The sequence below is a fragment of the Sulfitobacter sp. TMED3 genome, from assembly GCF_002167505.1.
GTDB lineage: Bacteria > Pseudomonadota > Alphaproteobacteria > Rhodobacterales > Rhodobacteraceae > Sulfitobacter > Sulfitobacter pontiacus.
Map to the genome: position 1 here is coordinate 1 of NZ_NHBI01000007.1, position 44,894 is coordinate 44,894.

A 44,894-nucleotide genomic window follows, 5' to 3' on the forward strand; every position below is an offset into this window, starting at 1 on the left:
TGGGAAGCGATTGACGAACCCGCCAAGCCAAAGGGTCGCGGCGGACGCGGTCGTGGTCGCGGTGGTCGCCCCGGTGGCGGTGGCGGCAACGGGGGCGGTGGCAATGGCGGCGGTGCGGGCAAACCCGCNGGTGCCGCGCGGCGTCGTCGCAAGCCAGCCGGGCAGCGCGCCGCATAAGCGCGCAGGTATCAATGCACGATCAAAAGGGGCACCGCCATCAGCGATGCCCCTTTTTGTTACCTCTCTCTAAAGCGCCATGATCCGCGCTTCCAAATGGCTCTAAATCCTCGCCCGAAGGGCGAAACCGGCGCCACCAGCCACCACGTGGCCGCTTAACCCTATTCCGCGGGGTCTGCTGCCGCCTGCCGGTTGACCCGCGCCAGAAGCAGCATCAACGCAAAGGCGAGTGTCGCCAGCGTCAGTACCGCGCCGATCAGCGGGGTGATCGTGCCGTTGAACATCAACCCGATGGGCGAGGCGAGCATGGCCGCCATCACCGTCGACACCGCCCCGATGACCGACGCCGCCATGCCGGCGATATGACCCAAAGGCTCCATCGCCAGCGCGTTGAGGTTGCCCATCACCAGCCCCACCTGAAAGAACAGTGACGCCTGCCACATCAGGAAAAAGACAAAGCCATAAGGCTCGGGCAGATCGCCCAGACCAAGACCCAGCATCAGGCCCGACAATACGATCTGCAGGCCAAGCGCCAGGATCACGATCCGCTGCATCCCCAGCCGCACGACCAACAGCGCGTTCAGCAGGCTCGACGTCCCCGAGATAAGCGCCGCGACGCCAAACCAGAAGGGGAAGCTCTCGGCGCGGTCATAGACTTGGTCGTAAATGGGTTGCACCAGCATCAGCGTCGAGAATAAGAACCCCATCACCAGCGTCTGCACCGTGATCGACAGACACACCATCGGGTTGCTGAAAATCTCTTTCACGGCGTTCCACAGCAGGCCGATCTGCAAAGGTCGACGCTTGGGCTTGGGCAGGGTTTCGGGCAGGCGGAGCATGGCCCAGACCACACAGGTTGCCGAGAAAACGATGAANGACAAGAATACGCCACGCCAATCGGACAGGGCGATGATCACAGCCCCCATTGCAGGGGCAAAGGCGGGCACCACGACAAAGATCATCATAACGAAAGACATGATCTTGGCCATCTGCCGGCCGGAATACAGATCGCGGATCACCGCAAGCGCNACGACCCGAGGGCCCGCNGCNCCCACGCCCTGAACGACCCGCGCGATCAGCATCACCTCAAGCGANTGGCTNANCCACGCCACCACAGCCCCCGAGATATAGATCGCAGACCCGAGGTAGATGATATTCTTGCGNCCGAAAGCATCCGACAGCGGCCCCGTGACAAAAGTGCCCATCCCCATCCCCAGAATAAAGGCGGTCACAATCAGCGGGACTTTGGTCATATCCAAAGGCGACAGCTCTGCGCCGATCTCGGGCAGGGCAGGCAGCATTGCATCGGTCGAGAACGCAATGATTGCAAACATCATCGCAATCAGCGCCACAAACTCGGGGCGGCTCATGTTGATGTCGGGGCGGTCGTCGGTCATCCATCGGCTCCATCGTGACGGTGGGCCGCAGGGCGCAGCCTATGGCTTTCATAAGGCTGCCTTACAGATAGTGCAATCGGCGTCGCGCCGTCAGCTGGCTTGGGCGCGCTGGCGCTGCACTGTCTCGCGGGCGGTCACCGGCAAACGCAATACCTGAACGATCTCGTCCAGTCCCGACACCGGCAGGGGAAGATGCGCGGGCAGGGCCAATACCGAGACGTTGTAATTCACGATATCGCTGCGCACCTGATCCCATGTCTCAAGCGGAATGACCCGCGAGACATAGCGGCACCGCTCCAGCACCGCACGGCGGGCGGCAAAGCCCAGATGCGCCGGACGCCCCGCACGCTGACTGAACTGTTCGCTCTGACAGCCGACGACCAGATCGCTGCCCATACGGGCCAGCTGCCGTAGCCAGTCGGCGTGACCGGTGTGGAATCCGTCGAACCCGCCATAGGTCAGGATCGTCCGCGTCATTGGAGTGGAGGGTGTGAAGCTGGACGGGCGCGCCGCCGGTGTCACCACCGTCGCCCGCCCGCGTCCCATGAAGGGAAAAGGGATATCGTATTTCATGCTGCCCGCTCGATCTGGATAGGGGTCTTTGCCCCTTTATCCGTTTGATTCTAGGCGGGTTTCAGCGCAAAGGCAAAGCCTTTCTGTCCCTGACTTTCAGATCGGGCGCGTGGCCTCAGCCTTCGTTGCGCAGCTCGGCCAGTACTTTCTTCCAAAGCTCGGGCGGCTGCGCGCCCGGCACTGCGTGACGCCCGCCCACGATAAAGGTCGGGACGGAGTTGATGCCCATCTCGCGGCTGTGCGCGTCGCGTTTGCGGATGTCTTCCATATCCTCATCTGTCGCCAATAGACGCGTCACGACAGATGCATCCATCTCGATCCCGTCGGCAATATCGGCGAGCACCTCGGCATCGCCAATATCGCGCGCATCAACAAAATAGGCTTTGAACAACGCCGATACCGCAGCGGTTTGGCGCCCTTCGATCCCGGCCCAATGGATCAACCGGTGGGCATTCAGCGTGTTGGGGGTGCGCTGCATCGCCTCGAAGTTGATCTTGAGACCGGCTTTCTCGGCATGTTCCACCACAGGGGCATAGGCCCGCACCGCACCTTCCTTGCCGCCGAATTTGCCTTCCAGATAGGCACGGCGGTCCATCCCTTCGGCAGGCATGTCGGGGTTAAGCTGGAACGGGTGCCATTCGATCGCGAAAGGGTGGTCCGGCTCGCTTTCCAGTGCGCGGTCCAGATGGGCCTTGCCGATATAGCACCAAGGGCAAATCGGGTCGGACATGATATCAAGCTTGATCGTCTGGGTCATCGTTGTGCCTCATAGGCTGCACGCAAGGACCGGCGCAGCAGTTTGCCATTCGCGCCCATCGGCAGCTCTGGCAGGTGGATGAAAAGGCGCGGCTGCTTGTAGCGCGCCATGTTGTCTTGTGCATAAAGTGCCAGCGCGGCCTCGTCCAGCGGGCTCTCGGCGGTATAGAAGGCCGCGATCACGGTCACGTCGGGTTTAACCTCGACCTCCGCCGCGCCGACAGCATGGATGCCGGGGAATTTGGCGAGGGTTTGTTCCACTTCGATCGGCGAGACGCGGAACCCGCCCGCGTTCATCATATCGTCATTGCGCCCCAGATAGGTGATCTGCCCATCCGTCCCCATGACACCCTGATCACCGGTCAGGAACCAGTCCCCCTGATATTTCCGGGCCGTTTGATCCGCCGCGCCAAGATAGCCGAGCATCAGCCCCGGGTCGCTCTTGTGGATCGCGATGGTGCCCTCTTGGCCGATCTCTACCGGGCCTTCCGTCTCGATCAACGCGATGCGCCGCCCGTCCTGGGGCTGGCCCAATGTGCCGGCCCGCGCCGGACGGTCGGGAGAGGCGGAGAGGAAGGTCGAACACTCCGACATACCGTAGGCTTCGAAGATCGGCGTGCCGCTGGCAGCCTCCCATGCGCGGGCAACGGCCGAGGGAAGCTTCTCCCCCGCGCTCAACCCGTGGCGCAGGCTTGGCACGTTGATCNGGTCGTGGTGTTTCAGGATNTGACGGTACACCCCCGGTGCGGCNGCAAAAAGGCTCGCCTCATGCCGCGCCATCANGGCAGGNANATCCGCAGGNGCCACGCCCGCAGCCGGGATCAAGGCGGTGGCACCGGCGGTCCAAGGGTCCATCAGGCCGGTCCCCAGCGTATAGGTCCAATTGAACGCGCCTGCATGCATGACGCGATCCTGGGTCTTCAGATCATACCAGCCCCGCACCATCATCTGCCGCGCCCAGATGGCGCGATGTGCGTGCATCACCGCACTTGGCCGGCCCGACGTGCCAGAGGTATAGATGATATAGCCCAGCCGGTCGGGGTCTCCCATATGCCAGGGGGCCGCGGGCAAATCGCGCATGGACCTGAGCTGGGCCAGATCAACGGTGGTGTCATTCGGCGGACAGGGCACGGCGGGATCGCGCAAGATCGCCTTGGACGCGAGGGTGGCGATGATCGCGGCAACCTCCGGCTCTGTCAACGCGGCGGCGGTGGGGACAGGCACCAAGCCTGCGGCCAGCGCGCCCAGATAGGCCAGCGGGAAATCCACAGTATTGCCAAGGCGCATCAGCACGATGTCCCCCGGGCGCAGCCCCATGCCCAGCAACCCCGTCGCGGTGCCGCGCACGGCGGCCTCAAGCTGGTCGAAACGCCACGCCTCAACGCGATCGGGCCCGACAATGGCAAGCGCCGTCTTGTCGCCCAAATCGGCGGCGCGGCCCAGAACATGGGCGGCAAGATTGAACGGGGCGGGGCAAGGCGCAAAGCCGGTGGACGCAGAGACGGACAGCATGCCCAATCGCTACCCCGCGCGCAGCAGCGTTGCAAGCGCTCCGGCGCGGCGCTATAGCCAGCGTATGACGCAAGACGGCCCGAAATCCATGATCCAGATCGCCCGCGAAAGCGGCGAGACGGAAACCGCCCCGCCTGTTGATCTGGGTGCACGCGTGCGCGAGTTGCGCAAGGCGCGCAACTGGACGCTGGAGCAAGCCGCCAATCAGGCCGGACTGGCCCGTTCCACGCTCAGCAAGATCGAGAACGGCCAGATGTCGCCCACCTATGAGGCGCTGAAAAAGCTCGCCGTGGGGTTGGAAATCTCGGTGCCACAGCTCTTCACGCCCCCCTCGCCGGGGCAGATCAACGGGCGCATGGCGGTCACCAAATCGGGCGAGGGGGCGGCCAAGGCGACGACCACCTACGAGCACATGATGCTGGCCGATACGCTGCGCAAAAAGCAGATGCTTCCCTACCGCGCGCGTATCCGTGCCCGCCGGATGGATGAGTTCGACGGCTGGGTGCGACACGACGGGGAAGAGTTCCTTTACGTGCTGACCGGCGTCATCACCCTATACACCGAATTCTACGAACCTGTCGAAATGCGCCGCGGCGACAGCGCCTATTATGATGCGACGATGGGGCATAACGTCGTCTCTACCAGCGATGAGGACGCCACGATCCTTTGGGTCACATCGCTCACCTAACCGACGGGCCCGCGCTTCATTTTGCCAAATAAACTCTCCCCGAAGGGCCGCTACGCCGCAGGCACTGCCGCCTGATCCCTACACGCGTCGCTTACTGGGCCGGTTCAATCCACCAGACCTCGGGCATATAGTTCGGCCCGTCGCCATACAGCGGTACGTGGGAGGGGTATTTCATCGCTGCGACATGGGCGATGCGGTCTTCGGTGAACTGCCAGAACGGGATGACATAGCGCCCGGCGGTCAGCACGCGATCCAGTGCGCGGGTGGCGGCGGTGAACGCCTCGGCGCTGCTGGCCCCGACCATCGTATCGATCATCGCGTCAATGGCAGGGGATTTCACCCCCATCAGGTTGCGGCTGCCTTCCTGATCGGCTGCCTCCGACCCCCAGTAATAGCGTTGTTCGTTGCCCGGGCTCAGCGAGAGGGCGCGGCGGAAGATGGCCATGTCAAAGTCGAAGGCCGCGTTACGCGCGACGAATTGCGCGTCATCCACAGCGTCCACGCGGGCGGTGATGCCCAGACGGGCCAGCGCCTGGATATAAAGCTCGGCAATGGCGATATTCTCGCTGCTGCCTTTGGACAGCAGGATGCTGAACGACAAGGGCTGCCCGTCAGGCCCCCGCATGGTGCCGCCATCGGCGCTGAATCCCGCGTCGGCCAACGCGCCCATGGCGCGGCGGATGCCCGCGCGGTTGCGGGCGGATCCGTCGGACACGGGCAGCGCATAGCCGTCAAAGGCGCCGGCGGGCAGATCATCAGCAAAGGGGGCCAACAACTCGGCCACGCGGCCGGTGGCGGGGCCGTCTCGCATCGCCAGCGGGGAGTTCGAGAAATAAGAGGTAATGCGCGGTTGCGCCCCGCCGGTCAGCGTCTCGTTGATATACTCGAAGTTAAAGGCCGCGATCAGCGCCTCACGCACACGGATGTCATCAAACGGGGCGCGGCGCGTGTTCATGACCAATCCGGTCATGCCCGAGGGTTTGCTATGGGCGAAGGTGGATTTGACCACATCACCGCGCTGCACGGCGGGGAAGTCATATTGCGTCGCCCAGCTTTCGGCGTTGAATTCGCGCAGGGCGGAAATCTCTCCGGCCTTGAACGCCTCGAACAACACATTCGCGTCGCCGTAAAAGTCGAGCTTTATCTCGTCGATGTTATGGGTGCCTTTGCGAAACGGCACATCCTTGCCCCAGTAGTCAGGGTTGCGCGTCAGGGTGACCTGTTTGCCGGCTTTATAGTCAGCTACCACATAGGGGCCGGAGCCCAGCGGTATCTCCGCCAGCGGGGCATTGGCGAAATCGCGGCCCTCCCATTGCGCCTTGCTCAGGATCGGGCGCATCCCTGCCAGCAGGGCCAGCTCTCGGTTATCGGTGTTAAACGCCATTCTGACGCTGCGCGGACCGGACTGGGTGATGCTGTCGATCTGGGCGTAAAGTCCGTGATAGCGCGGGTGCCCCTTTGTGCCGAGCATTTCGTAGCTAAAGATCACATCTTCGGGGGTGACCGGACTGCCATCGGAGAAACGCGCGTCGGGTCGCAGGGTAAATTCGACCCAGGACCGGTCCTCCGGGACCTCAATCGATTCGGCCAAAAGCCCGTAAAGCGCGAAAGGTTCATCCCACGAACGGCCCATCAGGCTTTCATGGGTAAAGAACGGCAACTGCCACGGAGAGGTGCCCTTGCGCACGAAGGGATTGAGGCTGTCAAACCCGCCGGTGTTGCCCAGAACGATCGCGCCGCCTTGGGGCGCGTCCGGGTTGGCATAGGGCAGCGACACAAAATCAGGTGGGAGAGCAGGGNCCCCATACATAGATATACCATGTGCGGGCTCGGCGCGGNCGAATCCACTGAGAAGAATCAGTGAAGAAACTGCTGCAACTGCCCGACAGCTTTGGAAAAATTTAAACGCCATTTTNGCAACAATCCCGCTCTGCCCTTGTTTTATTAGCGTATTCCTTAGCGATGCGGCGGCTACAGTTCAAACTTTAAGCTTGGATTACGGCGGCGAATTGCGTATAACGAACTCACTGCTCGATAGGTTTCTTGCCTGTATGAAACCTGCCTCAATAACTTAACGTCCGCTTCGTGCGGACGTTTTTTTTTGCNCGTGATCCGGCANATGTCNNGGCAGCAGGGGCATTCCGCCGGGGTGCGGAATTAGCCGTTTCCATTCGTTTCGCAGCCCGCCATGATGCACCTGCAGAAACGCTAGGAGATTTTCATGGCTTACAGCATCGATCTTTCAGGAAAAACAGCAGTCATCACGGGGTCCAATTCCGGTATNGGGCTTGGCATCGCTTGGGCATTGGCGCGGGCNGGGGCGGATGTTGTGCTGAACTCCTTTACCGACCGCGACGAAGACCACGCTATTGCNAAAGACATCGCCNCCGAAACCGGCGTGACCGCGCGCTATATCAAGGCGGATATGTCGAAAGCCGAAGAATGCCGCCAGCTGATCACCGATGCAGGGCGCTGCGATATTCTGGTGAATAACGCGGGCATCCAGCATGTCGCGCCGATCCCCAGCTTCCCGACCGAGAAATGGGACGCGATCATCGCCATCAACCTCAGNTCTGCGTTTCACACCACGGCGGTGGCTCTGCCAATGATGCGCGAGGCGGGCTGGGGCCGCGTGATCAACGTCGCTTCGGCGCACGGGCTGACGGCCTCGCCCTATAAATCCGCCTATATTGCGGCCAAGCACGGGATCGTNGGGCTGTCCAAAACCACCGCGCTGGAAACGGCCGAAGACCCGATCACCTGCAATGCCATCTGTCCGGGCTATGTGCTGACCGATATCGTCGAAAAGCAGATCCCGGACACGATGAAAGAATACGACATGTCGCGCGAAGAGGTGATCAAGAACGTCATGCTCAAGCGNCAACCGTCGAAAGAATTCGCCACGGTCGAACAACTGGGCGGCACCGCGACTTTCCTNTGTTCNGAGGCNGGGGACCAGATCACCGGTACNACGATCAGCGTCGATGGTGGCTGGACCGCCCTGTAATANAANACNCGNGCGCGGGGATACCTCGCGCGCGNCGANTGGCGGAGCGTCTAGATGCAGAAAAAACAGATCAACCTTGCCCTACAGGGCGGCGGCGCGCATGGGGCNTANACCTGGGGCGTGCTTGACCGGCTGCTGGAAGAGCCAGAGCTTGAGATCAGCGGTATTTCCGGCACATCGGCTGGCGCACTGAACGGCGCTGCATTGAAGGCGGGGCTGATCAAGGGCGGGCATCAGGCCGCGCGCGATAATCTGGATTGGCTGTGGGACAGGGTNGCCGGTGTCGGGAACCTGCATCTGANNGGCTGGATGGCCCCCTTTGGCGTNGGNGCNCTTAGTCAGGCGATGGCCTATAGCTGGCCGGTCATGCTCAGCACGGCGATGACGCAGATCGTGTCGCCCTATGTCTACGGCCCGCTCTATCGCAACCCGNTGCGCGATATNGTCGAGACGTTTGATTACGAACATATCTGCNANGCGGCGGGACCACGGCTGTTTGTCAGCGCGACCAAAGTGCGCGACGGCAAGATCNGNGTCTTCGAGAAAGAAGAGATNACGCCTGACGCGATCCTCGCCTCTGCCTGTCTGCCGACGCTGTTTCAGGCGATCGAGATGGAGGATCCGAAATCGGGCCGGCGCGAGGCGTTCTGGGACGGGGGCTATACCGGCAATCCGGCGCTTTTCCCGCTGTATTCCTCGGACCTGCCGGGGGATATCGTCATCATCAATATCAACCCGCTTGAACGGGACGAACTGCCCACCACGCCGCAGATGATCCACAANCGNGTGAATGAAATCAGCTTTAATTCCAGCCTGTTACGCGAACTTCGTGCGATCCNCTTTGTGCAGAACCTGCTGGATCAGGGACGTGTCGAGGAAGGTCAGATGCAGCGGTTGCGGATTCACATGNTCGCTGANGANGATCTGATGTCNCAGCTGTCCACNGCNACCAAAAGCGTGCCGAACGGGGCGGTGATCACCGCGCTTAAATCCGCGGGCCGCACCTCGGCCGAGCGGTTTCTGCAAACGGATATCGACAGTATAGGCAAGTGCAGTTCAGTCGATCTGCGCAAGATGTTCAGCTAGGGGAAATGCGGTCGGGCCGCGGCGTCGCGGATGGGTCCACCGGCACCGGTTTCTTTGGCGGATAGACCAGCCCGGCAGAGATCACCAGCTTGGCCGCGTCCTCGACCGACATGTCGAGCTCGGTCACATCCTTTTGCGGCACGAACAACAAAAAGCCCGAGGTCGGGTTGGGCGTGGTCGGCACAAACACCCCCACAAGGTTCGACCCTTCACCCGCTGCAGCGGCGACCTCTCCCTTTGCGGGGATTGAGATAAAACCAAGCGCCCATATACCTTTACGCGGGTATTCAATCATGCAGGCGGTTTCAAAGCTGCGCTCTGACTGGGCGAAAATCGTTTCCGAAATCTGCTTGATGCCGGAATAGATGGTCCGCACCACAGGTGTACGCTCTACCAGACTTTCGGCGAAACGGATGAACGACCGCCCGATAATGCCCTTGGCCAGCCAACCGACGATGACCGTAAACAGCAAGAAGATGATCACACCGATGCCGCGCACGTTGATCTGGGCAGACGGGTCCAACCCGAAATACGTCTGGATCAGCCGGTCGGGGTGATAGGCCAGCGGCACCATCGGCAGCACGATCCCGTCGATCCAGCCGATCACGCTCCAGATCAGCCAGATCGTGAGGCCGACCGGCGCAATCACCACCAGCCCCGTCAGGAACGAAGCCCTGATCCGCGCGAGCAAAGTCCGGCGCGGTGCGGGAGGAAGGGGCGGCGTAAACGGTGTGTTCATGAATGAAGGTTATCCCACTGCAGCAATGCGTTAGAGCTAGGGCGTTTCACGCGTTGCTACAATGGAGGACGCATAATAATTAAGCTTTATGCGTCTTTTGACATAAGTGCAGCCGCAATTTTGGACGCAAAACGGGCGTTGTTGCGCACCAATGCGATGTTCGCGGTCAGCGACCGGCCTTCGGTCAGTTCAAAGATGCGCTGCAACAGATAGGGGGTTACGGCCTTACCGCTGATGCCGTGGGTATTGGCATCGGCTTGGGCGGCCTTGATGATGGGTGCCAGATCAGCGGCGGCGATTTCATCCTCTTTCGGGATCGGGTTGGCGACCAGCTGCCCCCCGGGCAGACCCATGTGGCCGCGCATCTTATGGGCGGCGGCGATATCTGCCGCGTTATCCATGCGCAGGGGCGATTTCAGCGGGGAGGTGCTGCTCCAGAACGCGGGGAAGCTGTCTTGGCCGACGGTGATCACCGGCACACCTTGGGTTTCCAGCACCTCGAGCGTTTTGGCCACATCCAGAATGGCCTTGGCCCCCGCGGCGACAACGGTCACCGGCGTTTGGGCAAGCTCCATCAGGTCGGCAGAGATATCAAAGCTGTCTTCTGCCCCCTTATGCACGCCGCCGATACCGCCGGTGGCGAAAACCGCGATCTCGGCCAGTTGGGCGGCGATCATTGTCGCGGCAACCGTTGTGGCACCGGTGCCGCCCGTGGCGATGCAGGCCGCCATATCGGCGCGCGACAGTTTCGCGACATTCTTGGCCTGCGCCAATGTCGTCAGCTCGTCGTCTTCCAGCCCGATGTGCAACCGCCCGTCGATCACCGCGATGGTGGCGGGGATCGCACCGGCCTCACGCACATCCGCCTCGACCTGACGCGCGACCTCTAGGTTTTGCGGATAGGGCATCCCGTGGGTGATGATCGTGCTTTCCAGCGCAACAACAGGGGTGCCATTCGCATGGGCTTTGGCGACTGCGGCAGAGCGGTGCAGGGGAATCATATTTTGGTCTCTCCAGAAACATATTGGGCAGCGGCACTAAGCGCTTGGGTCAGGGCCGCGTCTGGTGCCGCCCCTTTGATTTCAGCCGCGATATGGGCAGCCATGAACGTATCACCGGCACCGGTGACGCGGGTGACAGAGACGGGCGGCGGGTTCTGGGTGATCAGACCGCTTGGCGCACCCACCGTCGCGGGATTGCCGCCATCGGTGACCACCGCGCGCACGGCACCGCGNGACAGCAGCGCCGTGGCCGCATCGCGCGAATTGTCGAAAGTCGCCTGACACAGCAGNCCCGCTTCTTCGAGGTTGACGTANAGCGTGCCGCGTTCCGCCTGCAAAAACGGTGTGAGCCGTTGCGCCTTGCCCGGCGACGCAGGAGCGACGCGCAGATCGGCATGCTCNAGCAGCGGGCTACGGGCCATTTGCGACAGCAGGTCCAGCGTCAGNTTGCCATCCAGCGCCACGGCCCCGCGGTAGGGNGTGGGCAGCGATCCGTCTTCGAACGGGCGCAAGATNTTNTCGCCCGCAGCCTCNAGCGAATGNGCATCGGCAATGGCGGCGATCAGGCCGTTGGTGCCCTCNACCGCCATATAGCGGTCCGTGGGCAGATCATCCGAGCGGTACACATGATCCGTATGCAGCCCGCGCAGCTTACACGCGGCGATCAGCTCGTCCCCTTCGGGGTCGCGGCCGACGGCGCTGATGAGGGCGGGGGACAGCCCAAAGCGGGCCAGCGCCATCGCGATATTCAGCGCAACGCCACCGGGCAGACGCGAGATGCGACCGGGCATATCAGAGCCTTGNCGCATGACCGTATCGCCACGGCCGATAATGTCCCAAAGCACGGAACCGATGCAGAGAATGTCAGGTGTATGTGTCATGCCGCCGGTATGGCCCAACCGATATGGCGGGCGCAAGGCGCGGCGGCGCGAAAAGGCCTATTCCGGCACGGCAAATGTCAGCGATGCCCAAAGGCTCTCCCATTGGGGGCTGGTGGGGGTGGTTTCCACGTCCGGGGCAGGGCGCAGCACCACGGCATCCACCAGATAGGTCATCCCCGNGGTAACCGGAAATTGGACGTGCCCCGCGTCATCCGTCCGGTATTTGGTCACGGTGACGTTCTTGTCGGCGTCGCGTTCATAGACTTCAACCTGCACATCGCGGCGCGGCTCTTGCTGGTAGGTCAGCGCGACCTCCATCTGCTGATCGGCCNCAAGCGTGTAGGGGTTGGTGAGAGCGACCAGTTCGGTTTCAAGCCCCAAGGCTTTGTCTTCACCTTGTCCGTCNCCGACAGCGATCAGCGCCTTGGAATAGCGGCTATAGCGTTCGCGCACCTTGTCTTGGGGGTAGCCCTTCGAGCGGTGCTCGGCCAATGCCTGCATGAAATCCTTATGCACGGTAAATCCGACGAATGTTTGCCAGTCTTTATAGGTCAGCATTGTCGCCTTGGCCTGATGCGCGACGATTGCCAGCCCTTCCTGATCCGGCGCGGTCATCTTCAGCGCCGGGATATCGCCCATGCGCGCTGCGACCGGTGTGGTTTNCCCGTCAAAAGTCACGTCAAACCGTTCGGTGCTGTTCGGGAAATAGGCGAGGCGTGTGCCCTCGAACAACTGACCGTTGCGGATGTCGGTTGTTATTTCGGTGCCGGNCTGTACTTGATACGCGGGCGCGTCCANCCAGAATTCATGCGCAGTGACANCCGAAGTTGGTAATAAGAATGATAGTACGAGTACGAAACGGGACAGAAACATGATAACAACCTTTTATAAACTGATACTCAAGCTGGCCTATGCGCTGGTTTTGTCAAGTGGGATGGCAGGGCTCGCGCAGGCGCATGAAGTCGTNCCGACCATCGCCGATGTGCAAAGCAGCGACGGTCAGGTCACGCTTGANCTGCGCGTGAACCTAGAGGCGCTGATNTCCGGCATTGATCTGGACGCGGTGGCNGATACGAATGATGCCGAAAATGCCAGCGATTACGACAGCTTGCGTGCCTTGCCCGCCGATGAGGTCGCGGCCCGTNCGCCGGAATTGCTGGCCCAGTGGAACGCGCTACCGCTGCTGCGCGCCGATGGGGAGCCTGTGGCGCTGGAGGCAGTNGNGCTGACGCTTCCCGAAGATGTGAACCCAGAGCTGCCCCGCATCGCCGAATGGTCGCTGCAAGGAANNGTNCCGCAAGACACGCGCGGGCTGGTGGTGTCATGGCCCGATGGGTCGGGCGCGCTGGTTCTGCGCCAACAAGGGGTCGAAAACCCCTATACCGGTTATCTGGACGGTGGCGCGGAAAGCCCCGAAATTTTGCTTGCGGGCGGCGGACAGCAATCCGCGTGGGAGGCGTTCGCCAGCTATATTCCCGTCGGGTTCGATCACATCCTGCCCAAAGGGCTGGATCATATCCTGTTCGTGCTGGGGNTGTTTTTCCTGTCGACNCATCTGCGCCCGCTGGTCTGGCAGGTCACGGCGTTTACGGCCGCGCATACGGTGACATTGGCGCTTGGCGCGCTTGGCTGGGTGACTGTCCCCGGTAGCATTGTCGAGCCGTTGATCGCCGCCTCTATCGTCTATGTCGCGGTCGAGAATATCTTTCTTGCAGGGCTCAGCCCGTGGAGACCGCTGGTGATCTTTGGCTTTGGTCTGTTGCACGGGCTTGGTTTTGCCTCGGTGCTGGGGGAATTCGGCTTGCCGCAAGACCAGTTCATCCCCGCGCTCATCGGGTTCAACATCGGGGTAGAGATCGGGCAGCTCACCGTGATTGCCGTCATGTTCCTCTGTGTCTGGCAGGCGCTGCGGGTGATGCGCGGGCAGGGTGACCCGCGTGCGGCAAAGGGGCTTTATGTNGCGCTGACGGTGATTGCGCTGGCGCTGTGCATCGTGCCGATGCCCGCCGTGGCCGCGCTGCTGGAGGCACCGGTNCCGGTGTTCCTGATCCCGCTGGCGCTGGTCTTTACCGGGTGTTTCCTGTCGGTGCAGTTCCGTCAGGTCGCGGCACCCTACCGTCGCTTTGTCGCCATTCCGGCGTCGGTCGCGATTGCGGTCATCGGGGCCTATTGGTTCGTAGAGCGGGTGTTCCTGTAACACCCGCCCTGCGCGGTTACTTCATCGCGGCAATCAGATCGGCGAGCGCCTGCTGGGGTGTTTCGCTGGTCCAGATTTCATCCCCGATGCCGAAAAAGTCGGTAACGGGGGTGAGCGCGCGGATCAGATCGGTGTTGAGCCCGCCTTCGGCGACGACCGGCACTTCNATCACTTCGGACCACCANTGGAACAGNTCTNGTTCGGCGTGGGTGCCATCGTCCAGCAGGGACGCGTTCACCGGACCAAAGCTGATGTAATCCGCACCCGCTTCGCCTGCGGCCATGCCGTCGTGACGCGAGCCGTTGCAAAAGCTGCCCACAATGGCGTCATCGCCCAAGGTCTTGCGCGCATGACGCACGGAGCGTGCCGCATCCGACAGATGCACGCCATCAAGCCCCAACCGTTCCGCCAGCAAAGTGTGNTCCGCAATCACCAGCGCAATGTCACGCGCGTCGGTGACGCCCCGCAGCGCATCCGCCGCGCGCATTACGCGATCTTCGTCACGGGTGCTGAGCGCCAGACGCACGCAGGCCACATCATGCGCATCCAGCACACGCGCCAGCTGGTCGGGGAAGCTGGAGAGTTCAAGCTCGGGCGGGGTAATCAGGTAAAGCTGCGGCTGTTCGGGCGTATCCATGGCTTGCTGTCCTTTGCGTTATTGCGCGTCAATTANCGGATCACGCGGGGAAAGAAAAACTTTTATGCCTTCGGCGAGGATTTTTTCCCATTTGGAAGGCGCGCGGAGCGCCCCGTCGTTCTTGCGAGGTGCGCGCCGCGCGCGTATGAGGTGCCCATGAATGATACAGTAGAACACCCGCAGATCCCGGCCTTTGTGCTTGTGCGCCCGCAGATGGGCGAAAACATCGGTGCCGCCGCTCGGGCCATGTGGAACTTTGGCCTTGATCGCATGCGCATTGTCGCGCCGCGTGACGGCTGGCCGAACCCTTCGGCCGTTGCTATGGCATCTGGTGCGGGGCGGTTGCTGGATGAGGCGGTGATCTATGATGATCTGGCCGGTGCTGTGGGCGATGCTGCCTTTGTTTTTGCCACCACGGCGCGCGATCGAGATCNGNCCAAGCCAGTTTATAGTCCTGAAGCGGCTATGGCCAAAGCCGCGCAGATGATCCGCGAGGGCCGCCGTGTCTCGGTGCTGTTCGGGCCGGAACGGGCAGGGCTTGAGAATGATGATATCAGCCGCGCGAATGCGATTGTCTCGGTGCCGGTAAACCCTGCCTTTGCTTCGCTTAACCTTGCGCAATGTGTGTTGCTGATGGGCTATGAGTGGATGCGCGCGCAGGGCGATGTCGTGGCCGAGCAGGTCGAGATGGCGGGCACCGACTGGGCCGACAACAGCGAGATCGAACATCTCGCACGGCATTTCGAGGACCGTCTGGACACCGCCGGCTTTTTCTACCCCGAGCACAAGGCCGCCAGCATGAAGATCAACCTGCGCAACATGTGGTCGCGCCTGCCGCTGACCCGTGCCGATGTGCAGACCTTGCACGGCACCCTGCGACAGATGGTACGTTGGAAAGAGCGCGGCTAGACCTTTGTGCGCTTGTGTCCTACTTCTGCACAAACCCTAGCAGACGAGAGGCACCATGGCCGAAAAACGAAAGCTGTTCGAGGACGTAGGCGAGGCGCAGGCCACGCGCCCCGTGGCACAGGCTGGCGGCATTGACCGCGGGCGGGGTGGGGCACGCCGTGGCATCCGTATCTGGCTGTTCATCCTATTCGCATTGGTCTTTGTGATGATCGCCGTGGGCGGTCTGACCCGATTGACCGACAGTGGCCTGAGCATCACCGAATGGAAGCCCTTTACCGGAGCTATGCCGCCGATGAACGAGGCGGACTGGCAGTCGGAATTCGCCAAATACCAAGAGATTGACGAGTTCCAGGTCCAGAACTCCTGGATGGAACTGTCTGATTTCAAAGCAATCTACTGGTGGGAATGGGGCCATCGGCAGTTGGGCCGGGTGATTGGTCTGGTCTGGGCTGTCGGGTTCTTGTGGTTTCTCTTGCGTCGCCAGATCCCCGTTGGCTGGTCCGGGCGTTTGCTTGTCTTGGGCGGTCTTGGCGGTTTGCAAGGTGCGATCGGCTGGTGGATGGTTGCATCGGGCGTCACCAGCGGAGAAGCCGTTCTAGACGTTGCCAGTTACCGTCTGGCCACGCATTTGGGGCTGGCTTTCGTTATCCTTGGGGTCATCACATGGTACGCGCTGCTGCTTGGTCGGCCCGAGCGTGATCTGATGCAGGCGCGGCGGGCGAAAGAAGCCAAGCTCTTTGGAATGTCCACAGGATTGCTGCATTTTGCGTTCCTGCAAATTCTGCTTGGGGCCTTGGTTGCGGGAATTGATGCGGGGCGGTTCTTTGTCGATTGGCCGCTGATGCAGGGGCAGTTCTTTCCGCCTGACGCCTTCAGCATCACGCCGGTCTGGCGCAACTTCTTTGAAAACCCCGGGCTGGTGCAGTTCATGCACCGCATGGCGGGCTATCTGTTGTTTGCCTTTGCTATCGTGGTCTGGCTGCGGGGCCGTAAATCGGCGCATCCCAATACGCGCAAAGCGTTCAACCTGATGATGATCGCGATGCTGGGGCAGATTGCCTTGGGCATTGTGACCGTGATCAACGCCGCACCGGTACATATCGCGATCTTCCATCAGGTGCTTGCCGTGGTGCTGTGGGTGCTGATCCTGCGCGCCCGCTTCCTGAGCGCCTATCCCATTCCGACATCTGTACGAGGAAAATCCTGATGAGTGCTTTTGATGAGCTGATGGCGTTCCAGCGCGAAACCGAGGCGCTGGCACAAGTCGCAGGCCGGTTGGGTTGGGATCAGGAGACCGTCATGCCACGCGGGGCCGCCCCGCAGCGTGGCGAGGAGATGGCGGCAATCGAAGGCGTGCTTCATGCGCGCCGTGTGGATCCGCGCATTCCCGAATGGCTGGACAGGATCGACGAGGCGGCGCTGAACCCCGTCGGACAAGCGCAGCTGCGTGACATCCGTCGCAGTCACGCGCGCAGCTCTAAAGTGCCCGCCGCCCTTGCCGCGCGCATCGCGCGGGTCACCTCGGAAGCGCAGGGCATCTGGGCCGAGGCGCGCGCCGCCGATGATGTCGCGGCCTTTGCCCCGACCCTGGCCGAGGTGATCGCGTTGAAGCGCGAAGAGGGGCAGGCGCTGGCTGCTGGCGGCGATGTCTATGACGCGATGCTGGATGATTATGAACCCGGTGCGCGCGCTGCCGAGCTGGAGGCGATGTTTGGCGCATTGCGCCCCGAACTGACGCGCCTGCGCGAAGCCGTGCGCGCCGCCGAAGCACCGCCGGTGCTAGAGGGCCGCTTTGACGCGGAGACCCAGATGAAGCTGACACGTCAGCTCGCCACCACCTTCGGCTATGATATGACCATGGGGCGCGTGGATAAGGCCGTGCATCCGTTCTCAAGCGGGTCGGGGCTTGATGTGCGGATCACCACACGCACCAACGAGCTGGACCCGTTCAACTGTTTCTATTCGACCATCCACGAGGTCGGCCATGCCTGCTATGAGCAGGGCATCGACAAGGACTACCTTTTGACGCCGCTTGGGGCGGGGGTGTCTATGGGGGTCCACGAAAGTCAAAGCCGCATCTATGAAAACCAGCTTGGGCGCAGCCGTGCCTTTACCGGCTGGTTGTATGGTCAGATGCGCGATGCCTTCGGTGATTTTGGCGTGGCGGATGAAGAAACCTTCTACCGCATCGTGAACCGCGTCTCTGACGGCTATATCCGGACCGAGGCCGACGAGTTGCAATACAATCTGCACGTTCTTCTGCGGTTTGATCTGGAACGCGCTTTGATGGCCGGTGATCTGCAGGTCGGTGATTTGGAAGCCGCGTGGAACGACAGGTTCGAGGCCGATTTCGGCTATGCGGTTGACCGGCCCTCGAATGGGGTGTTGCAGGATGTGCATTGGTCGGTCGGGTTGTTCGGGTATTTCCCGACATATTCCTTGGGCAACGTCTATGCCGGGTGCCTGAATACGGCGCTGCGCCGCGATGTACCGGAACTGGATGCGCAATTGGCGCAGGGCGATACCTCTGCGGCGACGGGCTGGCTGCGCGAGAATGTCCAACGCCACGGCGGGCTTTACGCCCCGCGGGATCTGATCACGCGCGCCACCGGGGAGCAGCCGAGCGAGGCCCCCTTGCTTTCTTATTTGACGGAGAAATTCAGCACTCTATATGCATTATAGTCTGGCCGAGCCCGAAAACGGTCGGTTGAATTGCATTTACTTGATCTGATGACCCTAGCGTCAATATCAAGTTTGCTATTGCGCCTGAAATATGCGATATGATGATCAAGATTTATGTCCTTCGCAAACTGGAGAAATTATTATGACACGCTTCACAGCATTCGCCGCCGCGCTTTTGATGACTGCCGGCGCAGCTTCCGCCCAAGTTACAACCCAAGCCGCTGTTGGTGGTGATTCCGGCGTTGCCGGCTACCCAACCACAGTTGTTGGCGAAAACGGCGTTACCTACGCTTGCCAAGCACCTACCGAAATCGATGGCATCATTGCACGTCGTTGCATCGATCCAAGCGCCGCTGGTGGCGTTGGCTTTGAGGGCCTGAGCCCCGCCGCAGCCGGTGGTATCGCAGCGGTTATCGTTGCAGTTGCAGTTATCGCAAGCAACGATGACGACGCAAACGGCACAAACGGTTCCAACGGTACGTAAGCAATACAGATCTGACGATCTGAGAGTTTCGAAAACGCCCCCTCGGGGGCGTTTTTTTATGCCAATCCGTAGCGCGCAAAGAAAAAAGCCGCCCACTCAGTACGAGGGGCGGCTTTTAGCATTATGGTGGGCGACTTACGCCTCAGGCGTTGCGATCTCGTCGTCGCCGGTTTCATCACCTTGGTCTGCAATCCACGCAACGCTAACCACAACTTCGCCGCGACCGGTGTCAAAGACTTTGACGCCACCGGCACTGCGCGACCGGAAGGAAATACCCTCTACCGGGACGCGAATCGATTGCCCTTTAGAGGTCGCGAGCATGATCTGATCATCCATCTCGACAGGGAAGGAGGCGACGATATCGCCACCGCGCATCGCTTTGTCCATCGCGGTCACACCTAGGCCACCACGCCCGCGAACGGGATAGTCGTGGCTGGAGGATAGTTTGCCCGCGCCTTTTTCGGTGATTGTCAGCAGCAGGTTCTCGGCTGCGGACATTTCGGCGTAGCGCTCTTGCGAGAAATTCGGATCAGCGGGGGCTTCGTCCTCGTCGCCTTCCGCGTCATCTGCCAGACCGGCCATCGCGCGCCGCATCTTGAGGTAGGCGGTCCGTTCTTCCGAGCTGGCGTCGAAGTGACGGATGATCGACATGGAGACGACCTTGTCATCGCCGTTCAGCTTGATCCCACGCACCCCGACAGAGGCGCGGCTGTTGAAGACGCGCACATCCGTCGCAGGGAAGCGGATCGCGCGGCCCGAATTGGTCACCAGCATGACATCATCATCATTCGACGCGATGCGTGCGTTGATCAGCGTGGTGTCGGCGTGGTCGTCCTCGAACTTCATGGCGATCTTGCCGTTGCGCATGACGTTGGTGAAATCCGACAGCTTGTTCCGGCGCACGGTGCCCGCGGATGTCGCAAAGACCACCTGCAGATCGTCCCATTCTTTTTCGTCGCGGTCCACGGGCATAATCGCCGCGATGGAGACGCCGGTCGGNATGGGCAGGATATTNACGATCGCCTTGCCCTTTGACGTGCGCCCGCCTTGGGGCAANCGCCAGGTCTTGAGCTTGTAGACCATGCCGTCGGTCGTNAAGAACANCAGTTGCGTGTGGGTATTGGCAACGAAGAGGGTGGTGACGACGTCCTCTTCCTTCGTTTGCATGCCCGAAACACCTTTGCCGCCGCGGCGTTGGCTGCGGAAATCGACCAGTGGGGTGCGTTTGATATAGCCNCCGGAGGTTACGGTCACGACCATATCCTCGCGCGCGATCAGGTCTTCGTCGTCCATGTCGCCGGACCAGTCGACGATCTCTGTGCGGCGCGGCACGGCAAACTGGTCTTTCACNTCGGCCAGCTCGTCCGAGATGATGCCCATGATCCGTTCGCGGCTGCCCAGAATTTCAAGGTATTCCTTGATNTTCTTGGCCAGTTCTTCCAGCTCGTCGGTGACNTCTTTCACCCCGATCTGNGTCAGACGCTGCAAACGCAGTTCCAGAATGGCNCGGGCCTGTGCTTCGGACAGGTTATAGGTGCCGTCGTCNTTGGCGGTATGTGTCGGATCGTCGATCAATGCGATATATTGCAGGATCTGTTCCGCGGGCCAACGGCGGGTCATCAGCTTTTCGCGCGCTTCNGCNGCATCGGCGGAGGACCGGATCGTCGCGACGACCTCGTCGATATTGGTAACGGCCACGGCCAGACCACACAGGATGTGGCTGCGTTCACGNGCNTTGCGCAGCAGATAGGCAGTGCGGCGGGCGACGACATCTTCGCGGAAATCGATGAANGATGTCAGGAACTTGCGCAGGGTCAGCTGTTCGGGNCGGCCGCCGTTGAGCGCCAGCATGTTACAGCCGAAATAGGTCTGCATCGGGGTGAAACGGTANAGCTGGTTCATCACCACTTCGGCNGTNGCGTCGCGCTTCAGCTCGATCACAACNCGCACGCCGTTNCGGTCAGATTCGTCCTGAACATGGGCGATGCCGTCGATCTTCTTCTCGCGCACCTGCTCGGCGATCTTTTCGATCATGGTGGATTTNTTCACCTGATAGCAGATCTCGTCGATGACGATGGCGAAACGGTCTTTACGAATCTCTTCGACACGGGTCTTGGCCCGCATGATCACACTGCCGCGCCCCTCAAGATAGGCTTTGCGCGCGCCCGAACGACCCANCATNATCCCGCCGGTGGGGAAGTCGGGGCCGGGGATATATTCGATCAGCTCTTCCGAGGTCAGATCGGGGTTCTCGATCAGGGCCTGACAGGCGTCGATCACTTCGCCCAAGTTATGCGGCGGGATGTTGGTCGCCATACCAACGGCGATACCGCCCGCGCCATTGACCAGCATATTCGGGAACCGTGCNGGCAAAACAGTGGGTTCGCGTTCTTTGCCATCGTAGTTGTCGATGAAATCAACGGTTTCCTTGTCCAGATCGCCGGTCATGAANGACGCGACCTTATCAAGGCGNGATTCCGTATAACGCATCGCCGCAGCGCTATCGCCGTCCATCGACCCAAAGTTACCCTGTCCGTCAATCAGCGGCAGCGACATAGAGAAGTCCTGCGCCATGCGGACCAGAGCGTCATAGATCGCGCTGTCCCCATGCGGGTGGTAGGAGCCCATTACGTCGCCCACGGACTTTGCCGACTTGCGGTAGGCTTTTTCGTGGGTGATGCCTTTTTCATACATCGAATAGATGATGCGGCGGTGAACCGGTTTCAGCCCGTCTCGCAGGTCGGGAATGGCGCGCGAAACGATGACCGACATGGCGTAATCCAGATAGGATGTCCGCATCTCGTGTTCGATATTGACCGACGGGCCATCATACACGGGGCGCGTAGCCGGGATTTCGTCATCGTTTTCAGGGGTTTCTGGCGTGTCGTTCACGTAATCTGCCTAGCTCTTGCTGGTTCTATATCTTGCGGTTTTGTATAGCAGACGGGGNATATCGGGTGCAATGCCTGCGGCCTTGGCAGGCGGGGATTCACTTGCTCATCAGGCTAAGTTGTTGAAATGTAATGATACTAAATCCGGCGTGATTTTTGTGGCGTAACGTCAATGTCAATTGGTGGTTNAAGCCCGCGCGTTTGGGGTAGGCTAAAGCAAAACGAGGGGGAGGCATCTACGTGCAACAGATANTGGTCAATCAAAACGCAATCACCGAAACCCGCATGCTCGAGGCGGAGGGAGAGCCGCTGGCACCGGGGCAGGCGCGTCTTGCGATCGAAAGCTTCGCGGTGACATCGAACAATGTGACCTATGCGGCGGCGGGTTTCGATATCGGCTATTGGCAGTTTTTCCCGACATCCGAGAACGGATGGGGGATCGTGCCCGTGTGGGGCACCGCAAAAGTCGTCGAAAGCCGCACAGATGTGCTTGAGCTCGGCACGCGGCTTTATGGCTTTTATCCAATGGCNTCCGAGNTGGTGATNACGCCTGAANAAGGCGCGGCGGGNCTGGTGGATGCGGCGGCACATCGGGCGAAACTGCCCTTGATCTATAATCAGTACACGCCCGTNAAAACCGCCCCCGCATCAGAGGATCACCTGCGCGCCTTGCTGCAACCGCTGCTGGCGACGTCGTATCTGATTTACGANTGGCTGCTGGATAANGANTTNTTCGGTGCCNAGCAGATTATTGTGGGCAGCGCCTCGTCCAAGACCGGATTGGGNCTGTGCAGCTACCTCGCCGAGGCAGGGGCGCGCGGGTACAAGATCGTGGGCCTCACGTCTGCCGGAAACCGCGCGTTTGTCGAAGGATTGGGGCATTGCGATACGGTGCTGACCTACGACCAGANCGACGCGCTGGACCATGTCCCATCCGTCTATGTCGATATGTCCGGCAATAGTACGGTCAAAGCCAAACTGCACAGNACGTTGAAAAATCAGCTGAAACATTCCTCGGCNGTNGGGCTGAGCCATTGGGATCAGTTCACNCCGACAGNCCCGTTGGATGGNCCCAAGCCGCAATTCTTCTTTGCGCCCTCACAGGTCGCCAAGCGGCGCGAGGAATGGGGNCCCGGCAAGATCGAGGCGCAGATCACCGCCGCGTGGAAGCGCATCGCGGCCAGCGCATCCGATTGGATGGAGGTGCAGGTNCATGACGGCGTGGCCGATGCGGAAGAGNTCTATGCCACCCTCGCACGGGGGGAGGCCGACCCCAAGGTCGGCGCGATTATCCGCCCCTAGTGCTGTGCGGGCGCGGGGTCAGGCCGAACAGCTTGCCCCGCCCAAGACGCAGAATTTGGCGCAATGAGGGTGGTTCAGGGCAACGTCTTTTTCCGCTTCTTCCAGCGAATGGCCCAGCTCGAACTCTTCGGTGTAGGGCAGCAGGGTGCAGGCCAGCACGGCAGGGGTCGCNGCACCTTTGCGCTTTACCACCATCCGCGAGCTGGAACACATCACCGCGTCGGGNGANTTATCCAGNATTCCCCAGCANGCGGTGGTGATTTCCGGCACTTCGACGGTTTCATCCATCTCAGGGAAAAGNACTGTCATCCCAGGGTCTTGCGGGTCGATGTCAAAGCTGTGTTCAGCGTAAAATGCNCCGTATCCGGCGCGGCTGTCTTCGTCTGTNGCGCCAAAAACCGACCGCCCTGCAACGGCCATGCGGATGTTATTGTCGCGCAGCCATTTCATGCCGGTCACTGTCTTTTCCAGCGCGCCCGCGCCGCGCTCTGCGTCATGCAGNTCGGTGCGGTAGTGATCGACGGAAATGCGCAATGTCAGCTTGCCGGGATAGGCTTCGTTCAGGCGCACCANCCCCGCTTGCACGGATTTACGCATCATCGGGCGCATGGCGTTGGTCAGGATCAGCACGTCATATCCGGCGGCCAGCGAGGCTTCGGTGATCTCGATCATCTGCGGGTTCATGAACGGCTCGCCGCCGGTAAAGGCAATCTCTGTCACCGGCCAGTTGCGCTGCGTGATTTGCCCCAGATAATCGCGCACCTCGTCGGCGGTGATATAGACCAGCGCATCATTCGTCGGGCTGGACGCGATATAGCAGTTCACGCATTCAATGTTGCACAGGGTGCCGGTGTTGAACCACAGCGTCTGCGGGTTTGTCAGGCTGACAGTCGCGCGGGGTTCGCCCTTGGCCGTCAGGGCAGGGTCCTGAAATTTACCGATATTTGCGTCGACAACGTCTTTCATAGGAAACCGGGCCTCACCTGTATAAATTACTTTTCTTTGTCTATGCGAATGGTATGCGCAATAAAACCCCGTGTCATTTGGTGCACAGACTTGTGAAAAACGGAAATCTCAGTATGTTTGCGCTAACATCACATCTCGGCACCCAAACGTCGTAGCCTCGCGACAAGGAGCATCCACATGGTATCACGCGTCATTCCGGTCGATCCTTTTGATCTGGTGATTTTCGGCGGCACAGGCGATCTGGCGCGCCGCAAGATCCTGCCGGGCTTGTTCCGGCGNTTTTGTGCAGGGCAGATGCCCGAAAACGCCCGTGTCATAGGTGCCGCGCGCACAGAAATGGACCGCGCGGGCTACCAGCAGATGATCCGCGAGGCGATTGCCGAATTCAACGGCGACTTCGAGCACGAGAAGGCGCAGCTGGACGGGTTCATCGACCGGCTAGAATATGTCGCGATTGACGCGAAAGGCGAGGACGGCTGGGCCGAGNTGCAAAAGCTCATGGCCGGGACCGAACGGGTAGAGGCCTATTATTTCTCNGTCTCGCCCGCGTTGTTCGGTGATCTGGCGGAACGTCTGCAACAATGGGGCATGGCGGANGCGCAAAGCCGGATCGTNGTCGAAAAGCCCTTTGGCCGCGACCTGAAAACCGCGCAGGCGCTNAACGCCACGCTCGCCAAGTATTTCGACGAAAGCCAGATCTACCGGATCGACCACTATCTGGGCAAAGAGACGGTGCAAAACCTGATGGCTGTGCGGTTTGGCAACATGCTGTTCGAGCCGCTGTGGAACAGCCAATATGTCGATCACATCCAGATCACCGTGGCCGAAACCGTCGGCGTTGGGGGCAGGGGCGAATATTACGACAAATCGGGTGCCATGCGCGATATGGTGCAAAACCACCTGATGCAGCTTTTGTGCCTGATCGCGATGGAGCCTCCCGCGCGGTTTGACCCCGACGCGGTACGCGATGAAAAGCTCAAGGTGATCCGCGCGCTGGACCCTGTGCTGCCGCATCACATCGCCCGCGGTCAATATCAGGCAGAACCGTGCAACGAGGCCGAACAACCCGGTTACCGTACCGCTGTGGGGGATCCACGCTCGCGCACCGAAAGTTTCGTCGCGCTGAAAACCCACATCAGTAACTGGCGGTGGGCTGGCACGCCTTTTTATCTACGCACCGGCAAACGCATGGCGGCGCGGTCCTCCGAGATCACGGTCGTCTTCAAGGAAACGCCCCATTCGATTTTTGCCGAAGACGCAGGCCGCCACCGCAACGTTCTGTCGATCCGTTTGCAGCCGAACGAAGGCATCACCCTTGGCGTGACGATCAAGGAACCGGGCCCGGGCGGCATGCGTTTGGTGGACGTGCCCTTGGATATGACATTCGCCGACGCTTTGGGGCCTGAAGGCTCCGAACAGGTAGACGCCTATGAACGTCTGATCATGGACGTGATCCGTGGCAACCAGACCCTGTTCATGCGCGGCGACGAGGTAGAGGCCGCTTGGGCCTGGACCGACCCGATCATCCAGGGCTGGGAAGCGCGCAATGACGTGCCCAAACCCTACGACAGCGGGTCCGACGGCCCGACAGATGCCAACGAACTGATGCGCCGTGACCAGCGCCAATGGCGGGAGTATTCTGCATGAAGTTGATCGAATATGCCGACCGCGAAGTCCTTGCGATGGACCTCGCCAATCTGATCGCAGGGGAGCTGAAGAACGCCCTGTTATCCCATGACACGGTCAGCTTTGCGGTGCCGGGCGGAACAACCCCGGGGCCGATCTTTGACAGCCTGAGCGCGGCCAATCTTGATTGGGCGCGGGTGCAGGTCATGCTGGGTGACGAACGCTGGGTCGCCCCCGACCACGAGATGTCGAACGCGCGGCTCTTGCGCAATCGCCTGCTGGTGGGTCGCGCGGCCGAGGCAGCGTTCACCCCTTTCTACATCGACGGGCTGACCTCGGCCGAGGCCGCAGAAACACTGTCTCCCCAGATCGAATCCCAATTGCCGCTGTCGGTGCTGTTGCTGGGCATGGGCGCGGATATGCACACGGCNTCGCTCTTTCCGGGTTCCAACGGGCTNGAGGCNGCNATGGCCGCGGACGCGCCGGCGCTCTGNCCGATCGATGTCGACGGGCAGGANATCGGGCGNATCACCCTGTCGCGCAGGGTGCTGGAAGGCGCAATGTCAAAACATCTTGTGATCTTTGGCGATGAAAAACGNGCAGCGGTGGAACNGGCGCAAAGCCTGCCGGCCCTNCAGGCCCCCATCGGCGCAGTATTGAACGAGGCAACAGTACATTGGGCACCATGACGCAATTTGATGATTTGATCCGTATGCAGGCGGCGGTGCAAGACCGCTCTATCCTGTCGTTGTTCGACACAGCCGATCGCGCCCNGACGTTCAGCGCNCAGACCGGNGANATGTTGTTCGACTTCTCCAAAACCAATCTTGACCGCGATACGATGGATGCGCTGCTGGCGCTGATCGATGCCGCCGATGTGCCCGCGCNCCGCGATGCGATGTTCGCNGGCGAAAAGATCAACGAGACCGAAGACCGCGCNGTANTGCACACCGCGCTNCGCAATCTTGATGGGGGCGCGGTGATGGTGGATGGGGCGGATGTGATGCCCGGCGTNCATGATACGCTCGACCGGATGCGCGGTTTCGCGGATCAGATCCGCAGCAGCGACATNACGGATGTGGTGAATATCGGNATCGGCGGGTCCGATCTTGGGCCCGCGATGGCGGTGCAGGCGCTCTCGCCNTATCATGACGGGCCGCGCTGCCACTTCGTGTCGAATGTCGACGGGGCGCATATCTCGGACACGCTCCGCGGGCTTGATGCGAAAACCACANTGGTGATCGTCGCTTCCAANACCTTCACCACGATCGAGACGATGACCAACGCCCGTACCGCACGNGCGTGGATGACAGAGAATGNCGGCGATCCGGCAAAGCAGTTTGCNGCCCTGAGCACNGCGCAGGACAAGACCAGCGATTTCGGNATCGATGCGGATCAGGTCTTTGGCTTCGAAGACTGGGTCGGTGGGCGCTATTCCGTNTGGGGGCCCATCGGCCTGTCGCTGATGATCGCCATTGGCCCACGCGCCTTTGANGCGTTTCTGCGCGGNGGGCAGGCGATGGACCGTCACTTCTGCGCNGCCGCCCCNCACGAGAACATGCCCATGNTGCTGGCCNTGGTCGGCATCTGGCANAATCAGATCTGCGGCTATGNCACCCGCGCCGTGCTGCCCTATGACCAGCGGTTGGGGCAACTGCCCGATTACCTCCAGCAGCTTGAAATGGAATCCAACGGCAAGTCGACCTTGATGGATGGCACCACCGCGCCCTATAACACGGGTCCCGTTGTCTGGGGCGCAGCGGGCACCAATGGCCAGCACGCGTTCTACCAACTGATCCACCAAGGCACCCGCGTCATTCCTTGCGAATTCCTGATCGCGGCCAATGGGCACGAGCCGGACCTGACACATCACCACAAGCTGCTGATCGCCAATTGCCTTGCGCAATCCGAAGCATTGATGCGCGGGAGATCCTTGCAAGAAGCGTCAGAGCTGATGGCGGCAAAAGGTCTGACCGGTGCCGAGCTGGACCGTCAGGCGCGCCACCGCGTCTTCCCCGGCAACCGCCCGTCGACCACGCTCAGCTACCCTCTGCTCGACCCGTTCACCCTGGGGCAGATCATCGCGCTGTATGAACATCGCGTCTTTGTGGAAGGGGTCATCCTGGGCATCAATTCCTACGATCAATGGGGCGTGGAGCTNGGCAAAGAGCTCGCCACCTCTTTGCAACCCATCGTCGAGGGCGCGGCACCTGCCACCGATAAAGACGGCTCGACCGCCGCTCTTGTCGCCTTTATTGCAAAACACGCCGANTAGGATCACGGCTTCATTTTGCCANATAAACTCCGGGGAGTGTGAGGGGCAGCGCCCCTCATCCCCAACCTCGCGCANNNCGCTGCAGCCTACCCCTTCAGCGCGATGTCATAGGTCACCCAGCCCGTGCGGGTTGCCAGCTTGTCGTAGGCCCCACGCCCGCGATAGTTNTCCTCTGCCGTGATCCAGCGCAGCGTGCCCCAGCCGTTGTTTTTCGCCACCGTCTCAACCGCTTTGATCAGCGCCTGTGCGGCCCCGGNNCCGCGAGCCTGCGGGCTGACGAACAGATCATCCAGAAAACAGTTCGTCGCNGCGCGCAACTGGCTGACAAAGGGACGGTAATGGGTAAANCCGACAAGCGCGCCGCTGGCATCCTGTGCCACGATGCAANTGCTGCCGTGATCGGGGTCCATCANCCAGCCAAAGACGGTTTCACGCATCTGCGGCGTCTGNTCGACCTTGTAGAAGGCGGCNTANCCGGCAAAGAGCGTTTCCCAGGCGCTGCGATCCGCGGCGTCCATCGGGCGGGTGGTGAGTGTCATACCTTATGTTCCTTTCGGTGCATGCGCGCGCGGCGGTTACCCCTCGGGGCGGGCGTTTTCAGTCTGCTCNAAATATTGTTTCAAACGGTCGGGCAGGGGATACCGACCGGAGCCGTCCCGTTCCAGCAGCACCAAAATACACTCGAACGTTGCCCGCAGCTCGCGGCCCACCCAAACCTCTTGCGCCAAAGCGTAAGAGGTGTTGCGAAAGCTGGTGCAGCGGCAGGTCACGATGTAATTCTCGCGCTCCAGCATCTCTTGCAGATAGCGGATTGATCCTGACCGGATCACCACGCGCGGGCCGGGGCTGTCGATCAGCCCGCGTTCCACCAATGACTGCGTATNGCGGATGCGCAGCCGTTCGAACCATTCGAAATAGACGGTGTTATTGACGTGGTTATTGGTGTCCAGATCAGAGAAGCGGACCTGATCTGCCATGGCCAGCGGTTGCGGTGTCGGCATACCGGCGGCGCGTTGCTGATCGGGGGAAAGGGGCGTGTGATAAATAACTGTCATGAACCCTGCGTAAGCAGCAATGAGGGCGCTTGCAAGACTGGGNTGATTTGTCCATTTTGCACCCAACGANTAATTGGGAGGATGCGCCATGCTTGGCCAAATGATGAATAAACCGCTGCTGATTTCGAGCTTGATCGAACACGCACAACGCTTTCACAGCGAGACAGAGATTGTCTCTGTCAAGACCACCGGCGGGTTGGAGCAGACCTCTTGGGGTCAAGTCGCGCGCAANGCCCGTGCGCTGGCNTCTGCGCTGACAAATCTGGGGCTGGACCCGCAGGCGCGCTGCGGCACCATCGCCTGGAACAACCGCCGTCACCTCGANATCTACTTTGGTGCATCGGGCGGCGGCTTCGTCTGCCACACCATCAACCCGCGTCTNTTCCCCGAACAGCTTGTCTATATCCTGAACCACGCCGAAGATAAGGTGCTGTTCATCGACAAGACGTTTGTGCCGCTGATTGCGGGCATTCAGGACAAGCTTGAACATCTTGAGCATGTCGTTCTGATGGAAGGCACCGANGAAGAAGCCGCCGCGCAACTGCCCGGGATCAAGTTCTATGACGACCTGATCGCCAGCGGNGACCCAGAGTTCATCTGGCCGGATCTGGACGAGAACACCGCCTCCAGCCTGTGCTACACTTCGGGCACCACGGGTAACCCCAAGGGCGTTCTGTATTCACACCGTTCGACCGTGTTGCACAGCTTCGGGATCAACCTGGCCGACAGCATTGCGATCACGGCCAAGGATGTGGTGCTGCCCGTCGTCCCGATGTTCCACGTCAACGCCTGGGGCGCGCCCTATGCCTGCGCTATGGTTGGCGCGGCGATGGTAATGCCCGGTCCCGGTCTNGATGGCCCGTCGCTGGTGAAACTGATCGACACCAACCATGTGTCGCTGGCGCTTGGCGTTCCAACCATCTGGCTAGGGCTGCTGAACGAGGCGGATAAGATCGGCAGCAAGCTGGAAAGCCTGCAGCGTACNGTNGTTGGCGGCTCTGCCTGCCCGCCGTCGATGATGACCGCCTTCCGCGAGAAATACGGGGTAGAGACGATNCACGCCTGGGGCATGACAGAGATGTCGCCCGTTGGCAGCATCAACCAGCTGCTGGCCAAACACACCAAGCTTCCTGCNGACGCGCAAAACAAGCTGCGCGANAANCAGGGTCGTCCNGTCTTTGGTGTGGATCTTGAAATCCTTGATGACGACGGCAATCCCGTGGCGCATGACGGCGTGACGCAGGGCGATCTGGTCACCAAGGGCTACTGGATTCTTGACAGCTATTTCCGCAAGACCCGCAGCGAGACNCTGAACAAGGACGGTTGGTTCGACACGGGCGATGTGGCNACAATGGACCCCGACGGCTANGTCACGATCCGCGATCGGTCAAAAGATATCATCAAGTCGGGCGGCGAATGGATCAGCTCGGTCGAGCTTGAAAACATCGCGATCGGTCATCCGCAAATCGCGGATGCGGCCGTCATCGGGGCCCGTCACGAGAAATGGGACGAACGTCCGATCCTGATTGCCGTGAAAGCCGAAGGNCAGGACCCGAGCGAGGCAGAAATTCTGTCGATCTTCGAAGATAAGATCGCCAAATGGCAGATCCCTGATCGCGTCGTCTTTACCGACGCATTGCCGCGCAACGCGACCGGCAAGGTGTTGAAACGTGATCTGCGCGAAAGCTTCGGCGAAGTGCTGATCAACGGCTGATGAATGCTTCACCGGGGCAGGCNGCTNCCCCGGTGACTGAGCTNTCTTCTGTCCCACAGTATAGAATATATGCGGGGCAGGAGCGTTATATGTGGTCTTCAGAAGGGCGCATTATGAAGCGGAGACATTGACCTTAAACGTAGGTCTGTCGCCGACAGTGGCACCTCGTACAGACTTTTTGCGGCATGGTTGTACTGTCACGCCACCTGTGGAGATTAAATTTGCACGGCACGCGTGAAAGCGCCCGAACGAGCTTCGAAAACATGGATCACCTGGAATGTCTGCCAAATAAACTTGGCGAAGTGTAANAAACGGATAATCGTACTATAAAAACTGGTTATCGAAATATTAGCGCAATTTTAAAGTGNAATGTCTAGCGATAAATACTCTTTAGCGTTAANAGCTTACGTCTGGTAACACGTTGGGGTTGTGGGTAATATTGCGAGATCGGGCAGATTGATCATCGACCGTTGGGCTCATACCCAAAGGTGCTCTGTGAATTGTTGATATGAAAATACCCCGTGACATCCGAGCACAAAAAANCCGCGCAGCGNGGCAATCGTTGCGCGGGTGTGATCTNCCTTAGGTAGTGTGANNGCNTCTCTCGCTTCACCCGCGNCCGCGATAGGGCGGCACGCCTTGATCGGGAATCCAGACGCTTTTGGGNGTCTCGCCCGTTTGCCAGAACACGTCGATAGGGATGCCCCCGCGCGGATACCANTANCCGCCGATGCGCAGCCAGCGGGGCGACAGCAGCTCTACCAGACGGCGGCCGATCNAGACGGTGCAATCCTCGTGAAAGGCACCGTGGTTGCGAAATGCGCCCAGGTAAAGCTTGAGCGATTTGGANTCGACCAGATANTGATCCGGCACATAGTCAATCACNAGATGNGCNAAGTCGGGTTGGCCGGTCATCGGGCAAAGCGAGGTGAACTCGGGCGCGGTGAAGCGCACGCAATAATCNACATCGGCCTGAGGGTTCGCGACTTTCTCGAGCATCGCTTCTTCGGGCGAGGCGGGAAGCTCTGTCTTGCCGCCAAGCTGCTGCAAATCGCTGTAAATCGTTTCCATAAATCCTCCGGTGGCGGGTCAGACCCCGCGTTTGTTGCCCCATAGCAATACATGTAGTTGNGGCAGCAGGCGCGGCGTGAACCAGCGATCTGCCATGGTTTTNTCCACCAGCCACAATAGCTTANCCGCCAGCACCTGCGGATCGACAGCGACGCTNGGGTCGACCTCGTCGTTGCCCGGTTGCAGATAAAGCGGCAGTTGGGGGTAGCGGNTGGCGGCGTCGCGGGCCCAATCGTAATCCGCGTCGTCGAATATCACGATCTTCATCACCGTCTGGGCCGCCGTTTCGCCAGCCGCAACGCAACGGTCGAAAGCGGCCCAATCCACCGTCTCGCCGCTGGATGGTGGTTTCGGGCTCAGCACAAGACAATCCAGCTGNCCGAACCACGGCTTNGCGATGGAGCCTTGCGTCTCGCAGGCAAAACGGTAGCCGGCGGCATGACCCAATTGNATCAAGGGCGCGAAGTCCTGAATGGCGGGGTTGCCGCCTGACAAGGATACGGTCAGCGGCGTGTTGTNTGACAGGCGCTGCACCTCTTGCCAGACCGCGTCGGTCNACATGNTGGCCCAGTCATGGCGGAATGCGGGATCGACCGCNTGCATGCTGTCACACCACGCGCANCGATAGTCACAGCCGCCCGTGCGCACAAAGACGGTGGGTTCNCCGATCAGCGCGCCTTCGCCCTGTATCGTGGGNCCGAANACCTCGGCGATGCGCAGCTGGCTCATGGCCGGTACTCTGCCCAGGTTTTGGGCGTCTCGCTGACCTTGACGGCGGTGGTTTCGGGCCAGTGCTGCGCGCACCATTCATAGAGATGACGCGCCATATTCTCGCCGGTGGAGACAAAATCCAGCACGTCGTTGAGGTGACGATGATCGAAAGTCTCGTCTATGTAGGTCTTGAGCGGCTTCAGCTCTCCGTAGTCGCGAACGAAACCGTCGGCGTTCAGCTCTTTGGCCCGAAGCTCCACCACCACGACATAGTTATGCCCGTGCAGGCGGGCGCATTGGTGGCCATCGGGCAGATGCGACAGCTGATGTGAGGCGGAGAAATGGAACTCTTTCGTAATGGTATACATCAGGCGAGGATCTTCCGCTTGACCGCTTCGGCCCAGAAATCGGGATCGTCATATTGGGTCGGGTCGGCAACCCCCGCCAGATCGAAAGCCTCGCGCCGTTCCACGCAGGTGCCACAGCGCCCGCAGTGATGCACGCCGCCTTTGTAGCAAGACCATGTCTCCGCGAAGGGGGTGTTATGGCGCTGGCCTTCAGTCACGATATCCGCTTTTGAACGGTGCACGAAAGGCGTGTAAAGCGACACATCGGCATAGCCGTCCAGCGCCATATATTGCATGAACTCAAACGCTTGGGTGAAATCGGGGCGGCAGTCGGGGTAGATAAAGTGATCGCCTCCATGCACCGCGGTTGCGACCGCCTGATCCCCCCGTGCGGCGGCAATGCCATAGGCGACCGTCAGCATGATCGCATTCCGGTTGGGGACAACGGTGACCCGCATCGTTTCTTCGGCGTAATGCCCGTCGGGTACATCCACATCATCAGTCAGCGCGGATCCGGTCAGCGCCGCACCGATCCCGCGCATATCGATGATGTCATGGGGAACATCCAGACGTTTGGCGCAAAGCGCGGCATAGTCTAGTTCCTTGCGGTGACGTTGGCCGTAGTCGAAAGACACGAGCCCCGTCAGCTTGCGCTTGGCCGCCACCATATGAGCGAGCGACACAGAATCCAATCCGCCGGAGCAGATGACAATCGTTTTCATTTCTTAACCCTTGTTTTGATGCCCGGGTAGGCTGCGACCGGGAAGGCGCCTGATAGACGAGACGATCAAGGATGCCAAGGGGGGCAATGCGGCGGATTTGGCGCGAAATGTCGCATTCGCAGCGTCACTCATAGAAAAACCGCCAGACCGGTGGGGTCTGGCGGCACGGCACATTCTTTCCGCGAACGGGTGGGAGGCGCCCGCGCGCAGTCAGATCAGGCGCAAACCCGTGATCAGGCGGATTGCATCAGCAAAGCCTGGTTCTTCCATTCGGGGTCGGTGACAGCATCGACCAAAGCGGCGGCAACATCGCCACGGGCGGCCTTGGCTTTGACGTCAACGCTGTCACCAAAGATCATATTCCGATTGCCCGCATCATCCGTCAGCGCGACGGGGCGCAGGATAGCGTAGTCGAGGCCGGAGTTTCGCAGATGCACGTCGGCTTCGTGTTTGGCTTGCAGATAATGCGCAAGCTCGCTGTCTGGGTCGGGGTTGTCTGCGCCGACGCTGCTGAGCATCACAAAGCGCGAGATGCCGGCCTTGGCGGCGATATCAACCAGATCTTTGGCACCATCGCGGTCGACCTTGTCGGTCATCTCTGGCCCTGTGGTCCCGCCGGAGCCCGCGGCAAAGATCACCGCATCGCAGTCTTCGCAGGCGTCAGCGGTCAGATTGGTCAGGTCCCCCTTGCGCAGCACCACATCGGAGGCCAGCGCACTGGTGTCAGAGGAATCGCGGACAAGGGCGATCGGCGTGTGACCCTGTTCGCGGAGTTGTTCAGTGACGCGGATACCGGTTTTGCCGGTCGCGCCGGCGACGAGAATATTCATGGTTGTAATCCTTGTTATACGTGTCGCGGAAAAACTGCCCGCCGCGCGGCCTTCGCGCAGCGGGCGGTATTTTACAGCAGCGACAATAGCTTGTGGGCGGCTTCTTCCGAAGACGCGGGGTTCTGGCCGGTCACAAGCTTGCCATCGGTCACCACGAAGGATGCCCAGTCGTCACCCTTCTTGTAGGTGCCACCATTGGTCTTGAGCATATCTTCGACCAGAAAGGGGACCACATCGGTCAGGCCCACGGCCTCTTCCTCGGTATTGGTGAAACCGGTGACGGTTTTGCCCGATACCAGCGGTTTGTCGTCGGTGCCTTTGGTGTGCTTGAACACTGCTGGCGCGTGGCAGACGGCCCCGACGGGGCGGTCGCTGGCGGCAAAGCTTTCGATCAGGTTGATGCTGGCCTTGTCTTCGGCCAGATCCCACAGCGGGCCGTGGCCGCCGGGGTAGAAGATTGCGTCGAAACCGTCAGCCGAAACGCTCGATAGCACCTCGGTATTGGCCAGCTCTTTCTGTGCGGCGTCATCGCTCTTGAACCGTTTGGTCGCTTCGGTCTGCGCATCATCTGCATCGCTGGACGGATCAAGCGGCGGCTGTCCGCCTTTGGGCGATGCCAAAGTGATCTCTGCACCAGCGTCTTTGAACACGTAATAGGGGGCCGCGAACTCTTCGAGCCAGAAACCGGTTTTGTTACCAGTATCGCCCAGCTTGTCGTGGGAGGTGAGTACCATGAGAATTTTCATGTTTTTGGGCCTTTCAATTCATTTCTTATACCGGTCAGGGCGTCATTAGGGACGCCGCAATAACGACCGCGTAGACCGTTCAACGAATGGGCGCGCCCGTTGTTCCGCGATATGTCTGACGTTTTTGTGAATGATGCGGGTGCGGGTTCTGCAATGGCGCATATGCTCTGGCACCACGGGGGCAAAGCGATTAAACCCGCGGTAGTTTTTCGAGCGAAAGGTCCGGCCGGATGCATAGAGTAGAACTAGCCGAACGGCCCCACTGGCGCGACCACGCCGAAGAGGTCGGTTTTTCCTTCGCGGACATGCACGGCGAACCCTATTGGGACGAAACCTCTGTCTATGCGTTCTCGCTTGACCAGATTGAAAATGATATCGAAGACCCCGCAACCGCGCTGCATGGTATGTGCCGCGAGGCGGTGGATCACATCCTTGCCAGCGAAGAGCTGTTGGACAAGCTTGCCATTCCCGAAGCGCACCGTGACCTCATTGCGAACAGCTGGAAGCAAGGCGACCCCGAGATCTATGGCCGCTTCGATCTGGCATATGACGGGCAGGGGCCTGCCAAACTGCTGGAGTATAATGCCGATACGCCGACCTCGCTTTATGAATCGGCGTCCTTCCAGTGGCAGTGGTTGGAAGATCAGCTAGAAGCAGGCAACCTGCCCGAGGGGGCGGATCAGTTCAACGGCATCCACGAGGCGCTTGTCGCGCGTTTCGCCGACGTGTTCGAACCCGATAGCGATCTGCATTTCACCGCCGTGGCGGGCAATCCCGAAGACTACGGCACGGTCGAGGCTATGGGCTGGGCCGCGCGCGAGGCGGGGTTGGGCGCGCATTATTGCGACCTTGATAAAATCGCGCTGAGCGATGACGGGCAGTTTCTGGATGATGAGGACCGCCGCATCGCCGTCTTGTTCAAACTCTACCCTTGGGAAGACCTGCTGCGCGACGACTACGCAGACCACATCGAAGGCTCTGGCTGTCTGTTTCTTGAACCCGCATGGAAAGCGCTGCTGTCCAACAAGGGCCTGCTGCCCGTGCTGTGGGAGATGTTCGAGGATCACCCGAACCTGCTCCCTGCGTTCTTTGAACAGGATGTGGGCGAGGCGATGGCGGGGCGCGGCTCTGTCACGGGGCGTGCGGCGGATGCCTTTGACCGTGCGCGGGCAGGGCTTGCACGGGCCCATGTGCGCAAACCGATCCTGTCGCGCGAAGGGGCCTCGGTCGAGATCGTGAAATCCGGCCAGATCATCGAAAGTGCCAGCAACACGGCGTATGCCGAACACNCNCGTATCCTTCAGGCCTATGCGCCNTTGCCGCAGTTCGACGGGATGCGCCCCGTGNTCGGCGCGTGGATCATTGGGCANACCTGTGCGGGCATCGGCCTGCGCGAGGACCGGTCAAGGATCACGCAGGATNTGTCNCGTTTCAAACCCCATTACATTGCGCCATATTCCGGTTAGCATCGTCGCCCAATCGCCGAACCACAGCAGAAAGCAGATCATCATGACAAAACGGTCAAAACGCGTCGCCATCGCGATCATCGGGGCCACCGCCTTTACACTGGCCGGTTGCCGCGACGAAAAGATTGATGCCGCTGCCTTTCCCGATGTGCAAAGCTGCAAGAACGAGGCGTCNTTNGGGGGCACATTCACCGCCGCCGATTGTGAAACCGCNTTTGCCGAGGCAGAGNCGCTGCANGTGGAATCCGCACCGCGCTACAACAGTCTGGATGTCTGCGAAGANCAACACGGCGAAGGGGCCTGCGGGTCAGAGGCGCAGCANACACAGGGCGGATCGGGCGGTATNTTTATGCCGTTGCTCGCGGGCTATCTGATCGGGAACATGCTGGGCGGGCGGTCGGGCATGGCCGCAAGCCAGCCGATGTATAAGACGGCGGATGGCAAGTTCACCAATGCGGCGCGCACCAGCACCTATTCCAGCAACAAGGGGGCNGCCAAGCTCAGCACCTCGCAATTCACCCGCCCCGCGACGACCGTGGGCAAAACCCCGATGACCCGTGCGACGGCGAAATCCCGCGGCGGTTTCGGGAAGGTGGGNAGNGGGCGCACGGGCTTNGGCGGCTAAGGNTGCGGGNGNNGCACACGCAGACGTGACCGCAGCAGCCGCAACCGCAGGAACTTGATACGACGGCCANGTGTTTGCCCTTCGACGCGAATAAGCGAAGAAGGAGCAGACATGTCCAAGATCACGACAATCAATCCCGCCACCGAAGAAGAGATCCAGTCCTACGATCTGATGAGCGAGGCAGAGGCTATTCAGCGGGTTGAAGCCTGTCATGACGCGCATCTTGAATGGCGCAAACTGTCGCACAAGGAACGCGCGCCCTATCTGACCAAGATCGCCGCCAAGCTGCGCGAGAACGCGGATGAACTGGCCGCTCTTATGACGCGCGAAACAGGCAAGCTTCTGAAAGACGGCAAGACCGAGGTAGAGATTTGCGCGGCCATCTTTGAATATACTGCCAAGAACGGCCCCGACGTGCTTGCGGATGAAGAACGCACCCACGGTGCCGACGGCAAGCGCGGGGTCGTGANNTATCAGCCTATCGGCGTCATCTATTCGATCCAGCCGTGGAACTTCCCACTGTANCANCCCNCCCGTGTGCTTGCGGCGAACCTGATGACNGGCAACGGTTGTGTTCTGAAACACGCGAGCATCTGCACCGGATCGGGCCTGCGCCTGCGCGAACTTTGTATCGAGGCAGGGCTACCCGAAGACCTGTTCCAAGTGATCCTNATCGACCACGACACCAGCGACAAGCTGATCGAACACCCCAANGTGCGTGGCGTGACAATGACGGGCAGCGATGGCGCGGGCCGTCACATCGGGTCGGTCGCCGCGAAGTCGCTGAAAAAGACCGTGCTCGAGCTTGGGTCCAANGACGCCTATCTGGTGCTTGAGGATGCTGATATCGAAACAGCGGTNAAATTCTCGGTTATGGGTCGGCTCTATAACAACGGGGAAACCTGTGTATCGGCGAAACGCTTTATTGTCGCCGATAAGGTCCATGACGCCTTTGTCGATGCCTTCGTCGCCGAGATGAAAAAGATCAATATGGGCGATCCGACCGACGAAAACGTTCAGCTGGGTCCANTGTCCAGNCANGACCAGTTCGAGACCGTGCGCGATCAGGTGAAAGAAAGCGTCGATAAAGGTGCCAAGGTGCTGTGCGGTGGCGAGGTGCCTGACCGTACGGGGGCCTATTACCCTGCAACCGTTCTGTCCGACCTCAAACCCGGTATGCCNGCGTTTGACGATGAAATCTTCGGGCCCGTTGCGTCGATCATCCGTGCGAAGGATGANGAAGACGCGATGCGTCTGGCNAATGACAGCCGCTATGGTCTGGGCGGCGGGATATTCTCGAAGGANGAGGACCGCGCCTTGAAGCTCGCGAAAGAGCATTTCGACACAGGCATGATCCGCATCAACTCCTTCGGGGCTGCCGATCCGAATATGCCCTTTGGCGGGGTGAAAGATTCCGGCTATGGGCGTGAGCATGGCGGATTTGGCATGAANGAATTTGCCAATGCTAAGGCGATTTTCCTGCCCTAAGCCTGCAAGGCAACGGTAACGTGGTGCGCGCGTCGGAGATCTATCCGGCGCGCGCAACTTATTTGGGCACGAAGGTTAAGGTTTACGCAAAGTTAACAAATGAGGCGCGCGCGCCACACATCTCCAATTGTATTATGCCGGCGGAACCTCGCCCTGCCACGGAATAGATTGTTCTTTTAAACTTGGTCGCTTCATGTAATCCGCAGCTACGCTGCGCTTCAGGCGGATCAGTGCTTGCCCTTAAGTAGAACAAAGCGCACCCACATCGGTGGTATCTGGTCACTGGTCGCGTTTTTTGTCGCGACGGTCATCATTACCTACGCCGCCGGCCGTCTGGATCGTCTGCTCTCCGAAGCTTTCGTATACGAAGCCCGCGCCCAGACATATCTGGACCTGCTTGAGGTGCGCGAACAGTTTGAAGAGATTATTCACGAACGGTCCCTCGCGCTGCGCGAGCTTGCGACGTTCATCAGCGAGAACCCCTTTGCGAAACAGGAAGAATTTACCCAGCGGGTTCAGAATATACGTGAAATCGACGACACGGTCATCAATGTCGCTGCCGCGCCCGAACTTGTTGTGACCCTGATCCACCCGCTCGCGCCGAACATGGGCGCGCTTGGGTTAGATTACCGCACAAACGAAGACCAGTTTCCCGGCATTGAACGGATGCTGGACTTGGGCAAAGAACTGATGACCGGCCCCGTCGATCTGGTGCAAGGCGGTAAGGGGCTGATCCTGCGCGCCCCTGTCTATTGGCCCGATCCAGACTTTGCCACCGAAGGCGATGTTGACGGCAGCAAACGCCAGCTGTGGGGGATCGTATCGCTTGTGCTGGACTATGATCAATTCCTGATCAATTCCGGCATACGTGAGGCCGAAGAACGCTATGACATCCTCATTCATGCGGCCTCTCCGCAGGTGGGGGTAGGACCGCAGATGTTCACCTACGGCGATCGGGGCCTGCTGGAGGCGGACACTGTTACGTTGGAATTCGATTTCTCCTTCGAGGAATGGATGCTGGAAGCACGCACCAAGGGCGGGTGGCCCAAACACGCGCCCGATCAATGGTCAAAACGCGCGCTCATCGCGTCGGCCGGGCTGATGCTTTTGGGCACGCTGCTTTACGTGCTGCAGGTGTCAGAGCGGCGCAAACGTGCCGAAGTCCTGCTAAGCAGCGGGATCGAAGCGCTGAACGACGGGTTTGTCATGTTCGACGCGCAGGATCGTTTGCTTCTGAGCAACTCGAAATACAAAGAGATGTACGAGCTTCCCTCTGAAGTTCTCAAGCCCGGAACACCTTTTGCCGAGCTGCTGCGTATCGGTGTCAAAAGCAAGCAGTTTCCCATGGGGCGCTATAACGAGGAAGAGTGGATCGAGCGTCGCTTGGCCATCCATCGCGAAAACAGGACCTCCGAGACAGAACAACACTTGTCGGGCGGGCGCGTGATCAAAGCCTCTGACCGGCCTTTGGCAGACGGTAGCTATGTCGGCCTGCGCGTGGATGTGACCGAGCTGAGCCACGCCAAGGATGCCGCCGAAGCTGCCAGCAAGGCCAAGACGGATTTCATGGGCGTCCTCAGCCACGAGCTGCGCACGCCGCTGACGGTGATCATGGGAGTGGCGCAGCTTTCCCGCAACGCGCGTATGCTGTCGTCTTCCAAGGCGCTGCTCAAGGGCTATGAGGACGGGGAGATCAGCCACGCAGAGGCAAAACGCCTGCTGGATGAGATGTACGACCAGCTGTCCGGCCTGATGAACCGGTTGGTGCAATCCGGCGAGCATCTGTTGCACCTCATCAACGAGATCCTCGACGTGGCCAAGATCGAATCCGGCAGCCTGGTGATCGAACCCAGTCCTTGTGCGGTGCAGGATATTGTCGATCCGGTGATCGAACAGCTTCGCACACTTTCAAGCAAGAAGGGTCTGGCCTTTGATGTGGTGCAAGAGGCGGATATGGTCTTTGCCGATAAAGTGCGCGCGCGGCAGATCCTGTTCAACCTGATCGGCAACGCGATCAAATTCACCGACACCGGTTTCGTCCGTCTGGTGGTGAAACCCGTGGGCGATGTCGTCAGCTTCGAAGTGCATGACAGCGGTGCCGGCATCCCAGAAGCTGAACTCCAAAGCATTTTCGAGGTGTTCTATCAAGTCGATTCCACCGCCACGCGTCGGGCAGGCGGCACGGGCATGGGGCTCGCGATTTCGCGCAGTCTGGCGGAAATGCAGGGCGGCAGCCTTAGCGTGTCCAGCGTCGTCGGGCAGGGCAGCTGCTTTATCCTGACACTCCCGATCCGCGCCGCGCAAAGCCTCGAGGTAAACGCTGCCGCCTGAGGCCACGCGAAACAGCGCGATTGTCCCGCGGATCGTAGCATGCAGCCCCAAAGTAACCTTGTATTTTCAGACGGAATGCGGCGGTTTCAGTGTGAATACTGAAAGTTTGGTAGGCCCGGCAGGCATATCAAAATGAACAAAATCCTCAACAAAACATGGATCAAGGTGGACCACGTAGAGCCATTTCTGGGCCTTTTAAGATCAATGGGTTACATGGAATGTGGACCACGTTTGTCGCAGGTCTTGTGTTAAATCAATGAGCATAAAAGGCTCTAAATTGAGAACCGTTCTGTCTGATTTTGGAAGCCGATTAGTGTACTTTAGTTTGGTTAAATCGTTCTAAGTTGCATATTTATACTAAACCAAGGGCATTCTCTCATCGGTAGGTCCGATTCCTTCTCTTTAAAAATCGCGGTAATTTATCCCGCAAAATTCAGCACGTTGCGAACCTAAGTGCTGCTTGCGGTAAACGACAGCTTTGAGTCCAAGGTGCCGTATATTTTGCAACTTGGTAAATGGGTCAGCCAAGAACTTTGATGGTGCACATGCGCCTAATAGACAGCGCTAACTCCGAGATGGGAATATGTTTCTGTTCCTACTTTACCGTTGATCATCAACTGCAAGCTCTACATTTGCCAACCTAAGGTCCGACCTGATTTGGGATACAAAATGTTGGATCTTTCCTTCGGGGAAAACGTCTTCGAGCGCCCGCTTTCTATACAGCATCTTGACACCCGTCTCATGGCAGGTTGCCCATACACCATCCTCGGCGTCGGTTGTTTCATTCCTCCAAAGGTCCCTGGCATTACTGCCCGCTGAGATGTGATCGATGATGAAGGCGTACAAATATAAGATCGACGCTGACTTCTCCGCGGGCATTAGGCGCGATGGATCTGGGGCTTTATCTTCGCCGACCTGTTCATTGTTTTCATCAAAAACACCAGTATCACTATCAAGGTGAGCCACTACAAACCAGTCGCCGTCACTCAGTGGCATATCACGGCGAATGCCTCTTGGCAGGAAGCAAGCCAGCATGTTGTGGAAAGGGACCCCGTCCCATGTCCATTTATCCATAGGCCGACTTAGAGAAGTAGCGGGCCTAAGTGTGTAAACAGGGTCCCAGTACGCGAACTCCAATTCCGGGAAAAGGTTTTCGACCTCCCGCATCAGGTGATGGGTTTGCTTATGATATGCCACGACGATCCGGTACGCGCGCCGGACGTCGGTAAGGGCTGATTTCCAATCTGTGTTTGTGTGCATTTCTTTTCCTACATAGATAGTAGTGCAAGGGTTTGCTCCGCGGTCCGAAGTGGTTTTATGGCTTCAAGTTGCCTTGGAGTCTCAATGTAACTGTACCCGTACAGCCCGAGACCCTTGATCATATCCTTCAAAATTCTTTTTTCTTCAGGACTTGAATGGTTTGTTTCACAACAGGCTTTGACCAGTTCCATCCAGCCTATCATGCCGAACGACAGTTTCTCTATATTGGCGGCTTGGAAGCGTTTTTCTTTACCGAGTTCCGCCAGCATATTCTCGCGCCAGAGCATGCTGTTTTTAACTCCGCCGATAGCGAGATATACTACACTATCTGCCGGCTGGAGCTCTTCAGATTGCAGCAGCTGGCCATAGGCCGAAAGCTGATAGGCCCATTGGTTAACGTCTTGTGAATTACCCCAAAACTTGGATTCGACGATCAAATGGTAGCGTTTTACAGGGTCACCGAGATCGAACTGCATGAACACATCAGGTTCCACGCCGAGTTTCCGTTCCTGATGCTCCCACATGGGCCAGAATTCGATCTCGACCAACTCTCCGACACGGAAGTCGTCGAGCATATTTCCTGAAGCTTTTCTCAAAATGGACCAAGCCGTTGGACCAGAAAGATACGACAGCCGCTCGATAACTGTAGCAGTGATCAAATCCTCGCTGCCTCTAAATATATCCCGCCACTTGGTGACAGTGTCACCGGAATGTATACGACCTGATTTGCTGGAAAGGATTGCGTGTAACATGTGACCTCGAGACCTATGCTTTTTTCAGTTATACCAGTGCGGCGGAAAGCTGTGTAATTTAACGATTAACCACTCAAACTGAACGTATTTATCTAAAGCGCCACTGGAACACCCGAAATTTGAATAGGGTGCCGTATTAGAATGCACGCCGTTGTTTTCGATTTCACAGCGAGTGTAACCCCGCTGGTGCCATGTTGGGTCGCTTACTGTTGTATGTCGAGGGCCATTCTGTGGCCTGGCCCTTACTAATACTGGCAGACCTCGCTTTGGATACCTCGGCCAGCTCGCCTCGGCGCTCGCACCTCCAAGGCCGTTGAATACTATGCCCCATCAATAATCAAAACCGCTATCAGCCTCTCTATCTGGCCAATAGTAATCATCTTCAATTTTAGTTTTCGCCTCAACATCAGAGTCGAGGCCGCTAAGGAGATCTGAAAGTGTTAAACGTTTATGGTGAATCACTTTCCCGTCGTTTTGCGGCTGTATTGCACCCCGGTCCACTGTGTAGCTACGTTGCCCAGTTTCCTCAGTGGTTTTCTGATTGCTGTCGTCTAACTCAAAGGCTTTTCGAATCTTCTCGGTTTCGCTGGGCTCGAAGTCTTTTGAGCTTACCCGCCCTGGCAAAACATCTAACCCAAAAGCCGAAGGGTCATAGAACTCCACTCCGTTCTTTTCTGCAAACACGAAGAAAGATCCAGGGTCGACTTTGTTGGTCTTGGACCGCTTGATTTTTTTCTGATATTCTTTTGGGGTCCATCCTCGCCTCTCCGTTTCATATAGATACAGCCAAGATGGAGACGATAAATCTCGAGCTGCATGCCTCTTAGAAAGAATGGACGAGGCGTCGGAAGCGTTGAGCAGGTTTTTCTGATCCATGTGGGCCAGCATCAAATCTACGAGAGAGCAGTCAAGGTCAATGCAATGTTCGCATAATGCCGCTCCAAGAGTTTGATCAAATCTTAGATATAGATACAAATACCAAAGCACAGAAATAACATCATGCTTTCGCAAGCCGTCTTTGATACCGTATTGGATTAGGCGCATCTGGGCACTTGAAAGACCTTCGTTCCGCTTTAGACCAATTAGGAGAGGAGCTACGAAAGTTACTGCCCATGGAACCGAAAACAATAAACGCTGCAAATGCGAAATAGCATGATCTCTCGTGCTATAACTTGAAATTCTTTTCGAGTATCGACTCAGGCTGTAGCCGAGAATGTTTGCATTTGGGGATAGCTCTCTATGGGCCGATATGATGGAGAAAAGTGAATCCAAAAAGTCTTTGCCTTTCAGGGAGGAAATCAAATTTAGTTCCTTAACCCACGCATGGTTTTCATTAGTGATCGAGTCTGAAATTACCTCTTTGTCTTCGCGTGATCGAAGTTCGAATTTTCTTATTTCTCTCTCGAATGTAGCTTTTATTGAATCGCATTCCTGAATGCTCATGCTTCCGAATTTGTAGTCGTCAATGTTGTGATAATACTCATCTCCAATGTTACTTTTTAAGCTTTTGTCCAACTCAATATCTATTCTTGCTAAGACAATTTCCGAAGCGATCCGAGATGTGTCTGGGCCAATCGGAATTCCAATAGTCTGGTTGTTGTTGCATGCCCTCAGCAGCTTGTCCGTTTCGCTTGACCAATGCTTTTCAAGCGTTCCGTCGCGATAGCGACTTTGACCTTCCTCTTTTCCCAGAATAGCCCATGGCAGGGAGTGCGTGTAAATTGATCCGTAAAACCTATTGATATCAAGATTTAGCGTGAAAGGGAAAGATGAAGAAATAGCATCTGCCATTCTCTCTCTGTTTAGGAAGCTGGTTGGAGTGAAAGAGCGCCCAGGCGTATGCGGGTCTCCTGGAAATCTTATTGGAAAGGCGCTTCTATTAGCCTTCCTAAGATGATTAGAATGAATCGCCCCGAGTTTGTCGGAGACCATCAACTTAAGTAAGGATGACGGTTATGACAAAAAGCAAAATGGCAAATCGCTATTCACC

Annotated in this window: 40 protein-coding genes; 17 read left to right on the plus strand and 23 right to left on the minus strand. The window is 59.1% G+C overall.

Annotation, left to right across the window (positions count from 1 at the left end; translation table 11 throughout):
- Positions 1–338: 338 nt before the first annotated feature.
- The 4 genes from CBB63_RS02845 to CBB63_RS02860 form a co-directional block, all read right to left on the minus strand.
- Entirely contained in the window at positions 339–1,574 is a 1,236-nt protein-coding gene (locus tag CBB63_RS02845) for a multidrug effflux MFS transporter (RefSeq protein ID WP_286698072.1), read from the minus strand.
- 90 nt (positions 1,575–1,664) lie between these two features.
- Positions 1,665–2,147, minus strand: a complete 483-nt coding sequence (locus CBB63_RS02850) for an adenylyltransferase/cytidyltransferase family protein (protein WP_286698073.1) — start codon at positions 2,145–2,147, stop codon at positions 1,665–1,667.
- Between the two features lie 115 nt (positions 2,148–2,262).
- Positions 2,263–2,904: a DsbA family oxidoreductase gene (locus CBB63_RS02855; protein ID WP_009824740.1), complete on the minus strand. Its 642-nt coding sequence runs from the start codon at positions 2,902–2,904 to the stop codon at positions 2,263–2,265.
- On the minus strand, positions 2,901–4,415 hold the full coding sequence (locus CBB63_RS02860) for a class I adenylate-forming enzyme family protein (protein ID WP_286698074.1): 1,515 nt from the start codon (positions 4,413–4,415) through the stop codon (positions 2,901–2,903). The genes CBB63_RS02855 and CBB63_RS02860 overlap by 4 nt, the downstream gene beginning before the upstream one ends.
- A gap of 64 nt (positions 4,416–4,479) precedes the next feature.
- Between CBB63_RS02860 and CBB63_RS02865 the strand changes: the two genes are divergently transcribed.
- Positions 4,480–5,103 carry a helix-turn-helix domain-containing protein gene (locus tag CBB63_RS02865; protein WP_037954439.1) on the plus strand — a complete coding sequence of 208 codons (624 nt, stop codon included), beginning with the start codon at positions 4,480–4,482 and terminating at the stop codon, positions 5,101–5,103.
- 91 nt (positions 5,104–5,194) lie between these two features.
- On the opposite strand, the gene CBB63_RS02870 is transcribed toward CBB63_RS02865, so the two are convergent.
- Positions 5,195–6,913, minus strand: coding sequence for an extracellular solute-binding protein (locus tag CBB63_RS02870; protein ID WP_353744242.1), 1,719 nt, complete (start codon positions 6,911–6,913; stop codon positions 5,195–5,197).
- Between the two features lie 423 nt (positions 6,914–7,336).
- On the opposite strand from CBB63_RS02870, the gene CBB63_RS02875 reads away from it, so the two are divergent.
- Entirely contained in the window at positions 7,337–8,110 is a 774-nt protein-coding gene (locus CBB63_RS02875) for a 3-hydroxybutyrate dehydrogenase (protein WP_286698105.1), read from the plus strand.
- Between the two features lie 54 nt (positions 8,111–8,164).
- On the plus strand, positions 8,165–9,196 hold the full coding sequence (locus CBB63_RS02880) for a patatin-like phospholipase family protein (RefSeq protein WP_286698076.1): 1,032 nt from the start codon (positions 8,165–8,167) through the stop codon (positions 9,194–9,196).
- Here the strand turns inward: CBB63_RS02880 and CBB63_RS02885 are convergent.
- The 4 genes from CBB63_RS02885 to CBB63_RS02900 all read right to left on the minus strand — a co-directional run bounded on the left by CBB63_RS02885 (position 9,189) and on the right by CBB63_RS02900 (position 12,690).
- Complete coding sequence (locus CBB63_RS02885) at positions 9,189–9,935, minus strand: DUF502 domain-containing protein (RefSeq protein ID WP_050766211.1); 747 nt, start codon at positions 9,933–9,935, stop codon at positions 9,189–9,191. The genes CBB63_RS02880 and CBB63_RS02885 overlap by 8 nt on opposite strands.
- Positions 9,936–10,021: 86 nt before the next feature.
- Positions 10,022–10,936 (minus strand): pseudouridine-5'-phosphate glycosidase, encoded by a 915-nt coding sequence (locus tag CBB63_RS02890; RefSeq protein ID WP_286698077.1) that lies wholly within the window; start codon positions 10,934–10,936, stop codon positions 10,022–10,024.
- Positions 10,933–11,817, minus strand: a complete 885-nt coding sequence (locus CBB63_RS02895; protein ID WP_286698078.1) for a PfkB family carbohydrate kinase — start codon at positions 11,815–11,817, stop codon at positions 10,933–10,935. The genes CBB63_RS02890 and CBB63_RS02895 overlap by 4 nt, the downstream gene beginning before the upstream one ends.
- A 57-nt stretch (positions 11,818–11,874) precedes the next feature.
- Positions 11,875–12,690: a DUF4198 domain-containing protein gene (locus tag CBB63_RS02900; RefSeq protein WP_286698079.1), complete on the minus strand. Its 816-nt coding sequence runs from the start codon at positions 12,688–12,690 to the stop codon at positions 11,875–11,877.
- Here CBB63_RS02900 and CBB63_RS02905 point away from each other — a divergent pair.
- Positions 12,689–14,014, plus strand: a complete 1,326-nt coding sequence (locus CBB63_RS02905) for a HupE/UreJ family protein (RefSeq protein ID WP_286698080.1) — start codon at positions 12,689–12,691, stop codon at positions 14,012–14,014. The genes CBB63_RS02900 and CBB63_RS02905 overlap by 2 nt on opposite strands.
- 16 nt (positions 14,015–14,030) lie before the next feature.
- Here CBB63_RS02905 and CBB63_RS02910 read toward each other — a convergent pair whose 3' ends face one another.
- Positions 14,031–14,651 (minus strand): thiamine phosphate synthase, encoded by a 621-nt coding sequence (locus CBB63_RS02910; protein ID WP_286698081.1) that lies wholly within the window; start codon positions 14,649–14,651, stop codon positions 14,031–14,033.
- A gap of 156 nt (positions 14,652–14,807) precedes the next feature.
- Between CBB63_RS02910 and CBB63_RS02915 the strand changes: the two genes are divergently transcribed.
- The 4 genes from CBB63_RS02915 (at position 14,808) to CBB63_RS02930 (ending at position 18,726) form a co-directional block, all read left to right on the plus strand.
- Positions 14,808–15,560, plus strand: a complete 753-nt coding sequence (locus CBB63_RS02915; protein ID WP_286698082.1) for an RNA methyltransferase — start codon at positions 14,808–14,810, stop codon at positions 15,558–15,560.
- A 55-nt stretch (positions 15,561–15,615) separates the two neighbouring features.
- Positions 15,616–16,767 carry a heme A synthase gene (ctaA, locus tag CBB63_RS02920; protein WP_286698083.1) on the plus strand — a complete coding sequence of 384 codons (1,152 nt, stop codon included), beginning with the start codon at positions 15,616–15,618 and terminating at the stop codon, positions 16,765–16,767.
- Positions 16,767–18,242, plus strand: a complete 1,476-nt coding sequence (locus CBB63_RS02925) for a carboxypeptidase M32 (protein ID WP_286698084.1) — start codon at positions 16,767–16,769, stop codon at positions 18,240–18,242. Before ctaA ends, CBB63_RS02925 begins: the two co-directional genes overlap by 1 nt.
- 142 nt (positions 18,243–18,384) lie before the next feature.
- Positions 18,385–18,726 (plus strand): hypothetical protein, encoded by a 342-nt coding sequence (locus tag CBB63_RS02930; RefSeq protein WP_037944371.1) that lies wholly within the window; start codon positions 18,385–18,387, stop codon positions 18,724–18,726.
- Between the two features lie 135 nt (positions 18,727–18,861).
- Here the strand turns inward: CBB63_RS02930 and gyrA are convergent, their stop codons facing one another.
- The gene (gene gyrA / locus CBB63_RS02935) at positions 18,862–21,618 is read right to left on the minus strand and encodes a DNA gyrase subunit A (RefSeq protein ID WP_286698085.1); all 2,757 of its coding nucleotides are present in this window, start codon (positions 21,616–21,618) and stop codon (positions 18,862–18,864) included.
- Between the two features lie 284 nt (positions 21,619–21,902).
- Here gyrA and CBB63_RS02940 point away from each other — a divergent pair, with 284 nt between their 5' ends.
- A complete protein-coding gene (locus CBB63_RS02940; RefSeq protein ID WP_502695850.1) occupies positions 21,903–22,919 on the plus strand; it encodes a DUF2855 family protein in 1,017 nt (338 codons plus the stop codon).
- Positions 22,920–22,937: 18 nt separating this feature from the next.
- Here the strand turns inward: CBB63_RS02940 and CBB63_RS02945 are convergent, their stop codons facing one another.
- Positions 22,938–23,885 (minus strand): radical SAM protein, encoded by a 948-nt coding sequence (locus CBB63_RS02945; protein ID WP_286698087.1) that lies wholly within the window; start codon positions 23,883–23,885, stop codon positions 22,938–22,940.
- 177 nt (positions 23,886–24,062) lie between these two features.
- On the opposite strand from CBB63_RS02945, the gene zwf reads away from it, so the two are divergent.
- From zwf to pgi, 3 genes are all read left to right on the plus strand, one after another.
- Complete coding sequence (gene zwf, locus CBB63_RS02950; RefSeq protein ID WP_286698088.1) at positions 24,063–25,532, plus strand: glucose-6-phosphate dehydrogenase; 1,470 nt, start codon at positions 24,063–24,065, stop codon at positions 25,530–25,532.
- On the plus strand, positions 25,529–26,200 hold the full coding sequence (gene pgl, locus CBB63_RS02955) for a 6-phosphogluconolactonase (protein WP_286698089.1): 672 nt from the start codon (positions 25,529–25,531) through the stop codon (positions 26,198–26,200). The genes zwf and pgl overlap by 4 nt, the downstream gene beginning before the upstream one ends.
- The gene (pgi, locus tag CBB63_RS02960; protein WP_286698090.1) at positions 26,197–27,786 is read left to right on the plus strand and encodes a glucose-6-phosphate isomerase; all 1,590 of its coding nucleotides are present in this window, start codon (positions 26,197–26,199) and stop codon (positions 27,784–27,786) included. The genes pgl and pgi overlap by 4 nt, the downstream gene beginning before the upstream one ends.
- A gap of 86 nt (positions 27,787–27,872) precedes the next feature.
- Here the strand turns inward: pgi and CBB63_RS02965 are convergent, their stop codons facing one another.
- Positions 27,873–28,325, minus strand: coding sequence for a GNAT family N-acetyltransferase (locus tag CBB63_RS02965; protein WP_286698091.1), 453 nt, complete (start codon positions 28,323–28,325; stop codon positions 27,873–27,875).
- A 36-nt stretch (positions 28,326–28,361) separates the two neighbouring features.
- Complete coding sequence (locus CBB63_RS02970) at positions 28,362–28,931, minus strand: acyl-CoA thioesterase (protein WP_502695848.1); 570 nt, start codon at positions 28,929–28,931, stop codon at positions 28,362–28,364.
- Between CBB63_RS02970 and CBB63_RS02975 the strand changes: the two genes are divergently transcribed.
- Positions 28,930–30,555 (plus strand): long-chain fatty acid--CoA ligase, encoded by a 1,626-nt coding sequence (locus CBB63_RS02975; RefSeq protein WP_286698093.1) that lies wholly within the window; start codon positions 28,930–28,932, stop codon positions 30,553–30,555. The two genes, CBB63_RS02970 and CBB63_RS02975, sit on opposite strands and share 2 nt — an antisense overlap.
- Before the next feature lie 609 nt (positions 30,556–31,164).
- Here CBB63_RS02975 and queF read toward each other — a convergent pair.
- The 6 genes from queF to CBB63_RS03005 all read right to left on the minus strand — a co-directional run bounded on the left by queF (position 31,165) and on the right by CBB63_RS03005 (position 34,982).
- Positions 31,165–31,626, minus strand: a complete 462-nt coding sequence (queF, locus tag CBB63_RS02980; protein ID WP_286698094.1) for a preQ(1) synthase — start codon at positions 31,624–31,626, stop codon at positions 31,165–31,167.
- Between the two features lie 18 nt (positions 31,627–31,644).
- A complete protein-coding gene (gene queE, locus CBB63_RS02985) occupies positions 31,645–32,355 on the minus strand; it encodes a 7-carboxy-7-deazaguanine synthase QueE (RefSeq protein ID WP_286698095.1) in 711 nt (236 codons plus the stop codon).
- On the minus strand, positions 32,352–32,705 hold the full coding sequence (gene queD / locus CBB63_RS02990; protein WP_009824714.1) for a 6-carboxytetrahydropterin synthase QueD: 354 nt from the start codon (positions 32,703–32,705) through the stop codon (positions 32,352–32,354). The genes queE and queD overlap by 4 nt, the downstream gene beginning before the upstream one ends.
- Positions 32,705–33,406, minus strand: coding sequence for a 7-cyano-7-deazaguanine synthase QueC (gene queC, locus CBB63_RS02995; RefSeq protein ID WP_286698096.1), 702 nt, complete (start codon positions 33,404–33,406; stop codon positions 32,705–32,707). Before queC ends, queD begins: the two co-directional genes overlap by 1 nt.
- Before the next feature lie 233 nt (positions 33,407–33,639).
- Positions 33,640–34,236, minus strand: coding sequence for an SDR family oxidoreductase (locus tag CBB63_RS03000; protein ID WP_286698097.1), 597 nt, complete (start codon positions 34,234–34,236; stop codon positions 33,640–33,642).
- A 71-nt stretch (positions 34,237–34,307) separates the two neighbouring features.
- Positions 34,308–34,982 carry a type 1 glutamine amidotransferase domain-containing protein gene (locus CBB63_RS03005; protein ID WP_168592025.1) on the minus strand — a complete coding sequence of 225 codons (675 nt, stop codon included), beginning with the start codon at positions 34,980–34,982 and terminating at the stop codon, positions 34,308–34,310.
- A 230-nt stretch (positions 34,983–35,212) separates the two neighbouring features.
- On the opposite strand from CBB63_RS03005, the gene CBB63_RS03010 reads away from it, so the two are divergent.
- The 4 genes from CBB63_RS03010 (at position 35,213) to CBB63_RS03025 (ending at position 40,892) form a co-directional block, all read left to right on the plus strand.
- On the plus strand, positions 35,213–36,448 hold the full coding sequence (locus tag CBB63_RS03010) for a glutathionylspermidine synthase family protein (RefSeq protein WP_286698098.1): 1,236 nt from the start codon (positions 35,213–35,215) through the stop codon (positions 36,446–36,448).
- 43 nt (positions 36,449–36,491) lie between these two features.
- A complete protein-coding gene (locus CBB63_RS03015) occupies positions 36,492–37,073 on the plus strand; it encodes a DUF1190 domain-containing protein (protein WP_286698099.1) in 582 nt (193 codons plus the stop codon).
- A 111-nt stretch (positions 37,074–37,184) separates the two neighbouring features.
- Positions 37,185–38,561, plus strand: a complete 1,377-nt coding sequence (locus tag CBB63_RS03020; RefSeq protein ID WP_286698100.1) for an NAD-dependent succinate-semialdehyde dehydrogenase — start codon at positions 37,185–37,187, stop codon at positions 38,559–38,561.
- 234 nt (positions 38,562–38,795) lie between these two features.
- Positions 38,796–40,892, plus strand: coding sequence for a sensor histidine kinase (locus CBB63_RS03025; protein ID WP_286698101.1), 2,097 nt, complete (start codon positions 38,796–38,798; stop codon positions 40,890–40,892).
- A gap of 600 nt (positions 40,893–41,492) precedes the next feature.
- Here the strand turns inward: CBB63_RS03025 and CBB63_RS03030 are convergent.
- The 3 genes from CBB63_RS03030 to CBB63_RS03040 form a co-directional block, all read right to left on the minus strand.
- Positions 41,493–42,152 (minus strand): PM0109 family protein, encoded by a 660-nt coding sequence (locus CBB63_RS03030; RefSeq protein ID WP_502695849.1) that lies wholly within the window; start codon positions 42,150–42,152, stop codon positions 41,493–41,495.
- Between the two features lie 8 nt (positions 42,153–42,160).
- Positions 42,161–42,904, minus strand: coding sequence for a hypothetical protein (locus tag CBB63_RS03035; RefSeq protein WP_286698103.1), 744 nt, complete (start codon positions 42,902–42,904; stop codon positions 42,161–42,163).
- A gap of 330 nt (positions 42,905–43,234) precedes the next feature.
- Positions 43,235–44,695 carry an RNA-directed DNA polymerase gene (locus CBB63_RS03040; RefSeq protein WP_286698104.1) on the minus strand — a complete coding sequence of 487 codons (1,461 nt, stop codon included), beginning with the start codon at positions 44,693–44,695 and terminating at the stop codon, positions 43,235–43,237.
- Positions 44,696–44,894: the final 199 nt, after the last annotated feature.

Coding starts and splice junctions, on each gene's coding strand:
- CBB63_RS03030 (WP_502695849.1), bottom strand. CDS start 42,152: ATGCACACAAACACAGATTGGAAATCAGCCCTTACCGACGTCCGGCGC.
- CBB63_RS03000 (WP_286698097.1), bottom strand. CDS start 34,236: ATGAATATTCTCGTCGCCGGCGCGACCGGCAAAACCGGTATCCGCGTC.
- CBB63_RS03005 (WP_168592025.1), bottom strand. CDS start 34,982: ATGAAAATTCTCATGGTACTCACCTCCCACGACAAGCTGGGCGATACT.
- CBB63_RS02855 (WP_009824740.1), bottom strand. CDS start 2,904: ATGACCCAGACGATCAAGCTTGATATCATGTCCGACCCGATTTGCCCT.
- CBB63_RS02885 (WP_050766211.1), bottom strand. CDS start 9,935: ATGAACACACCGTTTACGCCGCCCCTTCCTCCCGCACCGCGCCGGACT.
- CBB63_RS02865 (WP_037954439.1), top strand. CDS start 4,480: ATGACGCAAGACGGCCCGAAATCCATGATCCAGATCGCCCGCGAAAGC.
- queD (WP_009824714.1), bottom strand. CDS start 32,705: ATGTATACCATTACGAAAGAGTTCCATTTCTCCGCCTCACATCAGCTG.
- CBB63_RS03035 (WP_286698103.1), bottom strand. CDS start 42,904: ATGTTACACGCAATCCTTTCCAGCAAATCAGGTCGTATACATTCCGGT.
- ctaA (WP_286698083.1), top strand. CDS start 15,616: ATGGCCGAAAAACGAAAGCTGTTCGAGGACGTAGGCGAGGCGCAGGCC.
- CBB63_RS02890 (WP_286698077.1), bottom strand. CDS start 10,936: ATGATTCCCCTGCACCGCTCTGCCGCAGTCGCCAAAGCCCATGCGAAT.
- CBB63_RS02930 (WP_037944371.1), top strand. CDS start 18,385: ATGACACGCTTCACAGCATTCGCCGCCGCGCTTTTGATGACTGCCGGC.
- CBB63_RS03040 (WP_286698104.1), bottom strand. CDS start 44,695: ATGGCAGATGCTATTTCTTCATCTTTCCCTTTCACGCTAAATCTTGAT.
- CBB63_RS02925 (WP_286698084.1), top strand. CDS start 16,767: ATGAGTGCTTTTGATGAGCTGATGGCGTTCCAGCGCGAAACCGAGGCG.
- queC (WP_286698096.1), bottom strand. CDS start 33,406: ATGAAAACGATTGTCATCTGCTCCGGCGGATTGGATTCTGTGTCGCTC.
- CBB63_RS02850 (WP_286698073.1), bottom strand. CDS start 2,147: ATGAAATACGATATCCCTTTTCCCTTCATGGGACGCGGGCGGGCGACG.